Source organism: Demequina pilifera (genome assembly GCF_048814985.1).
Classification (GTDB): Bacteria; Actinomycetota; Actinomycetes; order Actinomycetales; family Demequinaceae; genus Demequina.
In genome coordinates this window covers 1-56,326 of sequence record NZ_JBMDTW010000007.1, presented here as the reverse complement: position 1 = coordinate 56,326, position 56,326 = coordinate 1, and the positions used below count along the sequence as shown (strand labels likewise).

General features: G+C 71.0%; 53 protein-coding genes (1 of these 53 cut by a window edge). 36 read left to right on the top strand and 17 right to left on the bottom strand.

The features are described 5' to 3' along the window. From ACNI14_RS12570 to ACNI14_RS12510, 13 genes are all read left to right on the top strand, one after another. Positions 1-703, top strand: the 3' portion of a protein-coding gene (locus ACNI14_RS12570) for an FtsW/RodA/SpoVE family cell cycle protein (RefSeq protein WP_420520394.1). The gene continues 512 nt to the left of window position 1, outside the view; 703 of the gene's 1,215 nt are visible here — the last part of the coding sequence; the start codon falls outside the window, past its left edge; it ends in the stop codon at positions 701-703. Further along, the gene (gene murG, locus ACNI14_RS12565) at positions 696-1,811 is read left to right on the top strand and encodes an undecaprenyldiphospho-muramoylpentapeptide beta-N-acetylglucosaminyltransferase (RefSeq protein ID WP_420520393.1); all 1,116 of its coding nucleotides are present in this window, start codon (positions 696-698) and stop codon (positions 1,809-1,811) included. The genes ACNI14_RS12570 and murG overlap by 8 nt, the downstream gene beginning before the upstream one ends. Further along, positions 1,808-3,184 (top strand): UDP-N-acetylmuramate--L-alanine ligase, encoded by a 1,377-nt coding sequence (murC, locus tag ACNI14_RS12560; RefSeq protein ID WP_420520392.1) that lies wholly within the window; start codon positions 1,808-1,810, stop codon positions 3,182-3,184. Before murG ends, murC begins: the two co-directional genes overlap by 4 nt. Before the next feature lie 561 nt (positions 3,185-3,745). Continuing rightward, positions 3,746-4,537 carry a cell division protein FtsQ/DivIB gene (locus ACNI14_RS12555; protein ID WP_420520391.1) on the top strand — a complete coding sequence of 264 codons (792 nt, stop codon included), beginning with the start codon at positions 3,746-3,748 and terminating at the stop codon, positions 4,535-4,537. A gap of 129 nt (positions 4,538-4,666) precedes the next feature. Beyond that, positions 4,667-5,839, top strand: a complete 1,173-nt coding sequence (gene ftsZ, locus ACNI14_RS12550) for a cell division protein FtsZ (protein WP_420520390.1) — start codon at positions 4,667-4,669, stop codon at positions 5,837-5,839. A gap of 24 nt (positions 5,840-5,863) precedes the next feature. Next, positions 5,864-6,574, top strand: coding sequence for a peptidoglycan editing factor PgeF (pgeF, locus tag ACNI14_RS12545; protein ID WP_420520389.1), 711 nt, complete (start codon positions 5,864-5,866; stop codon positions 6,572-6,574). 85 nt (positions 6,575-6,659) lie between these two features. Next, positions 6,660-7,127, top strand: coding sequence for a cell division protein SepF (locus tag ACNI14_RS12540; RefSeq protein WP_420520388.1), 468 nt, complete (start codon positions 6,660-6,662; stop codon positions 7,125-7,127). A 19-nt stretch (positions 7,128-7,146) separates the two neighbouring features. Further along, positions 7,147-7,431 carry a YggT family protein gene (locus ACNI14_RS12535; protein ID WP_420520387.1) on the top strand — a complete coding sequence of 95 codons (285 nt, stop codon included), beginning with the start codon at positions 7,147-7,149 and terminating at the stop codon, positions 7,429-7,431. 146 nt (positions 7,432-7,577) lie between these two features. Further along, positions 7,578-8,555 carry a DivIVA domain-containing protein gene (locus tag ACNI14_RS12530; protein WP_420520386.1) on the top strand — a complete coding sequence of 326 codons (978 nt, stop codon included), beginning with the start codon at positions 7,578-7,580 and terminating at the stop codon, positions 8,553-8,555. A 120-nt stretch (positions 8,556-8,675) separates the two neighbouring features. Then, on the top strand, positions 8,676-9,128 hold the full coding sequence (locus ACNI14_RS12525; RefSeq protein WP_420520385.1) for a TraR/DksA family transcriptional regulator: 453 nt from the start codon (positions 8,676-8,678) through the stop codon (positions 9,126-9,128). Beyond that, positions 9,125-9,709, top strand: a complete 585-nt coding sequence (gene lspA, locus ACNI14_RS12520) for a signal peptidase II (protein WP_420520384.1) — start codon at positions 9,125-9,127, stop codon at positions 9,707-9,709. The genes ACNI14_RS12525 and lspA overlap by 4 nt, the downstream gene beginning before the upstream one ends. Then, positions 9,702-10,619, top strand: a complete 918-nt coding sequence (locus tag ACNI14_RS12515) for an RluA family pseudouridine synthase (RefSeq protein ID WP_420520383.1) — start codon at positions 9,702-9,704, stop codon at positions 10,617-10,619. The genes lspA and ACNI14_RS12515 overlap by 8 nt, the downstream gene beginning before the upstream one ends. Before the next feature lie 2 nt (positions 10,620-10,621). Continuing rightward, positions 10,622-11,119, top strand: coding sequence for a GNAT family N-acetyltransferase (locus ACNI14_RS12510; protein ID WP_420520382.1), 498 nt, complete (start codon positions 10,622-10,624; stop codon positions 11,117-11,119). A 14-nt stretch (positions 11,120-11,133) separates the two neighbouring features. On the opposite strand, the gene ACNI14_RS12505 is transcribed toward ACNI14_RS12510, so the two are convergent. The 4 genes from ACNI14_RS12505 to hrpA form a co-directional block, all read right to left on the bottom strand. Beyond that, the gene (locus ACNI14_RS12505) at positions 11,134-11,844 is read right to left on the bottom strand and encodes an ABC transporter ATP-binding protein (RefSeq protein ID WP_420520381.1); all 711 of its coding nucleotides are present in this window, start codon (positions 11,842-11,844) and stop codon (positions 11,134-11,136) included. Then, a complete protein-coding gene (locus ACNI14_RS12500) occupies positions 11,841-12,998 on the bottom strand; it encodes an ABC transporter permease (protein ID WP_420520380.1) in 1,158 nt (385 codons plus the stop codon). Before ACNI14_RS12500 ends, ACNI14_RS12505 begins: the two co-directional genes overlap by 4 nt. Positions 12,999-13,124: 126 nt before the next feature. Beyond that, positions 13,125-13,703 (bottom strand): TetR/AcrR family transcriptional regulator, encoded by a 579-nt coding sequence (locus tag ACNI14_RS12495; RefSeq protein ID WP_420520379.1) that lies wholly within the window; start codon positions 13,701-13,703, stop codon positions 13,125-13,127. A 74-nt stretch (positions 13,704-13,777) separates the two neighbouring features. Further along, positions 13,778-18,373 (bottom strand): ATP-dependent RNA helicase HrpA, encoded by a 4,596-nt coding sequence (hrpA, locus tag ACNI14_RS12490; RefSeq protein WP_420520378.1) that lies wholly within the window; start codon positions 18,371-18,373, stop codon positions 13,778-13,780. 408 nt (positions 18,374-18,781) lie between these two features. On the opposite strand from hrpA, the gene dnaE reads away from it, so the two are divergent. Beyond that, the gene (dnaE, locus tag ACNI14_RS12485; protein WP_420520377.1) at positions 18,782-22,345 is read left to right on the top strand and encodes a DNA polymerase III subunit alpha; all 3,564 of its coding nucleotides are present in this window, start codon (positions 18,782-18,784) and stop codon (positions 22,343-22,345) included. A 28-nt stretch (positions 22,346-22,373) separates the two neighbouring features. On the opposite strand, the gene ACNI14_RS12480 is transcribed toward dnaE, so the two are convergent. The 3 genes from ACNI14_RS12480 to ACNI14_RS12470 are packed head-to-tail and all read right to left on the bottom strand — an operon-like array spanning position 22,374 to position 25,315. After that, a complete protein-coding gene (locus ACNI14_RS12480; RefSeq protein WP_420520376.1) occupies positions 22,374-23,576 on the bottom strand; it encodes a hypothetical protein in 1,203 nt (400 codons plus the stop codon). After that, positions 23,573-24,520 (bottom strand): cytochrome c biogenesis CcdA family protein, encoded by a 948-nt coding sequence (locus ACNI14_RS12475; protein WP_420520375.1) that lies wholly within the window; start codon positions 24,518-24,520, stop codon positions 23,573-23,575. The genes ACNI14_RS12480 and ACNI14_RS12475 overlap by 4 nt, the downstream gene beginning before the upstream one ends. A 3-nt stretch (positions 24,521-24,523) precedes the next feature. Further along, the gene (locus ACNI14_RS12470; RefSeq protein ID WP_420520374.1) at positions 24,524-25,315 is read right to left on the bottom strand and encodes a DsbA family protein; all 792 of its coding nucleotides are present in this window, start codon (positions 25,313-25,315) and stop codon (positions 24,524-24,526) included. Between the two features lie 111 nt (positions 25,316-25,426). Here ACNI14_RS12470 and ACNI14_RS12465 point away from each other — a divergent pair, with 111 nt between their 5' ends. From ACNI14_RS12465 to ACNI14_RS12455, 3 genes are read left to right on the top strand one after another with little or no spacing between them, the layout of a single operon-like run. After that, a complete protein-coding gene (locus ACNI14_RS12465) occupies positions 25,427-25,966 on the top strand; it encodes a hypothetical protein (protein WP_420520373.1) in 540 nt (179 codons plus the stop codon). Beyond that, entirely contained in the window at positions 25,963-26,355 is a 393-nt protein-coding gene (locus ACNI14_RS12460; RefSeq protein ID WP_420520372.1) for a BlaI/MecI/CopY family transcriptional regulator, read from the top strand. Before ACNI14_RS12465 ends, ACNI14_RS12460 begins: the two co-directional genes overlap by 4 nt. Then, positions 26,352-27,335 (top strand): M56 family metallopeptidase, encoded by a 984-nt coding sequence (locus ACNI14_RS12455; RefSeq protein ID WP_420520371.1) that lies wholly within the window; start codon positions 26,352-26,354, stop codon positions 27,333-27,335. Before ACNI14_RS12460 ends, ACNI14_RS12455 begins: the two co-directional genes overlap by 4 nt. A gap of 6 nt (positions 27,336-27,341) precedes the next feature. Here ACNI14_RS12455 and ACNI14_RS12450 read toward each other — a convergent pair whose 3' ends face one another. After that, a complete protein-coding gene (locus ACNI14_RS12450) occupies positions 27,342-28,211 on the bottom strand; it encodes an SDR family oxidoreductase (protein ID WP_420520370.1) in 870 nt (289 codons plus the stop codon). A 127-nt stretch (positions 28,212-28,338) separates the two neighbouring features. Here ACNI14_RS12450 and ACNI14_RS12445 point away from each other — a divergent pair, with 127 nt between their 5' ends. The 3 genes from ACNI14_RS12445 to hisD are packed head-to-tail and all read left to right on the top strand — an operon-like array spanning position 28,339 to position 30,967. Beyond that, a complete protein-coding gene (locus tag ACNI14_RS12445; RefSeq protein ID WP_420520369.1) occupies positions 28,339-28,713 on the top strand; it encodes a DUF4260 domain-containing protein in 375 nt (124 codons plus the stop codon). Positions 28,714-28,764: 51 nt separating this feature from the next. After that, the gene (locus ACNI14_RS12440) at positions 28,765-29,625 is read left to right on the top strand and encodes an SDR family oxidoreductase (protein ID WP_420520368.1); all 861 of its coding nucleotides are present in this window, start codon (positions 28,765-28,767) and stop codon (positions 29,623-29,625) included. A gap of 37 nt (positions 29,626-29,662) precedes the next feature. Next, a complete protein-coding gene (hisD, locus tag ACNI14_RS12435) occupies positions 29,663-30,967 on the top strand; it encodes a histidinol dehydrogenase (RefSeq protein WP_420520367.1) in 1,305 nt (434 codons plus the stop codon). 43 nt (positions 30,968-31,010) lie between these two features. Here the strand turns inward: hisD and ACNI14_RS12430 are convergent, their stop codons facing one another. Continuing rightward, positions 31,011-33,260: a RecQ family ATP-dependent DNA helicase gene (locus ACNI14_RS12430; RefSeq protein WP_420520366.1), complete on the bottom strand. Its 2,250-nt coding sequence runs from the start codon at positions 33,258-33,260 to the stop codon at positions 31,011-31,013. Positions 33,261-33,405: 145 nt separating this feature from the next. Here ACNI14_RS12430 and ACNI14_RS12425 point away from each other — a divergent pair, with 145 nt between their 5' ends. The 4 genes from ACNI14_RS12425 to hisH all read left to right on the top strand — a co-directional run bounded on the left by ACNI14_RS12425 (position 33,406) and on the right by hisH (position 36,665). Next, positions 33,406-34,500, top strand: a complete 1,095-nt coding sequence (locus ACNI14_RS12425) for a histidinol-phosphate transaminase (RefSeq protein ID WP_420520365.1) — start codon at positions 33,406-33,408, stop codon at positions 34,498-34,500. Further along, complete coding sequence (gene hisB / locus ACNI14_RS12420; protein ID WP_420520364.1) at positions 34,497-35,096, top strand: imidazoleglycerol-phosphate dehydratase HisB; 600 nt, start codon at positions 34,497-34,499, stop codon at positions 35,094-35,096. Before ACNI14_RS12425 ends, hisB begins: the two co-directional genes overlap by 4 nt. Continuing rightward, on the top strand, positions 35,093-35,704 hold the full coding sequence (locus tag ACNI14_RS12415) for a hypothetical protein (RefSeq protein WP_420520363.1): 612 nt from the start codon (positions 35,093-35,095) through the stop codon (positions 35,702-35,704). Before hisB ends, ACNI14_RS12415 begins: the two co-directional genes overlap by 4 nt. Positions 35,705-36,005: 301 nt before the next feature. Next, entirely contained in the window at positions 36,006-36,665 is a 660-nt protein-coding gene (gene hisH / locus ACNI14_RS12410; protein ID WP_420520362.1) for an imidazole glycerol phosphate synthase subunit HisH, read from the top strand. 7 nt (positions 36,666-36,672) lie between these two features. Here hisH and ACNI14_RS12405 read toward each other — a convergent pair whose 3' ends face one another. Then, entirely contained in the window at positions 36,673-37,359 is a 687-nt protein-coding gene (locus ACNI14_RS12405) for a cation efflux transmembrane domain-containing protein (RefSeq protein ID WP_420520361.1), read from the bottom strand. Next, positions 37,359-37,763 carry an ArsR/SmtB family transcription factor gene (locus ACNI14_RS12400; RefSeq protein ID WP_420520360.1) on the bottom strand — a complete coding sequence of 135 codons (405 nt, stop codon included), beginning with the start codon at positions 37,761-37,763 and terminating at the stop codon, positions 37,359-37,361. The genes ACNI14_RS12405 and ACNI14_RS12400 overlap by 1 nt, the downstream gene beginning before the upstream one ends. 140 nt (positions 37,764-37,903) lie before the next feature. On the opposite strand from ACNI14_RS12400, the gene priA reads away from it, so the two are divergent. Both priA and ACNI14_RS12390 read left to right on the top strand, forming a co-directional pair. Further along, positions 37,904-38,641: a bifunctional 1-(5-phosphoribosyl)-5-((5-phosphoribosylamino)methylideneamino)imidazole-4-carboxamide isomerase/phosphoribosylanthranilate isomerase PriA gene (gene priA, locus ACNI14_RS12395; protein ID WP_420520359.1), complete on the top strand. Its 738-nt coding sequence runs from the start codon at positions 37,904-37,906 to the stop codon at positions 38,639-38,641. A 40-nt stretch (positions 38,642-38,681) separates the two neighbouring features. Next, positions 38,682-39,428 (top strand): SseB family protein, encoded by a 747-nt coding sequence (locus ACNI14_RS12390; protein ID WP_420520358.1) that lies wholly within the window; start codon positions 38,682-38,684, stop codon positions 39,426-39,428. A gap of 3 nt (positions 39,429-39,431) precedes the next feature. Here the strand turns inward: ACNI14_RS12390 and ACNI14_RS12385 are convergent, their stop codons facing one another. From ACNI14_RS12385 to ACNI14_RS12365, 5 genes are read right to left on the bottom strand one after another with little or no spacing between them, the layout of a single operon-like run. Continuing rightward, positions 39,432-40,172, bottom strand: coding sequence for a trypsin-like peptidase domain-containing protein (locus ACNI14_RS12385; RefSeq protein ID WP_420520357.1), 741 nt, complete (start codon positions 40,170-40,172; stop codon positions 39,432-39,434). Then, the gene (locus ACNI14_RS12380) at positions 40,169-40,744 is read right to left on the bottom strand and encodes a hypothetical protein (protein ID WP_420520356.1); all 576 of its coding nucleotides are present in this window, start codon (positions 40,742-40,744) and stop codon (positions 40,169-40,171) included. The genes ACNI14_RS12385 and ACNI14_RS12380 overlap by 4 nt, the downstream gene beginning before the upstream one ends. Positions 40,745-40,801: 57 nt before the next feature. Next, entirely contained in the window at positions 40,802-41,572 is a 771-nt protein-coding gene (locus ACNI14_RS12375) for a S1 family peptidase (RefSeq protein WP_420520355.1), read from the bottom strand. Continuing rightward, a complete protein-coding gene (locus tag ACNI14_RS12370; protein ID WP_420520354.1) occupies positions 41,569-42,564 on the bottom strand; it encodes a hypothetical protein in 996 nt (331 codons plus the stop codon). Before ACNI14_RS12370 ends, ACNI14_RS12375 begins: the two co-directional genes overlap by 4 nt. A 3-nt stretch (positions 42,565-42,567) precedes the next feature. Next, positions 42,568-42,936, bottom strand: coding sequence for a DUF1844 domain-containing protein (locus ACNI14_RS12365; protein ID WP_420520353.1), 369 nt, complete (start codon positions 42,934-42,936; stop codon positions 42,568-42,570). 146 nt (positions 42,937-43,082) lie between these two features. Between ACNI14_RS12365 and infC the strand changes: the two genes are divergently transcribed. The 8 genes from infC to ACNI14_RS12325 all read left to right on the top strand — a co-directional run bounded on the left by infC (position 43,083) and on the right by ACNI14_RS12325 (position 51,087). Continuing rightward, positions 43,083-43,895, top strand: a complete 813-nt coding sequence (gene infC / locus ACNI14_RS12360; protein ID WP_420520352.1) for a translation initiation factor IF-3 — start codon at positions 43,083-43,085, stop codon at positions 43,893-43,895. Positions 43,896-43,952: 57 nt separating this feature from the next. Further along, on the top strand, positions 43,953-44,150 hold the full coding sequence (gene rpmI / locus ACNI14_RS12355) for a 50S ribosomal protein L35 (protein ID WP_420520351.1): 198 nt from the start codon (positions 43,953-43,955) through the stop codon (positions 44,148-44,150). Between the two features lie 26 nt (positions 44,151-44,176). Continuing rightward, positions 44,177-44,557, top strand: coding sequence for a 50S ribosomal protein L20 (gene rplT / locus ACNI14_RS12350; RefSeq protein ID WP_420520350.1), 381 nt, complete (start codon positions 44,177-44,179; stop codon positions 44,555-44,557). Between the two features lie 11 nt (positions 44,558-44,568). Next, a complete protein-coding gene (locus ACNI14_RS12345) occupies positions 44,569-45,411 on the top strand; it encodes a TrmH family RNA methyltransferase (RefSeq protein WP_420520349.1) in 843 nt (280 codons plus the stop codon). Between the two features lie 109 nt (positions 45,412-45,520). Further along, entirely contained in the window at positions 45,521-47,170 is a 1,650-nt protein-coding gene (locus ACNI14_RS12340) for a GGDEF domain-containing protein (protein ID WP_420520348.1), read from the top strand. After that, on the top strand, positions 47,154-48,827 hold the full coding sequence (locus ACNI14_RS12335; protein WP_420520347.1) for a GGDEF domain-containing protein: 1,674 nt from the start codon (positions 47,154-47,156) through the stop codon (positions 48,825-48,827). Before ACNI14_RS12340 ends, ACNI14_RS12335 begins: the two co-directional genes overlap by 17 nt. A gap of 110 nt (positions 48,828-48,937) precedes the next feature. Continuing rightward, positions 48,938-50,506, top strand: coding sequence for a GGDEF domain-containing protein (locus ACNI14_RS12330; protein WP_420520346.1), 1,569 nt, complete (start codon positions 48,938-48,940; stop codon positions 50,504-50,506). Between the two features lie 80 nt (positions 50,507-50,586). Further along, positions 50,587-51,087, top strand: a complete 501-nt coding sequence (locus ACNI14_RS12325; RefSeq protein WP_420520345.1) for a hypothetical protein — start codon at positions 50,587-50,589, stop codon at positions 51,085-51,087. On the opposite strand, the gene ACNI14_RS12320 is transcribed toward ACNI14_RS12325, so the two are convergent. Beyond that, on the bottom strand, positions 51,084-51,566 hold the full coding sequence (locus ACNI14_RS12320) for an SRPBCC family protein (RefSeq protein WP_420520344.1): 483 nt from the start codon (positions 51,564-51,566) through the stop codon (positions 51,084-51,086). The two genes, ACNI14_RS12325 and ACNI14_RS12320, sit on opposite strands and share 4 nt — an antisense overlap. A 374-nt stretch (positions 51,567-51,940) precedes the next feature. Here ACNI14_RS12320 and pheS point away from each other — a divergent pair, with 374 nt between their 5' ends. Both pheS and pheT read left to right on the top strand, forming a co-directional pair. Further along, positions 51,941-53,029, top strand: coding sequence for a phenylalanine--tRNA ligase subunit alpha (pheS, locus tag ACNI14_RS12315; RefSeq protein WP_420520343.1), 1,089 nt, complete (start codon positions 51,941-51,943; stop codon positions 53,027-53,029). Then, on the top strand, positions 53,029-55,647 hold the full coding sequence (gene pheT / locus ACNI14_RS12310) for a phenylalanine--tRNA ligase subunit beta (RefSeq protein WP_420520342.1): 2,619 nt from the start codon (positions 53,029-53,031) through the stop codon (positions 55,645-55,647). The genes pheS and pheT overlap by 1 nt, the downstream gene beginning before the upstream one ends. Positions 55,648-56,326: the final 679 nt, after the last annotated feature.

Genomic DNA, 56,326 nt, shown 5'->3' with positions numbered 1-56,326 from the left:
GTGGGGCCGCGACATGGGAACCGCCCTCGTCATCGTCATCATGGTCGCGGCGGCGTACTGGGCCGCGGGCCTGCCGATCCGGTACTTCGCGGCGGGGGGCGCTCTCGCCCTCGTGGGGATGCTCCTGCTCCTGAACGACGGGGAGTCGCGCGGATCGCGCATCGACGTGTGGCTGAACCCCGAGAACTGCGACCCGCAAGGGGCGTGCATGCAGACCCTCCACGGGACCTACGCGCTGGCCTCCGGCGGGCTGTGGGGTCTCGGCCCCGGCATGAGCCGGGAGAAGTGGGGATACCTGCCCGTCGCGGACTCGGACTTCATCTTCGCGATCATCGGCGAGGAGTACGGGCTCATCGGCACGCTGCTCATGCTGGTCGCGTTCGGCATGGTGGCCGTCGCCGTGAACCGCCTGGTGCACCGCCACCGCGATCCCTTCGTGCAGATCGCGGCCGCGGGGATCGGCGCGTGGATCGTGGGTCAGGCGCTCATCAACATCGCCGTGGTCGTGGGGCTGGCGCCGGTCACCGGCGTGCCGCTCCCGCTGGTGTCCTCCGGCGGCTCGTCGCTCATCGTGTCGCTCGCCGCGATCGGCGTGCTGATGGCGTTCGCGCGCCGCGAGCCCGGCGCGCCCGAGGCCTTCGCGGCGCGGCCCTCGGTCGTGAAGAAGTCCATCGCGGTCATCGCCAGGGGGCGCCGTGGCTAGCGTGCTGCTGGCCGGCGGGGGAACGGCCGGCCACGTGAATCCGCTGCTCGCGACGGCTGAGGAGCTGCGCTCGCGCGGGCACCGCGTCGAGGCGCTCGGCACGCCCGAGGGGCTCGAGCAGGATCTGGTGCCGCGAGCCGGCGTGACGCTCCATGAGGTGCCCAAGGCGCCGATGCCGCGCCGGCCTTCCGGGGACATGGCTCGCTTTCCTGGCCGCTTCGCGTCCGCGGTGCGCGCCGCCCGGCGCGCGATCGAGGCGTCCGGGGCCGATGCGGTGGTGGGGTTCGGCGGCTATGTCTCCACGCCCGCGTATCTTGCGGCCCGGCGCGCGGGAGTGCCGATCGTGGTGCACGAGGCCAACGCCCGCCCGGGCATGGCGAACAAGCTCGGGTCGCGGATGACCGAGCACGTCGCGGTGACCTTCCCGGACACCCCGCTGCGGCACGCCCGGCTCACCGGGCTTCCGCTGCGCGCCTCGATCCGCGACCTCGCGGAGCTGCTCGCTGATCCCCGCGCCGTGGACGATGCCCGTGAGGCCGCGCGCGCCATGGCGGGGTGGCCGGCGGATGCCCCCGTCCTGGTCATCACCGGCGGGTCCCTCGGAGCGGCGAGCCTCAACGCCGCCGCGGTCGCGGCGGTGCCGAACCTCGTCGCCCACGGGGTTCACGTCTGGCACCTGACGGGCAAGGGCAAGGCCGACGAAGCCGCGCGAGCGTACGGCGACCTGAGCGCCGACCAGCGCGAGCTGTACCGCGTGGAGGAGTACTCCCACGACATGGAGACCGTGCTCGCGGCCGCGGGTGCCGTGGTGTGCCGCGCGGGCGCCGCGACCGTGTCGGAGCTGACCGCGCTGGGACTGCCCGCCATGTACGTGCCGCTGCCGCATGGCAACGGGGAGCAGGCGGACAATGCGCGACCGGCCGTCGAGGCGGGAGCCGCGATGATGGTCGCCGACTCCGAGCTGACGCCCGCGATGCTCGAGCAGCGCGCCGAGCACATGCTGCTGGACTCGAAGGCGTCGACCGCCATGCGCGAGGCCGCCCGCGGCATCGGCATCCGCGACGGCGCTCAGCGGCTCGCGGACATGGTCGAGGGGGCGCTGCGGTGACCCGCTTCCACTTCATCGGCGTGGGCGGGTCGGGGATGTCCGCGGTCGCACGGCTCACCGCCGCGCGCGGGATCGACGTGTCCGGCTCCGATCGCGGCGAGAGCGCCTACTTCCTGGCGCTGCGCGATGCCGGCATGGACGTGCGCGTGGGCCACGACCCCGCGTTCGTCGACGGGGCCGATGCCGTGGTGATCTCGACCGCGGTGCGCGAGTCCAATCCCGAGCTCGCGCGGGCGCGCGAGCTCGAGATCCCGGTGCTGCATCGCTCCGAGGCGCTCGCCCGTGCTCTCGAGGGCAAGCGGCTCATCGCCGTCGCGGGTTCTCATGGCAAGACCACCACCTCCGCGATGGTCGCCCATGCGCTGCACGGAGCGGGGGTCGACGCCTCCTTCGCGGTAGGGGCCAGGGTGTTCGGCGTCGACGGCGCGGTCGCGGGCGGCTATGCGGGAGACTCCGACGTTGCGGTGGTCGAGGCGGACGAGTCCGACGGGTCGTTCCTGCGCTATCACCCCGAGGTGGCGATCCTGCTGAACATCGAGCCCGACCACCTGGATCACTACGGCAGCGTCGAGGCGCTCGAGCAGGCGTTCGCGGACTTCGCGCGCGACTGCCGGGTGCTCGTCGCCTGCGCCGAGGACGACACGGTCATGCGCGTGGCGCGCGCGGCGGCCGATGCCGGGGTCGAGGTGATCACGTATGGGCGGGCCGATGCGGACGTGACGGTCACCTCCGAAGCCCTCGTGCGCGACGGTGCGGCGCACCCCCTGAGCGTGCCGATCCCCGGAGCCCACCAGCGCCTCAACGCCTCCGCGGCGTGGACGGCGGCGGTCGCGGTCGGCGCCGATTCCGCGCGCGTGGCCGGAGCGCTCGCGAGCTTTGCGGGCACGGGGCGCCGGTATCAGCTCCGCGGCGAGGTGGGCGGCGTGCGCGTGGTCGACGACTACGCTCACCACCCCACAGAGGTGGCGGCGGTGCTGGCGGCGGCCCGCGCCTCCGGCGTGGGCCACCTCGTGGTGCTCTTCCAGCCCGCGCTGTTCACCCGCACCCAGCTCCACGCGCAGGCGTTCGCGGACGCGCTGTCCGTCGACGACGCCGACGTGGTGATCGCCGGCGTGCACGGCGACCGCGAGGATCCGATCCCGGGAGTGACGTCGCAGACGATCCTCGACCGCATGACGGTTCCCGACGGGTCGACCGCGCAGGTCGTCGAGGACCTCGAGGCCGCGGCCGCCGTCGCCGCGTCCCTCGCACGCGCCGGCACTCAGGTGATGACGGTCGGATCCGGCACCGTGACCCTGGCCGCCGAGTGGATCCTGGACGCTCTGCGATCGGGTGGCGAGCCGCGTGCCGCCGGCACGGGCGGCCATGGCTGAGCCCCGCCGTCCCCAGGCCCCCGCGCGGCCACCGAAGCCCGTGAAGCGCGCCGCTGCCAAGAGCACGGTTCCCAAGAGCACGGTTCCCAAGGGCGCAGCTGCGAAGAGCACGGCGTCGAAGAGCACGGCCGCGAAGGGCGCCACATCGTCGCCCACGAAGACCGCGTCCTCGTCCAAGCGTCCGGCAGGTCGGTTCGGGACCCAGACCGGGGGCGACGCTCCCGCCGGTCGGCTCGCTNCACGGTTCCCAAGGGCGCAGCTGCGAAGAGCACGGCGTCGAAGAGCACGGCCGCGAAGGGCGCCACATCGTCGCCCACGAAGACCGCGTCCTCGTCCAAGCGTCCGGCAGGTCGGTTCGGGACCCAGACCGGGGGCGACGCTCCCGCCGGTCGGCTCGCTGGCTCGGCCGGCCGCCTGACGCAGCGCGCCCGCGATGCGGGCCGCTCCGCCGGGCGTGCCGCGCGAAGCGCCGGCGCGTCGGCCAGTGCCGACGTTCGCCAGGCGACGCCGCGGTCGAGCTCCACGCTGTCCGCGCATCGGCCCGATCCCGGCACCGCCCCCGTGCCCACGCCGTGGGCCAAGGTCGCCGCCGGCTCGGCCGCCAAGGTCTCCACCCGCATGCAGGAGCGGCTGCGCGAGCGGCGCACCGCGCAGACTCGGCTGCGCGCGCTCCGGTGGGGCAAGAGGGCGGCGATCGCGCTGGGCGCCTTCGCCGCGGTGTGGCTCGTGCTGCTGTCTCCGGTGTTCGCCTTCGACGCGGAGCAGGTCGAGGCGGCAGGCTTCGGCAGCGTCGTCGACCCCGCTCAGGTCGAGTCCGTGGTCGCCGCACACGACGGCGCGTCGCTGGCGACGCTCGACACGGGCGCCGTCGCGGCAGAGCTGGAGACTCTCGTCGGGGTCCGGGAGGCGACCATCACCCGCGTGTGGCCGTCCGGGCTGCGCGTCGAGATCACCTCGTCCGAGCCCGTCGCCGCGATCCCGCAGGAGGGCGGAGGGTTCGTGCTGGTGGACGACCTGGGGGACCAGGTCGACTCCACGGAGGACGTGCCGTCCCAGCTCCCGGTCGTGACCATTCCTCTCGAGAGCGGTCAGACCCGCATCCTGTCCGGCGTGCTGGACGTCATCGACGAGCTTCCGGTGGGTCTGCGCGACCGCGTCGAGGGCATCGAGGCGGACACCGAGGACTCGATCAACTTCGTGCTGCGGGACGGGCCGCGCGTGGAGTGGGGCAGCGGCGAGGAGTCGGCGCTCAAGGCTGAGGTGCTGCAGGCGCTGCTCGAGTCCCCGGAGGCGTCGAAGGCGGACGTGATCGACGTCTCCGCGCCGTCGCTGCCGATCACTCGCGCCGAGTAGAGCGCCGCAATTATCCGCGCGACACGCGCGAGCCTGTGGGGTTTTGGCGGCGCTGGCACGTACCGTCATCGAGGAAGCAGTTGACATAACTATAACCCTCAAGTAGAGGGTTAAGGTTGGGAGGGGCTCATGGCCGCACCGCAGAACTACATCACCGCCATCAAGGTCGTCGGCGTGGGCGGTGGCGGCGTGAACGCCGTCAACCGCATGATCGACGTCGGCCTCAAGGGCGCCGAGTTCATCGCCATCAACACCGATGCTCAGGCGCTGCTGATGTCCGACGCCGACGTCAAGCTCGACATCGGGCGCGAGCTCACCCGTGGGCTGGGAGCGGGCGCCGACCCCGAGGTGGGTCGCCAGGCCGCCGACGACCACGAGGCGGAGATCGCCGAGGCGCTCAAGGGCGCCGACATGGTCTTCGTCACCGCGGGCGAGGGCGGCGGCACCGGCACCGGTGGAGCGCCCGTCGTCGCGAAGATCGCGCGCGACCTCGGCGCCCTCACCGTGGGCGTGGTCACTCGTCCGTTCGGATTCGAGGGCCGCCGGCGCGCCGATCAGGCCGATGCCGGCATCCAGCGTCTGCGCGAAGAGGTCGACACCCTCATCGTCATCCCGAACGACCGCCTGCTCGACATCTCCGACAACGACCTGTCGGTGCTCGGCGCGTTCGCGGCCGCCGACCAGGTGCTGCAGGGCGGCGTGCAGGGGATCACGGACCTCATCACCACCCCCGGGCTCATCAACGTGGACTTCAACGACGTGAAGTCCGTGATGCAGGGAGCGGGCACGGCGCTCATGGGAGTGAGCTCCTCTCGTGGCGAGGGCCGAGCCCTCCAGGCTGCGGAGGGCGCGATCTCTTCGCCCCTGCTCGAGGCATCCATCGAGGGTGCTCACGGCGTGCTGCTGTCGATCGCGGGCGGCACGAACCTCGGCATCAAGGAGGTCGAGATCGCGGCCCGCCTGGTCCGCGAGGCGGCCCACCCCGAGGCCAACATCATCTTCGGCACCGTCATCGACGATTCGCTGGGCGACGAGCTGCGCATCACCGTGATCGCCGCAGGATTCGACGGCGGCTCGCCGACTGTGAGCCACGCGTCCGGCGCCCTGGGCATGGTGGACGGCGCTCGCGAGATGCGGTCCTCCGCCGAGACCGACCCCGTGGACGCCCCCGTCGAGGAGTCGTCGGTTCCGCAGGCCATCGAGGCGGACGTCGACGAGCCGCCGGCACGCACCGACACGATCGACGTGAAGCCGGTGCGCCGGGACGCCGAGTCGCTCGACGTGCCCGAGTTCCTCCGTTAGTCCGGCCGTGATCGACCTGCAGTGATGGACGCGGGTCTGCCGATCCGCGCCTTCTTCACCACGCGGGAGGGCGGCGTCAGTGCGCCTCCCTACGATTCGCTCAACCTCGCGGTCCACGTGGGCGACGAGCCGCACGCCGTCGCGACCAACCGGGCGCGCGTGGCGGACGCCGCGGGAGCGCCCGTGACGTTCCTCGCCGCCGCGCACGGCATCGCGGTGGCGCGGGTGGGCGCGCCAGGTCAGTCGCCGCCGACGGCCGATGCGCTGGTGACGTCGGTCGCCGGCGTCGCCGTCGCAGCGATCGCCGCGGACTGCGTGCCGGTGCTGGTGCACGACGACGCCACGGGCGCGGTCGCGGCGGTCCACGCGGGTCGCGAAGGGCTGTTCGCGGGAGTGATCGACGCGGCCCTCGCCGAGATGCTCGACCTGCGGCGCGCCGGGGCCGCGCACGGACGCATGAGAGCCAGCATCGGTCCCGCGATCTGCGGCCTCTGCTACGAGGTGCCGGCCGACATGAGGGCACGGGTCGCCGGGCGCCACCCGGCGGCATTCGCGACGACCCGCGAGGGCACCGCGGCGCTCGATCTGCCGCGCGCGATCGAGGCGAGGCTGTCCGAACTGGGTGTCGGGGAGATCGTGCGCGTGCAGGAGTGCACCGCCGAATCCCCGCGGCTGTTCTCACATCGGCGCGACGGCGTGACCGGCCGGTTCGCTGGCGTGGCCGTCTGCGAGTGACTGAGCGGCGTGTCGCTCCGCACCTCGCCCCCTGGCCCGGCCTACCGTTCTAGCAACAGCGTGTTCACCATTGAAGGAGCCATCCATGAGCGCAATGCGCAAGGCGATCCAGTACCTCGGCTTCGACGTGAGCCAGCACGAAGAGTACGACTATGCCGACGAGGAGCTCGCGCCCGTGACGAACCTCCACGACGTGTCCGAGGTCCGCGACAAGAACGGCAACCGCGCCGACCGTCAGCGGACCCCCGCAAGCAACGTGGGCGCGAACGACCTGCGCCGCATCCAGACCATCAAGCCGCGCACCTACAACGACGCGCGGCTCATCGGCGAGGCCTTCCGGCAGGGCGTGCCGGTCATCATGAACCTCACCGAGATGTCGGACGCGGATGCCAAGCGCCTCGTGGACTTCTCCGCAGGTCTGTCGTTCGGCCTCCACGGCTCGATCGAGCGCGTGACCACGTCCGTGTTCCTGCTCTCGCCCGCGCACGTCGAGATCGGCATGGACGCCGAGCCGCCGGCACCGCAGGAGAGCGAGTTCTTCAACGAGCGCTGACGTCGGTTAGGCTCACCGGGTGGAACTCGTTGCTCAGGCCCTTCGCTTCGCGCTGTTCCTCTTCATGCTGGTGCTTTTCGCACGCGTGATTCTGGGCTTCGTGATGTCCTTCTCGCGAGAGTGGCGCCCGCAAGGGGCGATGCTGGTCGCGACCGAGGCGGTGTTCACCGTCACGGATCCCCCGCTCAGATTCCTGAGACGCTTCATCCCCCCGCTGCAGTTCGGCCAGGTACGCCTCGATATCGCGTTCCTCGTGCTGTTCTTCGGCTGTTCGATCCTGTACAACGTACTGTTGTTCGTCTGACGGGGGAGATCGGCCCATCGTCCGATTTGCGCGTGATGCGAATTCAGGTGGGTGCCGATACCTATTGATGAGTACAGTGACGGTTATCGACGCGCTGGCCGGTACCACCGGCCACGACTAGACACAAGACACAAGGTGGTTTGCACATGGCACTGCTCACGGCAGAGGACGTGCTGAACAAGGCGTTCTCGAAGACCAAGTACCGCGAGGGCTTCGATCAGGACGAGGTGGACGACTTCCTCGACGAGGTCGCGCACACGGTCCAGTCGTTGACCGCCGAGCGCGACGATCTCGCCAAGCGCCTGGCTCAGGCTCAGGCCGGGGCCCCCGCGTCGAGCGAGGCCGATTCCGCTGCCGAGCCGTCGACCGAGGGTGGTCTGCTCGCAGCCGCGACCGACCCCACGCCCCCCAGCGCGACCGGCATGCTCGCGATGGCGCAGAAGCTGCACGACGAGTACGTGCACGCCGGCGAGACCGAGCGCGATCGTCTCATCGACGACGCCAAGTCGAAGGCGGAGTCGATCGTCGAGCAGGCGGAGACCGACGCGAAGGCCCGCATGGACGAGCTGGTGTCGGAGCGCAGCGAGCTCGAGCGCAAGATCGACGACCTCCGGCGCTTCGAGCGCGACTACCGCGCTCGCCTCAAGAGCTACCTCGAGAACCTGCTGGGCGACCTCGACCACGGCGGCAAGGCCGAGCCCGCGGCCTCGTCGGCTCCCGCCTTCGGCGCCGGGTTCGGCGCAGGCGTGTCGGCGTCCGACGACGCCTCCGACGAGTCGGAGGGTGACTCCGTGCCCGCGTTCGAGCAGTCGGATGACAGCCAGCAGGCCGGCGAGTCGTCCGACGACACCGCGCAGACCGGCGATTCGTTCAGCTCCTACACGCCCCAGAGCACCGCCTCGGCGCCGTCCGCGCCGTCGAGCCCATGGGCGCAGGTACGGTCCAACGACGGCGACTCGAGCCCGCGCGACGACGCCCAGCAGGAGGGCGTGGACGAGGACGGCGAGCAGCCGAACCCGTGGGGCGCCTCGGCGTATCAGCCGCTCGCCGGACCCCCGAACAGCGATGTCTCGAGGGCCTTCGGGTCCTCCTCGCCCGAGGACGGCGACACCAAGAACTCCTGACTCGGGCCGCAAGCCCCGGTTCCACCCCACGCGCCACGTCATCTTCGGATGGCGTGGCGCTTTGCGATGCGGGGCAAACCGGACTACTCTCACGACACTGACCTGATTCGAGGATGTGTGATGACCAGCACTGACGTGACGATCGTCGTTGTGGACCCGGCCGAGCTCAAGGCCGCCGACGCCAAGAAGCTTGCGGTCCGAGAGGGTGATGAGCCCTGGAAGGTTGCGGAGCTTCGCGGGATCGTCAAGACGCTCAACTCCGACGTCGAGAGGCTGGTCGCCGAGTACCACGGCGCCGAGCACGACCTCGATGACCTGCTCCACACCTCGGAGGGCGCGGGCGACGACCAGGCTGACGCCGGCTCGACCGCCCTGGAGCGCGAGCAGGAGATGTCGATCGTCAACAACACGCGCGACATGCTCGAGCAGAGCGTGGACGCGCTGCGCCGCGTGAAGGCCGGAACGTACGGCGCATGTCAGGTGTGCGGCAAGGGGATCGGCAAGGCCCGCCTCCAGGCGTTCCCGCGCGCCACCCACTGCGTCGCCTGCAAGCAGCGCGAGGAGCGTCGTTGACCTGGCGACCAGCCCTGTGGTTGGTCGCCCTCGCCGTCATCGCCCTGGACCAGGTCACCAAGCAGTGGGCGCTCAGCGCCCTCGAGCCGGGGCAGAAGCAGCCCGTTCTCGGTGACCTGCTGTCCTTCCAGCTGGTCTTCAACTCCGGCGCCGCCTTCTCGCTTGGCGACGGCTACACCTGGGTGATGACCGTCATCGCGGCCGTGGTGACGGTGGCGATCGTGGTGTTCGCCCGCCGCGCGCAGTCCCGGCTGTCCGTCGCCCTGTTCGGCATCGTCCTCGGGGGCGCGATCGGCAACCTCATCGACCGCCTGCTGCGCGAGCCGGGCTTCGGTGAGGGACACGTGGTCGACATGATCAACTACAACGGCTGGTTCGTGGGCAACGTCGCCGACCTCGCGATCGTGGGCGTCGCCGCGGCGGTGCTCGTGATGAGCCTCACGAACCGGCCGCTGCTCGCGCCCAAGTCAGGCGAGTCCCCGTCGCCCGAGGGCGACGTGCCCGCCTCCGCCGAGGTGACGTCGCCCACCCAAGCCACGGACGCATCGGCCGAATCCCCGCGCGAGGAGCCTCGTGGCTGACACGCGCTATCTGCCCGTGCCGGACTCCCTGATCGGCGAGCGCGTGGATGCGGGACTGGCGCGCATGCTTGGCCTGAGCCGCACCAAGGCCGCCGAGCTGCTCGTGAACGGCGCCGTCGCGTTGGACGGCCACACCTTGGGCAAGTCGGATCGACTGGCCGAGGGCGTCCTCGCCGTCGACATCCCCGACGAGCGCGAGCGAGCCGCCGAACCCACGATTCCTGGCGGTCTGGTCCTGGTCTACGAGGACGACGACGTGGCGGTGGTCGACAAGCCCGTGGGCGTCGCCGCCCACCCGTCACCGGGCTGGACGGGACCCACCGTGGTGGGCGGGCTCGCATCGGCCGGCGTGCAGCTGTCGCAGTCCGGGCCGCCCGAGCGCCAAGGCATCGTGCACCGCCTCGACGTCGGCACCTCGGGCCTGATGGTGGTGGCGAAGTCCGACGGCGCCTACACGGAGCTCAAGCGAGCCTTCAAGGAGCGCGACGTCGAGAAGGTCTATCACGCGGTCGCGCAGGGCCACATGGACCCCACCGAGGGCACCATCGACGCCCCGATCGGGCGACACCCCACGGCCGACTACCGCTTTGCCGTGGTGCAGGGAGGCAAGGCGTCGATCACCCACTACGCGGTGTTGGAGATGTTCCCCGCCGCATCGCTGGTGGAGGTCCATCTCGAGACCGGCCGCACGCACCAGATCCGCGTGCACATGGCCGCGATGCGTCACCCCCTCGCGGGCGACCTGACCTACGGGGCGGACCCCAGCCTCGCTCAGCGGCTGGGGCTCGAGCGCCAGTGGCTGCACGCGCGCGAGCTCGCATTCGCGCACCCCACCCGGGGAGACGAGCTCCGGGTGACGAGCGAGTATCCCGCGGACCTGCTGGCGGCGCTCGAGCGGCTTCGGGGGTGAGCGTGAGAGTCGAGGCGGTCACGACCGAGAGCCACTTCGCGGACGCGCTGGAGGTGCGCTTCGCGGTGTTCGTGCACGAGCAGGGAGTGTCGCCCGAGGGGGAGCGCGACGAGCTCGACGACGACCCCCGCACGTTCCACGCCGTCGCGTACGCCGAGGACGGCGCCCCCGTGGGAGCGGGTCGGCTGCTCGCGCCTCACACCGACACCGCGCACGGCCAGGGCACCCCGCACGGCGCGATGGACCCCGCCACCCCGCACATCGGCCGCCTCGCCGTCACGGCCGCCGCGCGCGGCACGGGCGCTGGCCGCGCGCTCATGGAATTCCTCGAGGCGGCCGCTCTCGAGCGCCACGGCGCCCACGGCCACGTGCGGGTCGAGCTGTCCGCCCAGGACCAGGCGATGGCGTTCTACGAGCGGCTCGGGTACACGACCTATGGCGACGGGTACCTCGACGAGGGCATCTGGCACCACGACGCCTACAAGGACGTCACGGCCTGACCCTCGCAGTCCGGTCACTCCTGCGGGTGGGCGCGGGGCTCCAAGCGCCCGTCCTCCATGCGCAGCACCGTGTCGCAGTGATGCAGCACGTCGTGGTCATGCGTGACCATGACCGTCGCGACCCCCGCCTTGTGCGTCTCCTCGCGCAGCAGCGCGACGACCTCCTGGCTTCGTTGGCGGTCCAGCGCGGCGGTCGGCTCGTCCACCAGCAGCACCGTCGGCGAGTTCACGAGCGACCGGGCGATTCCCACCCGCTGGCGCTCACCGCCCGAGAGCTCGTGCGGCCGCCGGTCCGCCTTGTGCGCGATCCCCACCTGCTCGAGCAGCGGCATCGGATCGAAGCCCCGCCCGCCGGCGAGGCGGTGGACCAGTCGCAGCTGATCGGCGACCGTGAGCGCCGGTACCAGATTGCCGCTCTGGAACACGAAGCCGATCTCCTGGATGCGAAACTTCGCCTGCTCGCGGCGTGACAGGGTGGCGAGGTCGCGCCCGTGCACCGCGATGGTGCCCCAATGGGGTTGGGCGAGCGCTCCGGCGACGGTCAGCAGGCTCGTCTTGCCCGCTCCCGAGGGGCCGATGATCGCCACGAGCTCGCCGGGCACCACGGAGAGCGAAACGTCGTCGAGAGCGAGCACTGTGCGGTCGCCGTCGCCATGCGTGAGGGTCACCGCACGCATCTCGATTCCGGCACGGCTGTCGTTGCGAAGCGGGCTGGGCGTGGTCATCGGTTCCCTCCCAGGGCCGTAGCGGGTTCAATGCGTGCAATGCGGAGCACGGCGAGAGCCGCACCGACGAGTCCGAGCGTGATCATCAGCAGTGCCGCGCCCGCGACCGGGCCGGCCTCGATGCTGAATGGCACGCCGGCGGGCATCAGCGCCGCCAGGCTCGCGCCGGCGGCCACGCCCACGCCAGTGAACGTGACGAGCAGCACGGCCGCCTGCATGATTCCGTCGCGCAACAGGAAGCCGGTCGAGGCCCCCACGGCGCGCAGGACGGCGAGCTCATGCTGACGTTGGACCGTCCACACCGTGAAGAAGGCACCGATCACCAGTGCGGCGATGATGTAGAGAAAGCCCTGGATCAGCGAGATCGTGGTGGTCTCCGCGGTGTAGCCGGGCGAGGCGCCGAAGGCCTCGGTCAACGTCATCATGGTCGTGTCCGCCGCGGAGTCGGCGGTGGCGACGTCGACGCCGGCGGCCTCGAGCGAGTGCCCGTCGACGGTGCGCAGCGCCACCACGCTGGCGGTGTCGATCCGGCCGTCAGCGATCGTCTGGTCGTCGGGCTGGCCGGGGCTGGACGTGCCCGAGGCCACGTACTGCCATGTGGCCAGCGGGACGTAGCCCACGTCGACGTGCCCGAACGTCGCCTGGCCGGGGGTGAAGCCCATGACCTCGAGCTCGGTGTCCACCCGGTCGAGTGTGATGGTGTCGCCGATCGCCACCCCATCCTCTCTGGCGGTCGCGGAGAGCACGATGCCGGCGGGGGAGTCGATGGCCGAGCCTTCGCCGATCTCGGGCTCGAGGAACCCTCCGGGAACGAACCCGAACAGACTGAGGTCGATGTCCTGCCCGCCCGCGGTGCGCGCATTGATCAGCGACACCCCGAACAGTTCCGCCTCGGCGATGCCGGGCTCGCTCTGCCAATCCCGTCGCTGGCCATCGTCCACCGCGGAGCGGGAGAACGCGTTGTCCGCCTTCGTGCCCGACTCGAAGGCGAAGGCCGTGGCGGGCAGGCTCTTGAGGCCGGAGACCCCGTCATTGACCAGCCCGACGGAGAGGCCCGAGAGCATCATGGTCAGCAGTGCGAGGAGCCCGATGACGAGCCCGATCAGGGCATAGCGGCCGCGCTGGAACACCAGCGAGCGCAGCGCGAGGAACATGGGTGACCTTTCGGCGCGGGAATTTTGTCGACAGGGTGTTGACAATGATATGGAATATATGTCGACAAAACCCGGCGGGGCAAATTCGGGCGCGCGCGGCGGGGTGGGGGCGATCGTGCCGGAGCGTCAGGCGCGGTCGAGGTACGGGTCGACCAGGCGCCCCACGCCGTCGCAGACGGCGTCGAAGTCGTCGCCGGCCTCGAGACGGCGTGCGCCGGCGAGCACGAGCGCGTTGATCAGGTCGGCCGTCAGCGCCGGAGCTGGGTCGTTCAGATCGCCGAGCGCCTCCATCAGCGGCTTGACCAGCGCCGCGTGGAAGGCCGCGGAGCGCGGTGCGATGTGCTCGTCGGTAACCACGGTGATCAGCGTGCGGGCGAGCGCATGGTCGCCTTCGGCGACGAGCGCGAGGTTCTCGCGCACGTACACGCGCACCCGGTCGGCGGGGCCCGGCGCACCTGCGTACGCGGCGTCGAAGCGGCGCTGCCAGCGGGGGAAGGTCTCCTCGACGACCGCGGTCAGCAGGTCCTGACTCGAGGAGAAGTAGTGGTAGACGGCGGAGCGCGACAGGCCTGCGCGGCGTCCCACCGCTCCGAGGTTCGGGGCCGCGTCGGGGCTCTCACGCAGGAGCGTCACCGCTGCGTCGAGGAGCGCTGCGCGCCGGGCGGAGCGGTGCTCGGCCACCGTGGCCGCATCGATCTTGGGCACCCCGCCCCCTTTCCTCCTGCGGGCACGCCTGGGGCGTGCCGTGAACCGAGACTAACGTGCGCGTCCACCCACAATTACGCCAGCAGCGCGCGGATTCTCTTCTCGCTCACGGGCTCGCTGGTCCCGAGCGTCTGCGCGAACAGCGACACCCGCAGCTCCTCGATCATCCATCGCGCGTGGTCGAGCCGGTCGGCCCGCTCAGGGTCCGGGCGCCCGGCCTCGTGCGCCTCTCGCACGCTCGTGACCTCGTTCGTCACGTCGCGGATCTTCCACATCGTCGCCGCGTCGCGGTTCGGGTCGGTCTTCGCCTTCTCGAGCCTCATCGACGCCGCCCGGAGGTAGCGCGACAGGTGAGCCAGGCGGCCCGTCGGGGTGCGCGCCAGGAACCCGTCGCCGACCAGCGCGTCGGCCTGCGCGCGGATGTCGGACACCACCGCCAGCAGCGCCATGCTCGTCGCGGCCGTCAGGGCGCCGTCCAGGTCGCGGTAGGCGTCGAGCGCGGCGGCGGCCAGTCCCGCGATCCGGAACGTCTCGTCCTCGAGGCTCGCGCGCACGTGGTCCCGGGCGCGGCCGTACGCCTCCGCGTCCCGCACGGCGGCGGCGTCCACGTCGGGCCCGGCCGTCAGCGACCGGACGGCCGCGTCCTGCAGCGCGGCGACGAGCGCCTCGGTGCTGCGATACGGCGACGATCCAAGGGTGAGCGACGTCTGCGCGGTCCACCGCGTGGTGATGCGCTTGACCGGCAGGGCGCACTCGGTCGCCAGCAGCCGTCGCACGCCTGCCGCGTGCGCCGCGCCCCGGGCCGCCTGGTCCGCCAGCACTCGCAGGGCGGCCTGGCCCTCGTCGACGATCGCGGGGTAGCCGCGCACCGTCGCGCCGCCCACCTCGCCGGAGACCTCGTCCGGAAGGGCGCCGCCGGGCAGCTCGGGCCAGGTCGTCAGCCCGGACTGCTCGGGGAGGGCCGCAGCGCTCGGGCGCGCGTCACCGGGAGCGGGCGTCCCCGCGCCGATGCGGTCGTCGCCCGGGTGCGCACCGTCACCGGGTTCACGCCCTCGCTGGGCCTGGCGGTCGCGGTGGTCCCGGGCCGCATCGGCCGCTCGCTGCACCGACGAACGCGGCGCGGCCGAGCGCTGCATCGCGGAGCTGACCGCCGCCTGCGACTGCGGCGCGAGCGTCCGCTGCAGGTGCACGAGGTCGGTCGACTCGTCGACCGTGGAGCCGTCCTCGTCCTCGACCCTGAAGGTCATGCGCAGGTGCGCCGGCAGCCGGTCCTCGATGCCGTCCCACGCGTCTGCGGGCACGTCCACGCCGCGGGTGTCGCGGACGGCGCGGGTGAAGACATCCCGGTAGCCCTCGGCCATGTCGCCCGCTCGCGCCATGTCCTCCCACGCGGGCGTCTCACGCTCCATCCACGCCGCGACGTCGCGGGCGGTGTCGGGCGCGGGCACCAGCAGCCGGCGGACGGTCTTGGGCAGCGCGCGGATGGTCGCGGTGGCGAGCTCGTCGGCCAGGCCCGGGACCATCCAGTCGAATCCTTCCGGGGCGACCCGCGCGAGCACGGCGATGGGGATGTGCGCCGTCACGCCGTCCGCGTCCGTCCCCGGCTCGAACTGGTAGGTGAGCGGCAGCTCGAGGTCCCCCTGTGGCCACACCGTGGGGAATGCGTCGGTGTCCACGTCGGCGTGCTCGGGAGCCACGGTGTCGAGCGTGAGGGTGAGCAGCTCCGGATTGCGCCTGCGCTCGTCCTTCCACCAGCGGTCGAAGTGCCGGGCGGAGACCACCGAATCGGGAACGCGCTCGTCGTAGAAGTCGAACAGCGCGTCGTCGTCCGCGAGCAGACCGCGGGTCCGGGACCGGGCCTCGAGCTCCTCGGCCTCGGCGAGCAGCCGCTGATTGTCCTTCCAGAAGCTGTGGTGCGTCTCCCACTCGCCCTGCACCAGCGCGTGGCGGATGAACAGGTCGCGCGCCTCGGTGGGCCGGATGCGGCCCCACAGCACGTCGCGGTCGGCCACGATGGGCACGCCGTACAGCAGCACCTTCTCGGTGGCGACGGCGGCGCCGCGCTTCTTCGACCAGTGCGGGTCCGCATACGTGCGCTTGGCGAGGTCTCCGGCGAGCTCCTCGGCCCACTCGGGCTTGATGGCCGCGACGTCGCGCGCCCACAGCCGGCTGGTCTCGACGAGCTCGGCGGCCATCACGAAGGCCGGCGGCTTCTTGGACAGGGGAGAGCCAGGGAAGATCGCGAACCGCGCGCCACGGGCGCCCAGGTAGTCGTTGCGCGACTGCTTCTTTGCCCGCCGGATCGCGGCCTCGCGCGCGCCGCCGCGCAGGTGCGCGAACTGCGACGCCTTGGGCTCGCCGGTCTCCTGCATGCCCAGCTGGGACAGCAGTCCCGCCAGGATCGAGCGGTGGATCGCGTCCGCGTCCCACACATAGCGGTGGGACTGACTATCGGGGGCGGGCTTGCCGTCCTCGGCGTCGCCCGTCGCAGCGGGAGTCAGCGGCCGCGCGTCCTTGCGCGCCATGTCGATGCCGAGCGGCTTCGCGGTCTGCCGGATCTGCTCGACCACGTCCTGCCACTCGCGCACGCGCAGGAAGTTCAGGTGCTCGGCGCGGCACATGCGCCGGAACGCGCTGCCGGACAGCTCGTGGCGCTGCTCGCGCAGGTACTCCCACAGGTTCAGGTAGGACAGCAGGTCGGATGCGGGCTCCGCGAACCTGCGGTGCAGCTGGTCCGCCTTCTCGCGCTCCTCCGAGGGGCGCTCGCGCGGGTCCTGGATGCTCAGGCCCGCCGCGATGATCGCCACCTCGCGAGCGACGCCGTGACGCTGAGCCTCGACGATCATCCGGGCCTGCCGCGGGTCCATCGGCAGGCGGGACAGAGTGCGGCCCGTCGGGGTGAGCCGGGTGCGCCCGTCGTCATCGGTGTCGAGCGCGCCCAGCTCCGTCAGCAGCTGCACGCCGTCGCGAATTGCGCGCGTGTCCGGGGGCTCGACGAACGGGAAGCGCGCCATGTCCTCGGGACCGCTGACGACCCCCACCGAGATCATCTGCAGCAGCACCGACGCCAAGGACGTGCGCAGGATCTCCGGCTCGGTGAACTCGGGCCGGCCCGCGAAGTCGTCCTCGGCGTAGAGCCGGATCGCGATGCCGTCCGCCAACCGGCCCGCACGGCCGGCGCGCTGGTTGGCGCTGGCCTGGCTGATGGGCTCGATCGGGAGCCGCTGCACCTTCGTGGCCTTCGAGTAGCGGGAGATGCGCGCGGTGCCCGGGTCCACGACGTAGTGGATGCCCGGCACCGTCAGGGAGGTCTCGGCCACGTTGGTCGCCAGCACGATCCGGCGGGACGAGTGACGCTCGAACACCTTGTGCTGCTCGGCGGAGCTGAGCCGCGAGTACAGCGGGATGATCTCCACCGCCTGCGGGTGCCGCGGGTCGCGCGCACGGGGGCCGAGGCTGCCCGCGAGCGCATCGGCGGCATCACGGATCTCGCGCTCGCCCGAGAGGAAGGCCAGGATGTCGCCGGGCCCCTCGCTCATCAGCTCGTCGCACGCGTCGATGATCCCGGTGACGAGGTCGCGCTCCTCGCCGCGGGTGTCGCCCTCGAGCGGGCGGTAGCGGATCTCGACGGGGTAGGTGCGGCCCGTCACCTCGATCACCGGTGCGGTGGGCGATGCGGACGATGCGGGGGCTGGGTCTGCGGCCTCGTCCAGGGTGGGTGGGGGCAGCGGGCCGCCAGGCGCGAAGTGGCGAGCGAAGCGGTCGGAGTCGATGGTCGCTGAGGTGATGATCACCTTGAGGTCCGGGCGGCGCGGCAGCAGGTTGGTGAGATAGCCCAGCAGGAAGTCGATGTTGAGGCTGCGCTCGTGCGCCTCGTCGATGATGAGGGTGTCGTACGCCAGCAGCTCCGGGTCGCGCTGGATCTGCGCGAGCAGGATGCCGTCGGTCATGACCTTGACGAGGGTGCGCTCGGAGGATTCGTCGGTGAATCGCACCTGGTAGCCGACGATCTCGCCGAGGGGAGTGCCGAGTTCCTCGGCGATCCGCTCCGCGACGGTGCGGGCCGCGATCCGCCGCGGCTGGGTGTGCCCGATCTGCCCGGCCCGACCGCGTCCCAACTCCAGCACGATCTTGGGCAGCTGCGTGGTCTTGCCGGATCCGGTCTCGCCCGCGACGATCACCACTTGGTGATCGCGGATCGCGTTCGAGATCTCCTCGCGGCTCGCGCTGACCGGCAGCTGCTCGGGGTACTCGATGGGGGCGAGCTCGACGGCCTCGCGGGCGCGGGCCCCGGATTCGAGGGCGGCTCGGCTCACGGGCCGGTGCGGGTCCCCGCCCTTGGAGCGTCCGCCCTGCTTCTTGGCGGACCGGCCGTTCTGTGCGCGGTCCTTGCCGTCGCGGTCCTGACGGGTACGGCCTCGTGTGTCCTGGCTCTGCTGGCTGCGGCGGCCGCGCTCCGAGGTGCCGGTGTTCGCCGTGCTGTCCTGAGCCGTGGTGTTGTCTGCCCCGCCCGTGCGCGGCGTGGAGTCCGTCGCCGGCGCGCCCGCGCCCCGACCGCGACCGCGGCGCCTGCCCGACCGCCTGCGTGCCGAACCGGAACGGACCTCGCTGGCGGCGCCCGCATCGGCCGTGTGGCCTGCGGGCGTGCTGCGGGGGGACTCGTCACTCACGAGGGCCATTGTTGCAAGCCCGCGCCCTCCCACCAGCCACCCGCTCCCCAACACTGCGAACCACTATCCGGGGCGACACCCCGAGCCGGCCAGCGCATCGGCCGTGGCGCATCAAAGAGTGGTGCGTAGTGAAGGGCCGCTCGCCGCCAATGCTGCACACACCTGTGATGCGAGTGGCGGGTGGGGCGCGTGTGGGTGCCCTTGCGCCCCACGCGTCGCAGCCGTCACACGCGTGTGCAGAAGTGGCACGTGGCCCTCCGTCCCCGACAGCCAGAGCCACAATCTGAGCCGACACGCTGGGGCTCCAGATCATCGACCGAGGTGAGGCCGCGTGTCGCCCGCTGCTTGGTTCGATCTGTCGCGGAGTTGGGGGGGTGATGTCGGCCGGGAGGCCTAGAATCGGTTGCCATGTCCGGCAGCGATTTTGTTCACCTCCACGTGCACACCGAATACTCGATGCTGGACGGCGCGGCGAGGCTGGACGACCTGTTCTCGCACGCCAAGGAGCTGGGTCAGACGGCCATCGCGACCACGGACCACGGGTTCATCTTCGGCGCCTACGACTTCTGGGCCAAGGGCCAGGCGCACGGGGTCAAGCCGATCATCGGGGTCGAGGCGTACCTGACCCCGGGCACGGCACGTCAGGACCGCTCGCGCGTGAAGTGGGGGGAGCGCGGCCAGGAGTCGGACGACGTCTCCGCGGGCGGCGCGTACACCCACATGACCATGTGGGCGCAGAACACCGAGGGCATGCACAACCTGTTCCGGATGTCGTCCTACGCGTCGCTCGAGGGACAGTTCCACAAGCCCCGCATGGACCGGGACCTGCTGCAGCGCTACGGCAAGGGAATCATCGCCACCACGGGCTGCCCGTCGGGAGAGGTGCAGACCAGGCTGCGGCTCGGCCAGTACGACGAGGCGCTGCGCGCCGCGGGCGAGTTCCAGGACATCTTCGGCGCCGAGAACTTCTACGTCGAGCTGATGGATCACGGTCTCGACCTCGAGAAGCGCGTGCGCGAGGACCTGCTCCGGCTCGCCCACCAGATCGGCGCCCCGCTCGTGGCGACCAACGACTCGCATTACGTGAAGAAGGAGGACTCGAAGGCGCACGAGGGGCTGCTGTGCGTCCAGTCCGGGTCCAACCTCAACGAGCCCACGTACGAGCAGGGCGGCAAGCGGTTCGCGTTCAACGGCGACGGCTACTACCTCAAGAGCGCCGCGGAGATGCGGCAGCTGTGGCGCGAGCTGCCCGAGGCGTGCGACTCGACCCTCGAGATCGCCGAGCGGTGCGAGGTCGAGTTCAACACCAAGGCCGACTACATGCCGGTGTACGACGTGCCCGCGGGCGAGGACGAGAACTCGTGGTTCGTCAAGGAGGTCCAGCGAGGCCTGACCGAGCGGTTCGGCGAGGCGATCCCGACCGAGGTGCAGGAGCGCGCGAACACCGAGATCGAGGTCATCACCGACAAGGGCTATCCCGGGTACTTCCTGGTGGTCGCGGACTTCATCAAGTGGGCCAAGGAGCAGGGCATTCGGGTGGGCCCGGGGCGCGGCTCCGGCGCCGGCTCGATGGCGGCGTACGCGATGCGGATCACGGACATCGACCCGTTGACCCACCAGCTGTACTTCGAGCGGTTCCTCAACCCCGAGCGTGAGTCCAAGCCCGACTTCGACATCGACTTCGACGAGCGCAGGCGCGGCGAGGTGATCCGCTACGTCTCCGACAAGTACGGCGAGGACAAGGTCGCGATGATCGCGACCTACGGCACCATCAAGGCCAAGCAGGCGCTCAAGGACGCGTCGCGGGTGCTGGGCAAGCCCTTCAGCCTCGGCGAGCAGCTCACCAAGGCCTACCCCGAGCCGCAGCAGGGCCGCGACATGCCGCTGTCCGGCCTGTTCGACCCCAAGCACCCCCGCTACAACGAGGGCGGCGACTTCCGGGCGCTGCTGGAGGCGGATCCCGATGCCCAGCAGGTGCTCGACCTCGCGCAGGGCCTCGAGGGGCTCAAGCGGCAATGGGGCGTGCACGCGGCGGGCGTGATCATGTCGAGCGACCCGCTCATCGACATCATCCCCATCATGCGGCGCGAGCAGGACGGCGCCGTCATCACCCAGTTCGACTACCCCACGTGCGAAGAGCTGGGGCTGGTCAAGATGGACTTCCTGGGGCTGCGCAACCTCACGATCCTGGACGATGCGCTCTACAACATCGAGCACAACGGCAAGGAGCCGCTCGTGCTCGAGGAGCTCGAGCTCGCGGACGAGGAGACGTTCAAGCTGCTGGGGCGCGGCGACACCCTGGGAGTGTTCCAGCTCGACGGCGTGGCCATGCGCCAGCTGCTGCGCCAGATGCGCCCCGACTCGTTCGAGGACATCTCGGCCGTGCTCGCGCTGTACCGGCCGGGACCCATGGGCGTGAACTCGCACACCGCCTACGCCGAGCGCAAGAACGGCCGTCAGGCCGTGGACTACATCCACCCGGAGCTCGAAGCACCGCTTAAGGAGGTGCTCGAGGTCACCCACGGCCTGATCGTCTACCAGGAGCAGGTCCAGAAGATCGCCCAGATCGTCGCCGGCTACACGCTGGGCGCCGCCGACCTGCTGCGCCGCGCGATGGGCAAGAAGAAGCCCGAGGTGCTGGCCAAGGAGTTCGAGCCCTTCAGCGCGGGCATGCGCAAGAACGGCTACTCCGAAGAGGCGATCAAGAAGCTCTGGGACACGATGGTCCCGTTCGCCGACTACGCCTTCAACAAGGCGCACACCGCCGCGTATGGAGTGCTGTCGTTCTGGACCGCCTACCTCAAGGCGCACTACCCGACCGAGTTCATGGCGGCGCTGCTGACCTCGGTGGGCACCGACAAGGACAAGTCCGCGATGTACCTCGGCGAGTGCCGGCGCATGGGCATCACGGTGCTGCCGCCGGACGTCAACGAGTCGATCGCGTTCTTCTCCGCCGTCGGCACCGACGTGAGGTTCGGGCTCACCGCCGTGCGGAACGTGGGCTCCAACGTGGTCGCGGAGATCATCAAGGCGCGCGAGACCAAGGGCGCCTTCGAGTCGTTCCAGGACTTCCTCGACAAGGTCCCCGCGACGGTGTGCAACAAGCGCACCATCGACTCGCTCATCAAGGCCGGCGCCTTCGACTCCCTCGGATACACCCGGCGGTCGCTCAACGCCGTCCACGAGCAGGCCATCGACTCCGTGGTGGGGGTCAAGCGCCAGGAGGCCACCGGCCAGTTCGACCTGTTCGGCGGCGACGCCGAGCTGGGCGGGGGAGTGACCGTGATCGTGCCCACGCTCGAGGAGTGGGACAAGAAGACGCTGCTGAACCTCGAGCGGGACATGCTGGGCCTGTACGTCTCGGACCACCCGCTGGCCGGCCTGGACCACATCATCCGCTCCGAGGCCTCGCACCAGATCCTGGCTGCGACGCCCGCGAACGGCGTGAGCGACGGCCAGCAGGTGGTGTTTGCGGGGCTGGTGACGCGCGTGGACCGGCGCGTGGCGAAGTCCGGCAACGCCTACGCGATCGTCACGCTCGAGGACCTGACCGGGGAGGCGGAGATCTCCTTCTTCGGCCGCACCTACGAGACGTACGCCCGCGACCTTGCGGACGATGCGGTGCTCACCATCAAGGCGCGCGCCAGGGAGCGCGGTGACGGGGGCCTGCAGTTCAGCGCGGTCGAGCTGCGCGTGCCCAACCTCACCGTGGTCGACACCTCTCCGGTGTCCATCACGCTGCCTGCCACGCGGGTCAACCCGGCCATGGTCGAGGAGATCAAGGCGATTCTGCGCTCGCACCCCGGCACGGTCGAGGTCCGCATGGTGCTCACCGGCGCCGGCGAGTCGATCACGATGCGCCTGGGGGACGAGTTCCGGGTGGACCGGTCGAGCGCGCTGTTCGGCGACCTGAAGGCGGCCTTCGGCCCCAGTTGCCTCGCGCCCGCGCCCGCCACCGTCCCCGCCGGTTGAGCCCGCTGCGCGACGGACGGCGCTCGCGCTAGCGCCCCGTCGGGGTGGTCGCGAGAAACACGCGGCCCTCGTGACTGAACGCTGCCGCGCCCGTCCCGGCGATCACGCGCGGCACCATGATCGTCCCTTCCTGCGACGCCTCGTACCCGGGGTTCGCGGCGCCGGTGAGCGCGTTGTGCACGTGGATGGTCTCCCCCTGCCGCAGGTACACCTGAGCACCGCCGGCCGCGACCGCCCGTGCCTCCGCGGACGCGCTCACCTCCCACAACGTCTCGCCTGACGACGTGTCGAGTGCCCACGCGCGCCGTCCGTCGGTGGCGACCAGGGTGGCGGTCGCGCCGTCGTAGGCGGCGCTCGTGACATCAGGGGCGACGGTGGATCCGTCCGCGAGGTCGATCACGGCTGCGCGGTCGTCGCCGGAATCGAGGGCAAGGAACGGGCCGCCGAGAACCATGCCGGGAACGGCATGCGCCTCGCCGGCGCCCGCTGGCGCTTCGGCTTCCCACACCATGGCGCCCGCGGAGTCCGTCGCTCGCAGGACAGTGCCCTCCTGCGTGACTACTGTGCCGTGGCGCTCGGCGACTACGCGCGGACCGCCATCGGTCTCAGCGGCGGCGACGTCGCCCGTGGCGGAATCGAGCGCGACGCGCGGCCCCGTGCCTCCCATCGCCTCGGCTGGTGGGGAGGCGTAGACGAGGCCCGGGCCCTGGTGCGGCCCCGGCACGTCGACGGGTCCCCAGGCCGTGTCGCCCGTGCGCAGGTCGTATGCGGTGGCGGTGGTCTGGGCGATCGCCCCGTCCGTGGGGGTCGAGTCGTTGAGCACGGCCAACGGCGTGCCGTCGCGGCCCAGAGTGAGCGTGAAACCGGCGCATGCCAGCGGCCGCTCGGCGGTCCAGAGCGCCTGGCCCTCGGAGTCGATGGCGGTGAAGACCAGGCGGCCGTCCGCCTCGACGGGGACGAGGAAGACGCCCTCGAGGTGCTGGGGCGTCACCTCCCATCCCGGGTCGACGAACTCGGCTCCGTCCCACTGCAGAGGGAGGCGGAGTCCGTCGGTGGTGAACTCGGCCGGGTCAATCCCTGGGCCGGGCTCGCGCTCGAGCGACGGCGACGGCGGCGGCGGCGGCGAGTCGTGCACGGCGGGTGCGTCGGTGGGGGAGCACGCGGCGAGGATGATGCTCGCAAGCGACACGGCCGCTCCGACGACGTACGGGTGCAGGGGGCGCCGGCTCATGGGTGGCCTCCGGCGGCCGGCCCGTCTCGCTGGGAGGGCCCGGAGGCCGCTGCGGGCGTCTCGGCATGCCCGTCTGTGCTTCCCGGCTCCGTGCTGTCCGGCCCGTGAACTTCTCGATCGTTGCGTCGCTTCTGGATCCGGTGCCATGCGAACAGCGCCGCGGCCGCGACGATCACGACCAGCGCGATGTCCGCGCCGATCCCGGTGATCGAGGACGCCACGGTCTGCAACGTCGCCTGCGCGTCGGCCGGCACGAGCGACGGCGCGGACACCAACCCGTTGGTCGCCCAGAACGCGATTCCCAGGGCGACCATCAGCAGGCCCGTGAGCAGCGACACCGAGTGCCAGGTCCTGCCCAGCGCCTCGAAGGTGCGGCCGCGCAGCCGCCTGCGCCCCGTCGCGCCCAGGCGGTCCCAGACCGCCGCCAGCCCGAGCATCGGCGCCACGATCCCGGCGCCGTACGCGGCGAGCAGTCCCGTCGACGCCACGATGCTGTCCTGTGCGGCCGCGACAGTGAGCACGGCGCCCAGGATGGGGCCCGCGCAGAATCCGGCGACTCCGCCCACGGCCCCGAGGAGATACGTCCGCACCGGCCCCACGCTGCGAGTGGCGCGGTCACGTACCGTGCGGGACCCAGGGACGAGCCGCGACATGTCGAAGCCCCAGCCCATCGCCTGGGCGATGCCGGCGACCACGAGCACGACCGCCGCGCCGATGACGATCTCGTCTCGGTGAGTCGCGAAGACGCGGCCGATCGCCCCGGCGCCGGCCCCCAGCGGCACCAGCACGGTGGCGATCCCGAGATAGAACACCAGCCCATGGGCCAGCCGCCGTGATCCGCTCCCCACCTGCGAGGCGAAGTACGCGGGCAGCAGCAGGGCGCCGCAGGGGCTGAGCAGCGCCAGGGCTCCGCCCAGGAAGGCGGCAAGCAGGCCGATCTCCACGGGTCAGTCCTCGCCCGGAGCGCGGTCGAGAGCGGCGTCCATGAGGTTCACGAACACGTCGGTGGGCTGGGCTCCCACGAGCGGCTGCCCATCGAGCACGAAGCTGGGCGTCGAGAATGCCCCGAGGTCGAGGCCGAGCTGTTGGTTGCGGGTCACCGCCTCCGCGGTCGCATCGGAGAAGTAGTCGCTCTCGAAGCGCTCGAAGTCGAGGCCGATCTGTTGAGCGAGCGCGAGGAGCTCCTCGTCGGACAGCTGGGTGGAGGCGCGGTGCATGCCGTCGGCGAACAGCGCCCCGTGCATCGCGTCGAACTCGCCCTGCAGGGCTGCCGCGTAGGCCGCGCGGGCGCCGCGCACCGATGCCTCGCCGAACACGTTGACATCGCGGTGCTCGATGCGCAGGTCGCCGGCGTCGACATAGGTCTGCATCTCGGGCAGCGTCTCGGCGTTCCACTTGGCGCAGTAGGGGCACTGGTAGTCGGAGAAGACCACCAGCACCACGGGCGCATCCACCTCGCCGTGGGCGAGTGGGTCGTCCGGGTCGCGCCGCTCGGCCGCTGACAGATCGGGCGTCTCCTCCCCGCCCACCGCTGTCGGGGGATCGGTGGGGGCCGTCGCCTCCTCCAGGGTCTCGGCCGTCGCGCTCGTACTCGGCGACGGAGCCTGCTCCGCCGCGGACCCGCTGTCAGGGCTCTGCGCCAGCACGATGAGCGCGATGACTAGCGCTGCGGCGGCCACGATGCTTGCGGGCACGAGCCAGGTGGGGGTGGTTCGGCGCGGGGACGGGGGTGCGGTCATGGCGCTCCTTGGAGGGGTCGGGCGATGTCTTCTGGGGGTGCGATCCGCTCGCGGATTACTATCTGTCTTAGTCGACTATGCCTCATAGTAATCGTCATGCATAATGGGGCGATGATTTCCGCCTCTGGGCTCCGCGCCCCACTCGAGTCGACCCGCCTGGCAGTTCGCGCCCTGAGGCTGTGGGACACCCGCACCTGGGCCATCGCGATCGTCGCCGCTGTGGCGGTCGCGCTCGTGGTCGGTCTGGCGACCGTGCTGATCCCCAATCCCGTGTTCGGCCGCGAGATCCCACCGGTGTGGTGGAACTACCCGGTGTGGCTCGTCACCTCGGGCCTCACGGGCATGCTGATCGCCACGTACATGCGCGGGGGCACTCCTGGCATGAGCGAGGTCGACGATGCGCAGGCCGAGCGGTCGGGGCGGCTCGGCACCGCCGGGGCCGTCATCGCCTGGTTCGCGGTGGGCTGCCCGGTGTGCAACAAGATCGCGCTGGTGGCCCTGGGGTACTCGGGGGCGCTGACATGGTTCGCGCCGTTCCAGCCGGTGCTCGCGGTGGGCGCGCTCGTGCTCACGGGCGTCGCGCTGATCGCGCGGCTGCGCGGTGAGATCGCGTGCACCGTCCCTGCCGTGCGAACGCAGGTGGCCGCATGAGCGACGCCACCATCGACCCCACCTGCGAGCCGCCGCGGCTCGGGACGCTCGAGGCGCAGGTCATGGATCTGCTGTGGGAGCGTGGCCCGGGCCGGATCCGCGACATCATCGACGCACTCCCGCTGGACTTCGCCTACACGACCATCGCCACGGTGGTGGGCAACCTGCAGCGCAAGTGCCTGGTGGTCGCCGAGCGGGAAGGCCGCGCAGTCAGCTTCGCAGCCCGAGTGACCCGTGAGGAGCACACCGCCGCCGTGATGGCCCACGCCCTCGAGTCGAGCCCGAACAGGGCCGCGTCGATGCTCCACTTCGTGGAGTCGATGGACGAGAGCGACATGGCCCTGCTGCGCGGCTACCTGGTCCAGCGAGCGGAGCCCGCAGAGCGATGAGCGCCCTCGTCGCGTCCGTGGCGCTCGCGACCGGTGTGATGTCGTTCGCGGTGCTGGGCCCGCTGCTGTTGCGACGCTCCGCACCCGCGCTGATGCGCGTGCCGCGAATCGCCGTGGCGATCGTCAGCGGCGGCATGGTCGCATGGGCGCTGGCGCTGGTGTCACTCGGCCCAGTGGTCGCGTGGTCCGCCGCGGGGCCCGCCCTGCTCTCCGGCAGCGCAGGTGAGGTGTGCCAGCGTTGTCTCGCCTCGGCGAACCCGTTCGGCCCGACCGCGACCGCCTTCTCACTCCCGGCGGCGGTGCCGGTCGCGCTCGCGGCGGCCACGGCGGTGTGGATCGGTGCCGGACTGGCGGTTGAGGTGCGTGATCGTCGCCGGAATGGCCGCGCCACCGCGGCATGGCTGCGCGCCGCCACGACTCCCGCCACGGTGAGGGGCCAGCGCGTGCTCGTCGTGACGGACGACGTGGCGTATGCATGGACGATGCCGAGCCGCCACGGGGGAATCGTGGTGTCCTCCGGCGCGCTGTCCGCGCTGACCGATGGGGAGCTGGACGCCGTGCTCGCCCACGAACGCGCTCATCTGCGCCAGCGGCACCATGCGCTCGCTGCGCTCGCCGCGGGGCTGCGCCGCTCGCTCGGCTGGGTGCCCTATATGCGCAGCGCGACTGAAGCGCTTCCGCACTACCTCGAGATCGCGGCCGATGCCCACGCCCAGCGCGCCGCCGGCACGCCCGCGCTCGCGAGTGCCCTGCTCGTGTTGGGCGCGCCGGCCACCATCGCGGGAGAGCCGGCCGACCGTGCCCACGCGCCGGTCCTGCACGTGGCGGGTCCCCACCGCATCGGCCGCCTGGTGGGTGCGTCGTCGCGCGGCGGCGAGGTGTCCGCGTCGACCGTTGCGGGCGTGAGCCTTGCGTACGCCACGCTCGGCATCGCGACTCTGGTGCCCTACGCATTCGCGCTCGCCACCGGCTGCGTGTAGCCGCCGTCAGTACAGGCTGAGCCCACCGTCTGACGTGATGACCTGGCCCGCCACCCACGCTCCGTCGTCGGTCGCGAGCCATCCGATCAGGCGGGCGGGGTCCGCCGGCTCGCCGAAGCGTCCGAACGGCGTGCGCCGACGCCACGCTTCGATCTCGGTGAGGTCCCGGTCGGTGCCCTCCGGATCCAGGTAGCCGGTATTGACCGGCCCTGGGTTGATGGTGTTGAGGATGATCCCGAGGTCGAGCAGCTCCGCCGCGACGGTCGCGGTGAGCCCGGCGAGCGCCGCCTTGGAGGCTGCGTACGCGACCTCCCCGCGCATCGGCCCGTCTCCTTGCCCGGAGGTCATCCAGAACACCCGGCCCACCGGCGCTGGCAACGGCTCGCGGTCCGCGGGGCGGTCTCCCGGCCGCGCCGCGGCGGCTCCCGGGGTGCCATGAAGAGCCGCGAACTCGCGGGTGAGCAGGATCGTCGCGCGGGTGTTGGTCGCCCACATCGCGTCGAGCCGCTCGGCGGTCATGTCGAGGATCGCGCCGTCGTCGCCGCTCTTCGCGTGATTGCACACCAGGATGTCGAGCCGACCCGTGAGCAAGGCGGCGTCGCGCACCAGGCGGGCGGGCGCATCGGCCGCTTGAAGGTCGCAGTGCGCGTCACCGACCAGGGCGTCGTGGGAGCGCGCGGAGTCGAGGGCCGCGAGCAGCGCGTCGATGTCGTCGCCGCCCCACGGCTGGGCGACGTCGTTGGGCCGGTAGTGCTGGACGAAGACGCTGGCGCCGAGCTCGAGCAGCCGGGTGGCGATCGCAAAGCCGATGCCCTTGCGGCGGGAGACGCCGGTCACCAGAGCGGTCTGGCCGGCGAGGGGGAGGGGGTGAGTCATGTGAAGTCCTGTGGGTGGTCGGGAGGGCGCCGCCGGACGTGGCGGGCGCGGGGATGCGAGAGTGGTGCCGCATCACAGGGTCTTCATGCCGGCCAATCTAGCAGCGACTGCCCTAGGCTCTGGGGGCATGAGCCCCGTCGCGTACCAGCGCCTCGAGTCGGCCGTGATCGCCATCGCGGTGTTCGCGCTGCCCGCGATCGCCTTCGGGTACGCGTGGTGGTGGCCGTTGGCGCTGTTTCTCGCCTTCGACGTCAGCGCACTGGGGTACGTGTCGGGACCGCGCGTGGGCGCCGCCCTCTACAACGCGGTGCACTCGTATGTGGGCCCGGTGCTGAGCGCGGCGGCCTTCGCGCTGACCGGCGCGGACGCGCTGATGATCCTCGCCGCCTCGTGGGCGTTCCACGTCGCCGCCGACCGCGCGCTCGGCTATGGGCTCAAGCACCCGGACGCCTTCGAGCACACCCACTTGGGGTGGATCGGCAAGGCGCGCGCGGGGGAATGACGCGCCGCGGTTGCGAGTTGTCCCTGGCAGGGCAATCGAGGAGCACAAATCATGACCATCGCCGTCACCGCCGCATCGGGAAACCTGGGGCCGCTCGTCGTCGACGAGCTGCTTGAGCGCGGCGTCCGTCCCAGCCAGCTGGTCGCGGTGGTGCGCGACCTGGCCAAGGCGGATGAGATGGCCACTCAGGGCGTGACCGTGCGTCAGGGCAACTACGACAACCCACCCAGCATGATCGCGGCGCTCGAGGGGGTGGACCGTGTGCTCATCATCTCCGGATCCGAGGTCGGCAGGCGTGTCAGGCAGCACGCCAACGCAATTGACGCCGCGCGCGACGCGGGCGTGCGCCTCATCGCCTACACGTCGGTGCTGCGTGCCGGCGAGGCGACGGTGAATCCTCTCCTCGAGGAGCACGTCGGCACCGAGCGTTACCTGGAGGACAGCGGCGTCCCATTCGTGATGCTGCGCAACGGGTTCTATACGGAGAACTACGTGCCGCAAGCGCGTCGGGCGCTGTCCTCGGGCGAGCTGCTCACGAGCGCTGGCGACGGGCGCACCGCCTCGGCCACGCGCAGGGACTTCGCGGCCGCCGCCGCGGCGGTGCTGACCACGCCGGGTCACGAGGGCAAGCGCTACGAGCTCGCCGGCGACTCGGGGTGGACCATGCACGATCTCGCCGAGGTGATCGGGAGGATCGGGGCCCGGCAAGTGCACGTGCGTCAGGTCGACGCGCCGGCGCACCTCGAGGCGCTGCTGGGCGCGGGCGTCCCGGAGCCCTTCGCGGAGATGGTGGTGCGGATCGACCAGTCGGTGCGCGCGGGTGAGCTCGACGTCGCAGGCGATGACCTCGCGCGCCTCGCCGGACGGCCCACCACCCCATTGGAGCCGGGCCTGCCTCTCGCGATGTCCTGACCCGGTGCTCACCGTGGGCGGGGATAGGCTGGTGCGCGTGCTGAGCCGAATCGACCTGCGTGACCGCGACCTGACCGCCCGCGAGCTGCTCGCGATCGTCCCCCGTGCGGACGTGGACGTCGCCGAGGCGCTCGCGACCGTGCAGCCCATCCTTGAAGCCGTCCGCACCCGCGGCGCCGAGGCGATCAGGGAGTACGGCGAGCGGTTCGACGGCGTGACGCCCGAGCACATCCGGGTCCCGTCCGGCCGCATCGAGGCCGCCGTCGCGACCCAGGACGACGCGGTGTTGGACGCCCTCCGCGAGGCCATCTCGCGAGTCCGGACCTTTCACGAGGCCACCGTCCCGCCGCCAGTGTCAGTCGAGGTGGCAGAGGGCGCCACCGTGTCGCAGCGATGGGTCCCCGTGGGCCGCGTGGGCCTCTACGTTCCCGGCGGCCTCGCCGTCTATCCCAGCTCCGTGGTGATGAACGTGGTCGCGGCCCAGGCCGCCGGCGTGGAGTCCATCGCGGTCGCGACCCCGCCCCAGAAGGCCTTCGGCGGCGAGCCTCACCCGACGATCCTGGCGGCGTGCGCGCTGCTGGGAGTCGACGAGGTCTACGCGGTGGGCGGCGCGCAGGCGATCGGTCTGCTGGCGTACGGCGTCGACGACCTGTGCGATCCGGTCGACATCATCACGGGCCCCGGCAACGTCTATGTCGCCGCCGCCAAGCGCGCGGTCAACGGCCTGGTGGGCATCGACTCCGAGGCGGGTCCCACCGAGATCGCGATCATCGCCGACGACAGCGCGGACCCCGACTTCGTCGCCGCCGACCTCCTCAGCCAGGCCGAGCATGACCCGATGGCCGGTTCCGTGCTGATCACCGACTCCGAGGACCTCGCCGACCGCGTCGAGATCGCCCTGCAGCGACGGGCCGATGCGACCCGGCACCTCGCGCGCGCCAAGGAGGCCCTCACGGGTCGCCAGAGCGCGGTCATCCTCACCGGCGGCATCGACCAGTCGATCCAGGCCGCGGACGCGTACGGCGCCGAGCACCTGGAGATCCACACCCGGGACGCCGCTGCGGTGGCCGGCCGGATCCGCAACGCCGGCGCGATCTTCGTCGGTCCCCACAGCCCCGTCTCGCTGGGCGACTACATCGCGGGCTCGAACCACGTGCTGCCCACCGGCGGCACCGCTCGCTTCGCGAGCGGGCTCAACACGGCAAGCTTCCTCAAGGCCGTCTCGACCATCCACTACACGGCCGATGCGCTTGCGGCAGTGGGGGACAGCGCGGTCGCGCTCGCGGAGGCCGAGGACCTCCCGGCTCACGGCGAGGCGATCCGCGCGCGTTTCGAGCGGTAGCTCCTCGAGTCAGCGCGCCCGCGGCATCAGCGCACGCGCCGCATCATCGAACACCCAGCACGAACGGGTACACCTCGCCGGCGCCCGCGCGCAGCAGCAGTCGTGACGCCACGGTGAGGGTCCACCCGGAATCCGTGTAGTCGTCCACGAGCAGCACCGACTTCCCTCGCAGTCCTTCGAGCGCGTCGCCCTCCAGCTCGAGACCGATCCGCCTCGACACCGACGCGAGTCGCTGCGCGGAGTTGACGTCGTGTCGGTCCGGCTCGGGCCGCGAGGACACGGGCCCCAGCGTCCCCACGAACGGCACCTTCAAGAACCGCGCGAGGCCCGGCCCCAGGTGGTCCATGAGCTGCGGCCGGGTCGCCGACCGCACCGACATCACGCCGTGCACGGCGAGCGACGATGACGGGCCGGTGACCCCACCCCACAGCTCGCTCCAGTCCTCGAGAGCGCGGACGGCGGCCTCGCGCAGCGGCGGGGGCGTCTCGCCATCGACCGGAGCACCCGACTCGTCCCGCGACTCGAACAGGTCTCGCAGCGCCCCCGACCACCCCAGCCCGTCGAGCCTCGCAATCGCACGCCCGCCCTTGGCCTGCTCGTCGGCGGTAATGCGCCCGCGCAGCTCCACTCCGAGCGCGTCCATGCCGCTCGGCCACTGCCGACGTGGCACGATCTCCACGCCCACGCGGTCCATGCCGTCGCGTGCCGCCTCGACGGCCGTGCCGTCCGGCACCGCAGGAAGCTCCACGCCTCCGCACACGTCGCAGCGTCCGCAGCGCCACCCGTCGGTCAGGTCCGGATCGTCGAGCACGCGCCTGAGGAACGCCATGCGGCACGTGTCGAGGCGCTCGTACTCGAGCATCGTGCCCTGCTCGGCGGCCCGGGTCTCCGCGACGCGTGCGTAGCGATCGGCGTCGTAGGCCCAGTCCTCGCCGGTCGCCATCCAGCCGCCCTTGACGCGGCGCACCGCGCCGTCCACGTCGAGCACCTTGAGCATCGACTCCAGGCGGCCGCGCCGCAGGTCCACCTGCGTCTCGAGCGCCGCCACGGACGTGGGCTGCGCGGTCCCCAGTGCTCCCAGCGCCGCGCGCACCTGGTCCTCGGGCGGGAAGGCCTGCGAGCCGAACCACTCCCAGATGGCGCGGTCCTCTGCCCCGGGCAGCAGCACCACGAGCGCACGATCGACCCCACGGCCCGCGCGCCCCACCTGCTGGTAGTACGCGATCGGGGACGACGGAGCACCCAGGTGGATCACGAATGCAAGGTCGGGCTTGTCGAACCCCATCCCGAGCGCGGACGTCGCGACCAGCGCCTTCACCCGGTTGGCCTTGAGGTCCTCCTCGAGTTGCTCGCGCTCGGCCGTGTCGGTGCGGCCCGTGTAGGCGCCCACCGTGTGGCCGGCGGCGCGCAGCTGCGACGCGACCTCCTCCGCTGCCGAGACCGTCAGGCAGTAGATGATCCCCGAGCCGTCGATCTCTCTCAGCGCCTGGGCCAGCCACGCCACCCGCGCGGCAGGATCCGGCAGCTGCACCACGCCCAGGTGCAGCGACTCGCGGTCCAGCGCGCCGCGCAGCACCAGCACATCGTCGTGCCGATCCAGGCCGCCGCCCGCCTCGACGTCCGCCCGGCGCACGCCCAGCTGCTCCGCGACGTCGGCGGTCACGCGCGAGTTCGCGGTCGCCGTGGTCGCGAGCACCGGGATGCCGTCCGGCAACTCCGAGAGCAGCGTGCGGATGCGCCGGTAGTCGGGCCGGAAGTCGTGACCCCAGTCGGAGATGCAGTGAGCCTCGTCGATCACCACGAGCCCCGCATCGGCCGCCAGCCTGGGCAACACCTCGTCGCGGAACTGCGGATTGTTGAGCCGCTCGGGCGAGCACAGCAGCACGTCGATCTCGCCGGCGGCGATCGACGCGTGCACCTGGTCCCATTCGGTGACGTTCGCGGAGTTCACGGTCGCGGCGCGGATCCCGGCGCGCGACGCCGCCGAGATCTGGTCGCGCATCAGCGCCAGCAGCGGCGACACGATGATGGTCGGCCCCGCCCCTCGGGCGCGCAGCAGCATGGTCGCCACGAAGTAGACGGCGGACTTGCCCCAGCCCGTGCGCTGCACCACGAGTGCTCGCGCCTGGCGGGCCACGAGCGCCTCGATGGCGCGCCACTGGTCGTCGCGCAGCGCGACGTCGTCCCGGCCCACCAGCGCCTGCAGCGCGGCCTCGCCTTCCGCGCGCAGTGCGGCCGATGCGGGGGTGGGCTCGGTCTCAGAGACGTCGGCGGGTGCGGGGGAGGATGCCATGCCCCCACCGTAGGCGCGGCCGCCGACATCGCGAACGCCAGCCCGAGCATCGGCCGTACTGGGTATCCAGGACGTCTCGGGACTCCCAGATCGGCCGTGCTGGGTATCGACCGGGGAGGGGAGGGTGGCCACTAGACTTCCTGCCATGACTCTGCCCCTGCGCCCGGAACTGATCGGGCTGGAGCCATACGGCGCCCCTCAGCTGGACGTGGCCGCGCGCCTCAACGTCAACGAGAACCCGTACGCGCCGCCGCCGAGCGTGGTGGACGCGATCGCTCAGGCCGTGCGCAAGGCCGCCGAGGGCCTCAACCGCTACCCGGACCGTGACTTCACCTCGCTGCGCGCCGACCTGGCGCGCTACCTCGCGGCGGAGAGCTACGTGGACTTCGTCGAGGTGCGCAACGTCTGGGCCGCCAACGGCTCGAACGAGGTCATGCTGCACCTGCACCAGGCCTTCGGCGGCCCCGGAAGGCGCGTCCTCAGCTTTGCGCCCACCTACTCGATGTACCCCGAGTACGCGCGCGACACGGTGACCGACTACGTGACACTGCCGCGCCGCGAGGACTTCACGCTGGACATCGACGCCGCCCAGGCCGCGATCCGCGAGATGGAGCCCAGCCTGGTGCTCGTCGCGAGCCCCAACAACCCCACGGGCACGGCGCTGAGCCTCGATGACGTGCGCGGGCTGATGGCCGCGGCCGACGACGTCGAGGGCGGCTGCGTGGTGGTCGTGGACGAGGCCTACGCCGAGTTCCGCCGCTCCGGAGTGCCGAGCGCCGCGACCATCATCCCCGAGCACCCGAACCTGGCCGTGAGCCGGACCATGTCCAAGGCCTTCGCTCTCGCGGGCGGCCGGCTCGGCTACCTCGTGGCGCACGAGCCCGTCATCGACGCCCTGCGCGTGGTGCGCCTGCCCTATCACCTGAGCGCCGTGACGCAGGCGGTCGCGAGGGCCGCACTCGCGCATCACCGCGAGCTGCAGGCGCAGGTCGACGAGATCCGCGCCGAGCGCGACGACACCGTCGCGTGGCTGACGGATCAGGGCTACACGGTCGCGGAGACGGACGCGAACTTCGCTCTCTTCGGGCCGTTCGAGGACCGTGAGAGAGTGTTCGAGGGGCTTCTGGATCGCGGCGTGCTGATCCGCGTGACGGGGCCCGAGGGATGGCTGCGGGTGTCGATCGGCACGCCGCAGGAGATGGCGCTGTTCCGCAGCGCGCTACTGGAGGTCACCGCATGAGCCGCACCGGACGCATCGAGCGCGCAACGAGTGAGTCGCAGGTGCTCGTCGAGCTCGACCTGGATGGCTCGGGCACCACCGAGATCAGCACCGGCGTGCCGTTCTACGACCACATGCTGACGGCCCTGGGCAAGCACTCGCTCATGGACCTCACCGTGCAGGCGACCGGCGACGTGCACATCGACAGCCACCACACGGTCGAGGACGTCGCGATCTGCATCGGCGAGGCCCTCAAGCAGGCGCTGGGCGACAAGGCCGGGATCTCGCGGTTCGGCGACGCGATGGTGCCGCTCGACGAGTCCCTCGCGCAGTGCGTGGTCGACGTCTCCGGGCGCCCCTACTTTGTCCACATCGGCGAGCCGGTGGGGCAGGCGACGCACCTGATCGGCGGCAACTTCGCGGGTTCGCTCACGGGCCACGTGCTCGAGTCGATCGCGCACCACGCGGGCATCTGCGTGCACATGCGCGTGCTCGCCGGCCGCGACCCGCACCACATCGTGGAGGCCCAGTTCAAGGCGCTCGCGCGTGCGCTGCGCTCCGCGGTGACGGCCGATGCCCGGGTGAAGGGCATCCCATCCACCAAGGGTGCGCTGTGACGGCTCAGAACAATCCGGCCGATGCGGGGGGCGAGGGCGACGTCAACGTTCCCGACGACCTCGCGGGCCTGGCGGACGCCAAGCCGATGGGGGAGAGCGGTCCGCACGTCGAGAAGGACACCGTCGCGCTGTTCACTCCCATCCAGAACGGCCGCGTGCTCGCGGCCGTGTGCGCCCTGAACGGAGTGCGGGGGCAGACCATCGAGACCTCGGCCGGGGCCTTCGCGGTGCTCGACGACACCAGCCACGGCGCCGTGGACACCGCCGGCGAGGTGGTGAGCGCGTTCGTGAAGACCCAGGCCATTCTGGCGATGGAGCGGCGCGCCGGCCAGATCACGGTGCGCCGGTGGCTCGAGGGCGTCAAGGGAGACACCGTCCCCCCGGGCTTCGCCCTCGACCAGGCGCCGGGAGTCATCACCACCTTGATGGCGGGCACCCAGACCATCGACGAGATCGCCAGGACCCACCCAGGCAAGGTCTTCGAGGCGCGCATGTCCCGCATGAAGGCCTTCCGCGAGCTGCGCCGCGCCGCCAAGGACGCCAAGAAGCAGCTGAAGGCGCGCGAGAACAACGAGCGCGACTCGAACCCCGACCCGAGCGCGGAGTAGTGGAGGCCGGCGCGGACTGAACCCCCGCATCGGCCGCGCTCACCACTCGACCCATCTCCGCGTCCCCTCAACCCCGTCCCCGCGTCCCCTCACCCCCGTCCCCGCGCGCCCCTCAACCCTGTCGCCGCGCGCCCCCTCACCCGCAGTCCCCCCCCGCAAGTGTCGATATCTGTGCACTTCCGGGTCCCGAACTGCACGCAATTCGACACTTGCGGTGGGAAGGCGAGAGGTGGGACGGCGCGAGGGGGACGGCGCGAGCGGGCCGGAGCGGCCGCATCGAGACCCGTTTAGACTGGAGCGCGTGAACTCCCCCCTGGTGACCGTCCTCGACTACGGCTTCGGCAACGTCCGCTCCGCGGTGCGGGCCGTCGAGCACGTGGGCGCGCGGGTGACGCTCACCGCGGACCGCACGGTCGCTGAGCACTCTGACGGCCTGATCGTCCCCGGCGTCGGCGCATTCGAGGCGGTGATGGCGGGCCTCAAGGAGGTGCGCGGCGACCAGATCATCGGGCGCCGCCTCTCGGGCGGGCGCCCGGTCCTGGGCATCTGCGTGGGACTTCAGGTGATGTTCGAGCGCGGCGTCGAGCACGGCGTCGAGACCGAGGGCCTGGACCACTGGCCCGGCACCGTCGAGAAGCTGCAGGCGCCCGTGGTGCCCAACATGGGCTGGTCGACCGTCGAGGTTCCCGAGGGCTCCGTGATCTTCGAAGGCGTGGCCGACGAGCGTTTCTACTTCGTCCACTCGTACGGAGCGCGTGAGTTCCCGCTGGGCACCACCGAGGACACCGGGCGCTTCCAGGCCCCGTTGGTCACGTGGGCGGAGGCGGGTCCGGCCGATGCGGGGGACAGGTTCGTCGCGGCAGTCGAGAACGGTCCTTTGACGGCTACGCAGTTCCACCCCGAGAAGTCCGGCGAGGCCGGCCTCCAGCTGCTGCGCAACTGGGTGAAGTCGCTTACCTGACCTGAGTTCAGCGGGAGGGCTGCTGGCAGCCGTCCTCGCAGTCGCAGGACTCCTGGCCGTGCAGCAGCGCGCCCGACGTCGTGGCGCAGCCGTCGCCCCTCCAGGCCTCGAGCCCCTCGCGCACCGCGAATCCCGCGATGAAGAGCGCGGCGAGGGGATCCGCCCACCACCAGCCCAGCAGCGCGTTGAGGGTGAGCCCCACCAGCAGCGCGGCCGAGAGGTACGAGCAGATGATGAGCTGGCGGGCGTCGGCGACTGCGGTCGCGGAGCCGAGCTCGCGGCCCGTGCGCCGCTCGAGCCACGCGACCGTGGGCATGATCGCCAGCGACAGGGCGGCGAGCACGATTCCCACCTGCGAGTGCTCAGGGGCGTCGCCGGAGATCAGCGCGCGAGCCGCATCGGCCGTCACCACCAGCGCGAGCGCGAAGAACGCGCCCGCGATGAGGCGCAGCGTGACCCGCTCGCGCCGCTGCGGGTCGGGAGCGGAGAACTGCCAGGCCACGAACGCCGCCGAGGCGACCTCGACCACCGAATCGAGGCCGAACCCGATCAGCGCGCTCGAGGACGCGGCGCTGCCGGCGATGAGCGCGACGGTCGCCTCGAGCACGTTGTAGGCGATGGTCAGCGCGACGATGATGCGGATGCGCCGGCGCAGCGTCGCGGCGCGGGCGCCGGTCAGGACGGGGGCGGTCATCAGCAGGTGCACCCGTCGGAGTCGCAGCACGAGGGGTCGAGCGTCACGGTCATCGCGAGCATCGCCTCGAGGGCGGTCGCGAGCGTCGGGTCAGCGAGCGAGTAGTGCGCGTGGCGGCCGCGACGTTCGGCGACCACCAGCCCGCAGCCGCGCAGGCAGGCGAGGTGGTTCGACATGGACTGGCGGCTGACGTTCAGCTCGGCCGCGAGGTCGGCGGGGCAGTGGCTGCCGTGCCGCAGCGCGAGGACGATGGCCGCGCGGGTCGGATCGGACAGCGCGTGGGCCACGTGGGCCACGGCCGCGGTGTGGGCGGGAGCCGCGCACGCGATGTGGTCGCGGGGCTCCGCCTGAGCGGTCGGCACGGCGGTGATCGACGGCACGGTGGTCGCAGGAGCGGTGCTCATGCCGGCCACGTTAGTACAGTCCGAGATGTACTGTCGAGGGCGCGCACGCCTCACCGTGCCGGTAGCCTGGGTCCCGCACGCAGGTGCCCGGAAAGATCAACCGGGCCCGCGCATCGGCCGTCTGACCAGAAAGCGAGACCATGCCCCACTCCCGTCACCTCGAGCTCCTCCCCGCCGTCGACGTCGCGGACGGCCAGGCCGTCCGCCTCACTCAGGGCGAGGCCGGCACCGAGACCGGATACGGCGACCCGCTGTCCGCGGCGCAGGACTGGGTCGACGGCGGCGCCGAGTGGATCCACCTCGTGGACCTGGACGCGGCGTTCGGGCGCGGCTCCAATGCCGAGCTGCTCGAGCGCGTGGTGAAGTCGGTGGACATCAAGGTGGAGATGAGCGGCGGCATCCGCGACGACGAGTCGCTCGAGCGCGCGCTCGCGACCGGGTGTGCGCGCGTGAACATCGGCACCGCCGCGCTCGAGAACCCCGAGTGGACCGCCGCCGCGATCGCCAAGCACGGCGACCGCGTGGCCGTGGGACTCGACGTGCGCGGCACGACCTTGGCGGGCCGCGGCTGGACTCGTGACGGCGGCGACCTGTGGGACGTGCTCGCGCGCCTGGACCGCGAGGGCTGCAGCCGCTACGTGGTGACGGACGTCAAGAAGGACGGCATGCTGTCCGGCCCCAACACTCAGCTGCTCATGGACGTGTGCGAGGCGACGGACGCGCCCGTGGTGGCCTCCGGCGGCATCAGCTCGCTCGAGGACATCGCCGCGCTGCGAGCCATCGCGGACCGCGGCGTCGAGGGCGCGATCGTCGGCAAGGCGCTGTACAACGGCAACTTCACGCTGCCGCAGGCTCTCGACGTCGCCGGGCGGCCGTAGCGCCAACGGCGCGTCAGGGCTGGCGCGTAGCATCGTGACCATGAGCGACACCGGTGGCACCAGCGGCGCGGAACCCTTCAAGGAGATCCCGGCGTCCGTCTTCGCGGACGACGACGGCAGCGCCGACGCCCGCCTGGCGCAGGCGCTCATCCGCTACTCCCACGGCAAGACCTCCCTCGGCGAGGTGGTGGACGCCCTTGCCTACGCGCGCGTGCTGATCCCGGTGATGTCCAGCGGCGAGAAGCGCGTGATGGGGGAGCACGGCGTGGAGAAGGACGAGGTCGCCTCGACCGGCGTGGTCGCGGTGCAGATGCCTGACGGCCGCGCCGCGCTGCCGGTCTTCACGGACGTCGATGCGGTCCGGGCCTGGAACGACAAGGCGCGTCCCATCCCGGCCGAGGGCCCGCGCGCGGCGCTGGCCGCAATCGCGGAGAGCTGGGCGAGCCTCGTGATCAACCCCGGCATGGAGACCGTGGTGGTCCCTCGCCCGGCGGTGTGGGCGCTCGGCCAGGGGCTGGACTGGCGCCCCGCGGTCGTCGACGGCGAGCTGGCCGCCGACGTGCGCGACGCCGTCACCTCGGCGGTGAGCACGGATTCGGCGCTCGTGGAGGTCGACGCGGTCGCCGGCAGGGGAGCGGAGGTCACCGTGGTCCTGAGGCTCACCCCCGGCCTCACGCAGCCCGAGGTCGACGACGTGGTGGCGAGGGTGCAGCGCGAGCTCGCTCACTCGGACGTGATCGCGCAGCGCGTGGACAGCCTCGAACTGCGGCTCGCAGCCGCCTCGTAGGACTCAGCGCTCGCAGTCGGCCTCGTTCGGGACCTGCAGCGAGGGGTCGCCGAGGAAGGTCTGCAGGGACTCGAGGGAGACCACGATCGTGGTGGTCGACTCGTCCGAGGCGAACACCACGCCGATGACGTCGCCGTTCTCGTCCACGGTCGGGGAGCCCGAGTTGCCCTGCTTGGTATCCGCCGCGATCGCGAACGCGCCCTCGCCGTCGACCCCGCTGTTGTCCGGCACCGTCCCCGCGTAGATGCCCGTCGTGGTGGTCAGGCGGCCGGCCTCCGGGTAGCCCACGACGAACACCGGATCGCCGGTGGATGGCTCCGCGGTCGCCAGCTGCGCCGCCTCGGGGAAGGTCCCGTCGATGTCCACCAGCGCGAGGTCGACGTCGTCGGACAGCACGGATGCGGTGCCCTCGTAGCGCTGGCCGTCGTAGCTGGTGAGTTCGATGTCGACCGCTCCCTCGATCACGTGCCGGTTGGTGACCGCCGTGTTCTCGTCCAGCACCCAGGCGGACCCGTTGCGGTACTCGTCGCAGGTCTCGACGGTCACCCTCAACGCCACCCGCTCCACGACCGTGAAGCCGTCGTCGCCCACCGGGATGCCCGGCTCGGGGGAGGGCGCCGCGACCTCGGGCACGAACGTCGAGGGCAGCGGCGGCGGAGCCGTCGGCAGGGCCGCGCAGCCGGACAGCGCCACCCACGCGACCGCTCCCGCCGCGGCAGTCCGGACCCCGACCGCGACGGTCACGCGTTGTCTTCCAGGTAGTCGTTCCAGGACTGCTCCACGTTGTCGCAGAACTCGTTGATGTCGTCCTCGGCCTGACGCAGGCTCGAGGCGGTGTACTGGGACGCGTTCTTGAGATACCCGATCAGCTCGTCGCGATCGTCGGCGCAGGCCTGCGTCTGCTCGATGATGCGGGTAGCGACCCGCAGCCCGTCGCTCGCGTTCGCGTCGCCGTCCGCGAGGGTTGAGATCGTCTCGGTGGCCTCGGCCAGCTGCGCCTGCGTCTCGGCGAGAGCCGATGCGTTCGCTCCGGCCTCCGCTCGCGCCGTCGCCAGTTCCTCTCCCAGGGTGAGCGCCTCGGCCCGGAGCTGTTCGTTCTGGTCGACCCACTGATCATGGGTGATCCACAGGTAGCCGCTGAGGCCCGCCAGGGCGGCGACGCCGGTCGCTGCGAGGGTCCAGCCGAGCGCCCTGACGATGCGGCGGCCGCGGCGTGGTCTCGCGGGCGGTGCGGGCGGCGCGGGCGGCGTGGCCGGTGCCGATGGTTGCTCGGCAGCCCCGTCGTCGAGGGGTCCGTACCCGTCGGTTCCGCTCACGGTGCGTCCTCCTCGGCTGGCGGCCTGCGTCTGGCCGAGATACTAGCGCGGGTGCGGTCAGCTGCAGTCGACCCGCTCCGGCACCAGCAGGGCCGGCTGAGCGAGCAGGGTGTTCAGCACCGAGACGGGCACGATGAAGCTCTGATTCGAGTCGGGGTTCTTGGCGTACACGACCCCCACCACGTCGCCGTCGTCGTTCAGCACCGGCGATCCGGACGATCCGGGCTGCACCACGGCCGTCGTCGCGAGCACCGTGTCCACGGCGGAGCCCAGGGGGTCCTGCACCGAGCCGAGCACCACGCCGGAGACCGTCGTGAGCTTGCCGCCGTTGGGATAGCCCACCACCGTGATGACGTCGCCCTCCTCGGGATCCTCCTCGGCGCGAGCCGCGAACGCGCCGCCGAGCGACTCGGTGGTGGTGATGATCGCGATGTCGGCCACGGTGGTGCTCGACGCGGCGGTGGCGTCGATGATGCGCCCATCGTGGGTCGACACCTCGATGGTCTGCGAGTCATCGATGACGTGACGGTTGGTCACGAGGGTGAATGCGTCGAGCGCGAAACCGGTGCCGGTGTTGACGAATCCGCACCCGATGTTGCGCACGCGCACGGTCATGCGCTGAGCCGCGGAGAAGCCGTCGGGGGACAGCCCCACAGTGGAGGCCATGGGGGTCGCGCTCGGCGACGGCACCCAGTCGGAGGGCATCGGTGCTGGTGGGTGGGGGACCACGGCGCAGCCCGTCAGGGCGAGGGCCGATGCGGCCGCGAGGGCGAGTCCGCGGCGGGCGGCGGCGAAGGATCGGCGAGCCGACGGGGCGGGCGGGGTCATTCGCTCAGCGCATTCTGCAGTCGGTCGTTCGCCGCCTCGGCCTCGGCGCACAGCTCTCGAACGCTCTCGGAGAAGTCCTCGAGCTCCTCGGGCTCGTAGTTCTCCGCGTCGCGCAGGTAGGTCACGAGCTCCTGCTGCCCGTCCACGCAGCGGTGCAGGGCGTTCGCCACGCCCGAGGCGCTGGACACGTCACCCTCGAGGGCGTCGATCTGCTGGAGGTAGAACGCGGATTCGTCGACCGCGTTGGCCTTCTCCGAACTGAGGTCGGTGACCTTCTGGTTCGACGTGGCGAGCTGCTGCGTGAGCAGGTCGATCTCGGACGCGAGCTGCATCGTGGTCTGCTGCTCGCCGGAGAGGCGCGCGCCGAGGTCGTAGTTCGCCTCCGTCAGCATCTCGGCTCGCGTCTCCCACTCCTCTGCGGTGTTCCACAGGTAGTAGTCGAGAGCGGCCGCGCCGCCGAACAGCATCACGAACACGATGGTCGCGGCGATCCAGCCGGCCCGTCCGCGCGTGCGTGGGGGATCGACGATCTCGCGGTCTCGGTCGTAGTCATACGGCGCCCGCGCCCGCGGCTCGTCGGTGCGGCGCCGGACGTGACCCCGGGCGTCGTGGCGGGCGATGCGGTCCGAGCGCCTGCGCCCCCGGCCCTCCGGCGCCTGCGGCACGGGAATGGGAGTGGTCGCCGGGTCGTCGATCTCGTCGGCCTCGGAGGCGTCGGACTCGTCGTCGCCGTCGGGGCTGCCATCGTCGTCGATGGTGCTGTCGTCGATCGCACTCTCGTCGGCGGCGAGGTCGTCGCGGCCGGCCTCGTGGTAGTGCTCGGTGCTGTCCTGGTGGGGCTCGGGAGATGCGGCCGATGCGGGGGCTGGGGCCTCGCTCGGGTTCGCCGGGGCCTCGGGCTCGGTCGTCACGTCGTCACTCGCCGCAGACGCTTCGCCCGCGCGGTCGCTCCTGCGCCGCGCGTGACTGTAGTCCGCGGTATCCGTGCTCATGATTCAGGTGACTGCCCCCGTGTACTTCTCACCCGGGCCCTCGCCGGGTGCGTCCGGGATGGTCGAGGCCTCCCGGAAGGCCAACTGTACGCTTCGCAGCCCGTCCCTCAAGGCGCGCGCGTGGGTGTTGCCCAGGTCTGGGGCGGATGCGGTGATGAGGCCGGCGAGGGCCTCGATCAGCTTGCGCGCCTCGTCGAGGTCGCGATGCTCTTCGCCATCCTCCGCCAGCCCGCACCGGAGCGCCGCGGCGCTCATCAGGTGAACGCCTACAGTGGTGATGACCTCGACGGCGCTCACGTCGCCCAGATCTCTGGCGGCTGATGATGACGCGCCGAGCGCATCGGCGCCCGGCAGGGGAGAATTCTCGCTCATGGTGGTATCCTCGATTACTGACCGGCTGGGGATCGCTCCCTGGCGCACAAGTGGAGTCCACCTCCCACCCTAGGGCCAAAGAATTGGGCCAGGGTCCGGTTGCGGTGATCGCCGCGCCTCGCGCGCAACGATCCACCGTCGACTCGGTGGCCTCTACTCGTGTTCGAGCAGGGGCCTTTTTCTTTGCCCGGCGGCAGCAGACTCGACAGAAGGAGCCACCCATCAACGAGCCCCGTATCAATGAGCGCATCCGCGTTCCTGAGGTCCGCCTGGTCGGACCGAACGGTGAGCAGGTCGGAATCGTCCGCATCGAGGACGCGACCCGCCTCGCGCAGGAGTCGGACCTCGACCTCGTCGAGGTGGCGCCCAACTCGCGCCCGCCCGTCGTCAAGCTCATGGACTACGGCAAGTTCAAGTATGAGGCGGCGGTCAAGGCTCGCGAGTCGCGGCGCAACCAGGCGAACACCGAGGTCAAGGAGATGCGGTTCCGTCTCAAGATCGACGAGCACGACTACGAGACCAAGAAGGGCCACGTCATCCGCTTCCTCAAGGGCGGCGACAAGGTCAAGGTCACGATCATGTTCCGTGGTCGCGAGCAGTCTCGGCCCGAGATGGGTCGTCGCCTGCTGTTGAAGCTGGCGGACGAGCTGCAGGACCTCAGCGTGGTCGAGAACATGCCGTCCCAGGAGGGGCGCAACATGTCGCTCGTGCTCGGCCCTCTGAAGAAGAAGGCCGAGGCCATGGAGGAGCAGCGCAAGGTCCGCGAGGACCGCAAGGCTGCCGACAAGGCGGAGCGCGCCGAGCGTGCCGCCGCCAAGGCCGACAAGGACAAGACGGAGACGACCGAGACGGCCGCGAAGCCCGCCAAGGCGGAGAAGGCTGACAAGGTCGAGGACTCCGAGACGGTCGATCCGGCTGTCGCGGCAGACCAGGCCGACAACAAGACGTCCGGCGCATAGCCCGGGAACTATACGTTCGCCCCGTGCGGGGCGGACATCACGCAAGGAAGAGCAATCATGAGCCCTAAGAACAAGACCCACTCGGGCGCCAAGAAGCGCTTCAAGCTCACCGGCACTGGCAAGGTGAAGCACGCGCACGCCATGAACGTCCACAAGTTCGAGGAGAAGACGTCGTCGCGCAAGCGCCGCGTCGCCGTCCCCGCCATCCTGTCGGACGCGGACTCGAAGAAGATCAAGAAGCTGCTGGGCAAGTAACCGCCCGAGAATCAAGGAGTTAACACATGGCACGCGTCAAGCGGGCGGTCAACGCCCAGAAGAAGCGCCGCAGTACCCTCGAGAGGGCCCAGGGATACCGGGGCCAGCGCTCGCGCCTTTACCGTAAGGCGAAGGAGCAGGTCACCCACTCGATGGTCTACAGCTACAACGACCGTCGCAAGCGCAAGGGCGACTTCCGCAAGCTGTGGATCCAGCGCATCAATGCCGCGGCTCGCGCCAACGGCATGACCTACAACCGCCTCATCCAGGGCCTCAAGGCCGCTGAGATCGAGGTCGACCGCCGCATGCTCGCCGAGCTCGCGGTGAACGACGCGGCCGCATTCGCTGCCCTCGTGGAGACCGCCAAGAAGGCGCTCCCCGAGGACGTGAACGCGCCCGCCGCGTAAGCGCCTTTCGCATGACAGGACGCCCCGCCAGCCCCGACCAGTTGACCCTCACGCTCGATAATCCTCGAGCCGAGCGGGTCAAGAAGGTCGCGGCGCTGACGGGGCGTTCTGCGCGTTCCAGGGCCGGTGCGCTGCTGGTCGAGGGCCCCCAGTCGGTGCGCGAGGCAGTGCGCTTCGCCCCCGAACGCGTGCGCGACCTGTACCTCAGCACCGATGCCCTCGAGCGTCACCGCGACATCGCCGCGGCCGCTCTCGACGCGGGCCGGTGGGTGCACCTCGGCACGGACGCCGTGCTCGAGGCCATGAGCCGGGATGCCCAGGGCATCGTCGCCGTGGTCGACGAGACGGGCATCGCTCTGGACGAGGTCCTGGCGGCCCGGCCGCAGCTGATCGCGGTCCTCAGCAATGTGCGCGACCCCGGCAACGCGGGCACGGTGATCCGGGCCGCGGACGCCGCGGGGGCCGACGCGGTGATTCTTGCGGGGGAGTGCGTGGACCCGTCGAACCCCAAGGTGGTGCGCAGCGCCGCCGGGAGCCTGTTTCATCTTCCAGTCGTGCGCGCGCTGCCCCTCGTGGACGCCGTCGTGGAGCTGCAGTCCGCAGGCCTGCGCGTGCTCGCCGCCGACGGCGCAGGCACGGTGACGCTGGGAGAGCCAGGGGCGGACCCTGAGGCGCTCGCGGCGCCCACCGCCTGGGTGCTGGGAAACGAGGCGTGGGGCCTCACGGCCGAGGAGCGTGACCTCGCGGACGAGGTGGTGCGCATCCCCATCTACGGCCGCGCCGAGAGTCTGAACCTCGCCACCGCGGCCTCGGTGTGCCTGTACGCGTCGGCGAGCGCGCAGCGTCATCAGTGAAGGCGGCGTCCCCAGTGGACACCGCGCAGTCAGCCGCCACCGCGCCGCAGTGAGCAAGGTCACATCGCGAAACACGCGAGGTAGAGTGCCGTTTCCGTACTCTTGAGGCATGTCACGATGGCTTCCTGACGCGTCCTTGACGCGCTCGCGCGCGTACACGCTCGCGGCTGTCACCGTTGGCACGATTCTGGTCCTGCAGATGCTCACCACGGTCACCGGAGCGCTCGTCGCCGGGCGACAGTACGAGCAGGTGTCGATCGACACGTTCGAGTATGTGGGGGAGCTGACCGCCGAGCGCGTCTCTCGCTTTGCGGAGGCGGGACGCGATGTGGCGGAGGGCACGGCGGACGAGATCGAGCTGTTGGGCGCCGGGATGGATCGCGACACCCTCGAGCTCTCCGTGCACCGTCGGCTCGCGCGCGAGCCGGGCGTGCGCGCCATCTACGTGGGCTGGTCCGACGGTGAGTTCTTGGTCCTGCGTCGGCACGGCGAAGGGTTCCTCTCGCAGCGCGGCGGCGGGGATGCGGGGCCCCAGGTCACCACGCGAACCTTCGACGCCGACTTCACGCTCACGTCGCGTCAGGTGGAGCCGTCCGACTACGACCCGCGCACCCGGCCATGGTTCGTGACGGGGACCGCCACGACCATGACCAGGTGGACGCAGCCATACGTGGACTACTTCGAGGGCAGCACCCTGGTCTCGGCGGCTCACGCCGCCCGGGAGGCGGGCGAGGTGACCGCGGTCGTGGGCGCCGACCTCAACCTCGAGGTGCTCGGGGACGTGCTCGACTCCCTCCCGTATGGCGAGGGCGCCGAGGCCTTCGTCATCACCCAGGACCTCAAGGTCATCGCCGCGCCCTCCACGTATCGAGACGAGATCGCCGAGTCCGGGTCTGCGGTGGCACGGACGTGGGATCTCGGCCTCGAGGTGGACCCGAGATCGGTCGGCCTGGGCACGGTGCAGTTCAGTCGAGAGCTCGACGTCGTGGTCCTGGATCGCGGCTTCCCCATCGACGACGGACTGCCGTGGCGCCTTCACATCGTGGCGTCGGACGAAGAGCTCTCGTCGGGCCTGGGCACGCTCGGCAGCGTGGTGCTGTGGATCACCGTGTTCTCGCTGGTGATGATCGCGGTCGCAGGCTCGCTGCTGTGGTGGGTGAGGCGGCCCTTGGGCCGGCTGCGGGCACGTGCGATGACCGATCAGCTCACCGGGCTGCTCAACCGCACGGAGTTCTACCGGCGCGGCCGCCTGGTCGCGCAGCGTGCGGGCGAGCGCGGCGACGTCGTGATGGTCACGGCGCTGGACCTCGACTATTTCAAGGACCTGAACGACAGGTTCGGTCACGCGGCCGGTGACCAGGCGCTTCATGCGGTGGCGGCCGGGCTCACCGGGGCGGCGCGTGCAGGCGATCTGGCGGCACGGATCGGGGGAGACGAGTTCGTCGCGCTCCACGTGCTGCGTCCCGACGACAGTCCTCTCCATGTGGCACAGCGTGTGCGCGATGCGGTCGAGCATGAGATCCACACCCGCGTCGCGTCCGCCGAGGGCGTGGGCGTCACCGCCGGCTACACCACGTCGGGAATCGGCATGGACGATCTCGACGTGCTGGTGGTGCACGCGGATCGCGCCCTCGTGGCGGGCAAGAGGACGGCGAAGGGGCGCGTCTACGCCGCAGGGGAGGCGAGGTCGGACGTCGACCGGCGCCGCGTGATGAGCCATGCGGACAGCGTCGAGGCGCCTCATGACTCGCCTCGCTGACCGCCTGCGGCGGCGGCCTACGGGCGCGTCGCTGACTCGTTCGCGCGCGTACACGTTCGCGGTCGCCTCGGTGGCGGCGATCATCGTGCTGCAGATGCTCACGAGTTTCGTGGGGATGGTGGTGGCGGGCAGGCAGTTCGAGCGGGCGTCGATCGACACCTTCGAGTATGTGGGCGAGCTCACGGTGGAGCGCGTGTCCCGCTTCACCGAGGCCGCACGGCACGCCACCACGGCCACCGCGAGCGAGCTGGAGCTGGTGGGCACCGACGTGGATCGCGACGCCCTCGAGCGATCCCTGTTCCAGCGCCTGGCGTCGGCAGGCGCGGTGCGCGCCGTCTACGTGGGCTGGTCGGATGGCGAGTTCATGGTGGTGCGCAGGGACGGCGACACGTTCCTGTCGCAGCGCGGCGGCGGCGAGTTCGGGCCGGAGGTCACGTCGCGGGTGTACGACTCGTCGTTCGTGCTGCTGTCGCGCGAGGTGTCCGACTCCGATTACGACCCGCGCACGAGGCCCTGGTATCACACCGGCGTCGGTTCGACGACGAGGGAGCGCTGGAGCCCTCCGTTCGTGGACTACTTCGACGGTGCCGCACTCGTCTCGGCGACACGAGCCGTGCGCGAGGACGGTGAGGTGGCCGCCGTGGTCGGCGCAGACCTCAACCTGGACGAACTCGCGGGCGTCCTCGATGGCCTCCCGTACGGCGAGGGCGCGGAGGCATTCGTGCTGACGCAGCAGCTGGACATCGTGGCGGCGCCCACCTCCTACGCAGACGATGTCGCGGCCCTGAGCGGGGCCTCGGGCGAGGTTCCGCAAGCCTCGGACATCGGGCTCTACGTCGACCCCGAGTCCGTGGGGCCGATGACCGAGCGCTTCAGCCGCGAGGACGACAGGGTGGTGCTCGATCGCGGCTTCCCCGTCGCCCAGACCATTCCCTGGCGTCTTCACGTGCGCGCCTCCGACGAGGAGCTCTCGGCGGGGCTCGGTGCGCTGGGCTCGATGGTGCTGTGGTTCAACGTGGGCTCCCTGGTGATGGTGCTGATCGCCGCCATCGTCCTGTGGTGGATGCGCCACCCGCTGGGCCGGCTGCGCGAACGGGCCATGACGGATCCGCTCACGAAGCTGCTGAATCGCCACGAGTTCTATCGGCGCGGGCGCCTGGTGGCCCGCCGGGCCGTGGATCGGGGCGACGTCGTGATGGTCACCGTGCTGGACTTGGATCGCTTCAAGCAGCTCAACGACGAGCTCGGTCACGGCGTGGGGGACCAGTGCCTGGCGGCGGTGGCGGCGGCGCTCACCGGATCGGCGCGCGCGGGCGACCTGGCCGCGCGCACCGGCGGAGACGAGTTCGCGATGCTGCACGTGCTGCGGCCCGGCGTCAACGCTCTGCACGTCGTTCAGCGCGTGCGCGACGCGGTCGAACACGAGATCCACACCCGCATCCCCGAGGCGGACGGGGTGGGAGTCACCGCCGGGTACGCGACTGCCGGCATCGGCGTGGGCGACCTCGATCTCTTGATCGCGCACGCCGACCAGGCGCTGGTGGCGGGCAAGAAGGTGGAGAAGGGGCGCGTCTATTCGTCGGAGGAGGCGGCGTCAGCATTCGAGCGGCGCCGCGCGTCCGGCGGCATCGGGGAGCCCGCAGACCCGTCCCGGTAGCGCGCCGACGTGGGCGAGTTGTCCCAATCCAGGGCATATGCGGCTCGCCGTGTGAAAGAAATCACGTCTGGGCTCGTGCGAGAGCGCCTCCACTCTCTAGAGTCTTATCCGTGTCTTCCCGCACCCGCATCCCGCGCCAGCTCGGTGCGCGCGGCTACACGATCGCGTCGAGCCTCATCGCGTTGGCGGTGCTGGTCCAGCTCGCGGTCATCGTCGTGGCGTCCACGTTCGCCAGCCAGCAGGTGGACGCGGCGGCGGCGGACACGTACGAGTATGTGGCAGACCTGACAGTCGAGAGCGTGGCGCGCTACGCCGCCTCCGGTCGCGACATGGTCGACGACACGGCGCTGTCCCTTCGCTTCGGGGATGAGCCCGACCGCGCCGATCTGATGGAGGCGATGGCCGAGCGGCTGACGCGCACCGACAATGTGCGGACCCTGTACGTGGGCTGGCCCGATGGACGGTTCCTGGCGCTGAGCCGCAGCGAGGACGGTTTCCGCTCGCAGTGGATCGCCGCGGGCAGCGGCGAGGAGACCGTCAGGTTCTACGACGAGGACCTAGTGCTGCTCTCGGGGGCGACGGAACCCAGCGACTATGACGCGCCTGCGCGGCCGTGGTTCGTCGCCGCGGCGGCCTCAGCGGAGGGCGTGTGGACCGCGCCGTACCTGGATTATGGCAATCCCACCACGCTCGTGTCTCCTGCGGCCGCGGTGCGCGAGGACGGGGAGTTGGTCGCGGTGGTCGGGGCGGACCTGGACCTGCAGACGCTGCGGTCGATCCTCGACGACCTTCCCTACGGCGAGGGGGCGGAGGCGTTCGTCCTCACCGGATCCTCTCAGGTGATCGGAGCGCCCGATCGCTACACCGCGCAGCTCGAAGCGCTGGCAGAGCAGGCGGGCGGCGTGCCGACGGCGGAGGACCTCGGCCTGCCCGTGGCCTCCGAGGTGCTGGATCGCGGCGAGTCGGCCTGGTCCACCGCGAACAACCGGATGGTGGTGGACCGGTCGCTGCCCGCGTCGGAGTCCGTCGACTGGCAGGTGCACCTGACCGCGGACGCCTCGCAGCTCTCCGCGGGCCTTGGAAACATCGGGGCCGCGCTGTGGTGGGTGTCCGGGCTGTCGTTGGCGGCGAGCGGCATCGCCGCCGTGGTGGTGTGGAATGTCAGCCACTCGGTGCGGCGCATGCGGGTGCGTGCCAGCACGGACCAGCTGACCGGCCTCGCGAACCGCCACGAGTACGAGCGCGCGGGCAAGGACATGCTGCTGCAGGCGTCGGTCCGCGGCGAACGCGTGCTCGCGGTGGTGCTGGATCTTGACGGGTTCAAGGCCCTCAACGACGAGCTGGGGCACGACGTGGGAGATGCGGCGCTCGCGGCGACGGGAGAGGCACTCAGGGAGAGCGTGCGTGGCGACGACGTTGCGGCGCGCCTGGGCGGTGACGAGTTCGTGGTGCTGCAGCCGCTGGGGGCCCGCGAGGATGCGCACGTCATCGTGGAGCGCATTCGCGAGCGCGTCGAGAACCGGCTCGGCTGGCTGCCGTTGGGCGACACGTCGGTGGGCGTCACGGCGGGCTATGCCCTGAGCAAGCCCGGCATGGACCTCAGGGGACTGGTGATGGCGGCGGATGTGGCGCTGGTCGATGGCAAGCGCAGCGAGAAGGGGATGGCGCACCGCGGCTGAACCACCGCATCGGCCGCTCCAGCGGCGAGTGTGGGCACCGCGCGCTGGTAGCCTCACGCCAGAAACTCGAAGGGGCACGCATGGCACACAGCAAGGGCGACACCAACGATTCGCGCAAGTTCGACGACACGGTGAAGCTGGACATTCCCGGCGCGCGCGGAGACGTGCGGGTGTCCGGGTCGGAGCGCATCTTCTACAAGGTGCTGATCGACGGCAAGCCGGTGTCGCGCAAGGGCGGCGGCTGGACCATCCCCCTGCGCAACGGCGAGACCACCAAGCTCAGGGCGCGCGGCTTCATCCCGGGATTCCAGACGCTCTACACCGAGGACGGCGACGTGCTGCGCATGGGCGCCCACGTGGGCCTCTCGGAGCGCATGGCCATGTTCCTACCCGTGCTGCTCATCGTGTTCCTGTTCCCCGGCCTGGTGCTGGGTCTGATCCTGTTCTTCATGAACGTGATGGCCGTCAAGAACCCGATGATGCCCAAGGCCGCGCGGATCGGCGTCGCGATCCTGAACACCGTGGCGGGAGCGTTCGTCCTGCTGCTGCTGCCCTCGTTGGTGGGCGGCGGCGCCGCTTAGTCCTCGGTCAGCTCCGGGTGGGCGCCGTCGGTGGTGGCGCTGTCGTCGGCCAGGTCGGGCCGCCTGCCCTCCACGAGTTCGACGAGCGCCTTGATGTCGGATTCGAGCGCGCGCTGCACGTTGGCGCGGAACTGGCGCTCCAGTTCCGCCGCTCGTGGGCCCTCGAGCCACGCTCGCAGCTCGACCCTGGAGCCGTCGGCGGTGGGGCGGGCCTCGTGGTGCACCGTGAGTTCCGCGCCGTCCAGTTCCGTGGTCTGCGCGTAGACGTACGGCTCCTCGAGGGCGGTGACGCGCACGGGGCGGGACTCGCCATTCGTGGACTTCACCTCGCCACTCGCGCCGATGGCGATGGGCTCGTCCAGGTGGAACCGCTCGACGTTGGAGGCCCACTCCGGGTGGGTGTCGTGAGCGGTCCAGCGCTCGAAGAAGGCCTCCGGCGGTGCGGAGGAGCTGACAATCACGTATCCGACATCGATCATGCTCCCCACGCTATCCCAGCCCCCCGCCTCCGCAAGTGTCGATATCCGTGCGCTTTGGGGCGGGAAAACGCGCAGAATTCGACACTTGCGGGGGTGGGGAAGGCCCAAGACGGCCGATGCACGGGCTGGGTCGATCCCTGCGCTCAGCGTTACAATGGTGGGCATGAGCACGAGCGAGCGCACCGCCAGCACGGCCCGCGCGCGCCTGCCCCGGGAGCCCGAGGCGGCAATCCGCCCGGCACCTTCGCCGTTTATCTAGGCCCAGGGAGAACCCCTGGGCCTTGGCGCGTGGGCCCCGCAACCGCATCGGCCGGATGCCTGGCCTGCGCCGGTAGACTTCCCGACGGAAACCCGAACCCCCTGGAATGGCACTCATGACTGACCTGTCTCCCCTCGACGCCGCCGGCGTCGATGCGGCCGTTGCCGACGCGCTGAGCGCGATCGCCGCCGCCACCACGCTCGAGGAGCTCAAGGAGGCGCGCCTGGCCCACACGGGCGACAAGGCGCCGCTGAGCCTCGCCAACCGCGCGATCAAGGACGTGGAGCCCGCGGACAAGGCCACGGCCGGCAAGACCATGGGCGCGGCGCGCGGTCGGCTGAACGCCGCCATCGCGGAGCGCCAGGCCGTGCTCGAGGCCGAGCGGGATGCGCGCGTGCTGGTCGAGGAGACCGTGGACGTCACGCTGCCCGTGAGCCGTACGCTCACCGGCGCGCGTCACCCGCTGGAGACCATGCAGGAGCGCATGTGCGACACATTCGTCGCGATGGGCTGGGAGGTCGCCGAGGGGCCCGAGATCGAGGCGGAGTGGTTCAACTTCGACGCCCTCAACTTCGACCCGGACCACCCGGCGCGCGAGATGCAGGACACGTTCTTCGTGGACCCGCCCGAGTCGGGGCTGCTGCTGCGCACGCACACGTCCCCGGTGCAGATCCGCGCCGCCGTCGAGCGCCGCGACGCCCTGGTCGACGAGGCCCGCGGCATCTACGTGGTGTGCCCGGGCAAGACGTTCCGCACCGACGAGCTGGACGCCACGCACACCCCCGTGTTCCACCAGATCGAGGGCCTCGCGGTCGACAAGGGCCTGACGATGGCGCACCTCAAGGGCACGCTCGACGCGTTCGCCCGCAGCCTCTTTGGGCCCGATGCGGTCACGCGCCTGCGCCCGTCGTTCTTCCCTTTCACGGAGCCGAGCGCGGAGATGGACCTGCGCTGCTTCGTGTGCGAGGGATCGGACCCGGGGTGCCGCACGTGCTCCGGCACCGGCTGGATCGAGTGGGGCGGCTGCGGCATGACGCACCCCAACGTGCTCATCGCCGCGGGGATCGACCCGGAGGAGTACACGGCGTTCGCGTTCGGCATGGGGATCGAGCGCACGCTGATGTTCCGCCACGGGGTGAAGGACATGCGCGACATGGTCGAGGGCGATGTGCGCTTCTCACAGCAGTTCGGGATGGAGTTGTAATGCCCAAGATTCCGCTCAATTGGCTCGCGGAGTCCGTGGACCTGGTGCCCGGTCACACCGCCGAGGATGTCGCCGTCGCGCTCGCGAAGGTGGGGCTCGAGGAGGAGGGCATCGAGGGCGGTGGCGTCAGCGGTCCGCTCGTGATCGGCCGCGTGCTGTCCGTCGTGCCCGAGGTCGCCTCCAACGGCAAGACCATCAACTACTGCCGCGTGGACGTGGGGGAGCACAACGACCCCGCCGGCCCCGGCCACAAGCCTGACAACAAGGACGAGTACCCGGAGTCCAAGGGCATCGTCTGCGGTGCGCACAACTTCGCCGAGGGCGACTTCGTGGTGTGCATCCTGCCCGGCGGCGTGCTGCCGGGGCCGTTCCCCATCGGGGGGCGCAAGACGTACGGTCACTGGTCCGACGGCATGATCTGCTCGGCCAAGGAGCTGGGCCTGGGGGAGGAGACGGGCGGCATTGTGGTGCTCGCCTCGCCGTCCGGTGCGTCCGAGGTCACGCTGCCCGGCGTGGTCGCGGACGGGGACCTGGTGCCCGGCAAGGACGCGATCCCGCTGCTGGGCCTCGACGAGCAGGTGCTCGAGATCAACGTCACCCCCGACCGCGGGTACTCGTTCTCGGTGCGCGGAGTCGCGCGCGAGTACGGTCACGCGACCGGTCAACAGTTCCGCGACCCGGCGGTGCTGGAGATCTCGGGATCGCGAGTGGCCGATGCGGCCGGTACGGATGCCTTCGAGATCGGCATCGAGGACGAGGCTCCGGTGCGTGGGACGGTCGGCTGCGACCGGTTCGCGGCCCGGGTGCTGCGCGGCTTCAACCCGGCCGCGCCCACGCCCACCTGGATGAAGCGCCGCCTGGAGCAGACGGGCCTGCGCTCGATCTCGCTCGCGGTGGACGTCACCAACTACGTGATGCTCGAACTGGGCCAGCCGCTGCACGCCTACGACCTGGACCAGGTGGTCGAGCCCATCGTGGTGCGCCGCGCGGTCAAGGGCGAGAAACTCGAGACGCTCGACGACGTGGAGCGCCAGCTTCACCCCGAGGACCTGCTGATCACTGACTCGGCGGGCGGCGAGGGCTACCGGCCCATCGGCATGGCGGGCGTGATGGGTGGCGCGCTGACGGAGGTGTCGGCGGCGACCGTCGACATCTTGCTCGAGGGCGCGCACTTCGACCCCATCACGGTCGCGCGCACGGCACGGCGTCACAAGCTGGGCTCGGAGGCGTCGCGCCGGTTCGAGCGCGGCGTCGACACCACGCTCGCGCCCATCGCGGTGGAGCGCGCGCTGCGGCTCATGCAGGAGTTCGGCGGCGGCCAGCTCGACGAGGTGTGGACCGACCTCGATCTGACCGTCGCGCCCAAGCCCATCTCGATGGACGCGGGCTTCCCCTCGCGGATCGTCGGCGTGGAGTACACGGCCGATGCGGTCGTGGAAGCCCTCACGAAGGTGGGCTGTGCGGTGGCTCGCGCGGGCGACCAGTTGACGGTGACGCCGCCCACGTGGCGCCCGGACCTCGAGGCGCCGATCAACCTGGTCGAGGAGGTCGCGCGCCTGCAGGGCTACGACGACCTCCCGTCGGTGCTGCCGGTCGCGCCCCCAGGACGTGGCTACACGCACTCGCAGCGCAAGCGTCGCTCAGTGGCGCGGACGCTCGCGGAGTCGGGCCTGACCGAGGTGCTGACGTACCCGTTCATGTCGGAGTCACGCCTGGACGAGTTGGGTGTGCCCGCCGAGGACCCGCGCCGCGCCGTGGTGCGCCTGGCCAATCCGCTGAGCGCGGAGCAGCCGCTGATGCGCACCACCATGCTGGCGACGCTCGTCGATGCGGTGCGCGTGAACCTGGGCCGCGGCGAGCACGATGTCGCCGTCTACGAGCTCGGACGTGCATACCAGGCCAAGAACGGCGGCGAGGCCCTGTCCGAGCCGTCGGACGGCGTCGTGACGCCCGATGTCGTCGAGGCGATCGATGTGGCCCTGCCGGCGCAGCCGCGCCGGGTGGCCGGCATCATGGCTGGCAACCGCGTCCGTGCGGGCTGGAACGGCCACGCCACGGCGTGGGACTGGACCGATGCGCTCGCAGCCGTCGAGCGAGTGGTCTCCGCGACCGGTGCTGAGGTGAAGCTGGAGCAGGGCTCGGTGACGCCGTGGCACCCGGGCCGCGCCGCCACGTACTGGCTGCCGACGGGGGAGTTCGTGGGCCACGCCGGCGAGCTGCACCCGAAGGTCTGCGAGACGCTCGGCCTCCCGGCCCGGACTGTGGCGTTCGAGGTCGTGCTGGACCCGCTGATCGAGTCGACCTCTGGCGCGATCCTCGGTGCCGAGGCCGTGTCGCAGCAGGTGCTCGCGAAGGAGGACTTCGCGTTCGTGGTGGGTGACGGCGTCGCCGCAGGCGACCTGGTGCGCGCGGTGCGCGACGCCGGGGGAGACCTGGTGGAGTCCGCGCGCGTGTTCGACGTCTACACGGGCGAGCAGGTGGGCGAGGGCAAGAAGTCGCTGGCCGTGAACGTCGTGATGCGCGCCGCGGACCACACGCTATCTGCTGATGAAGTGCTGGGCGTGCGTGAGGCGATCATCGCGAAGGCGGAGCGGGGGTTTGGGGCGGTGCTGCGTTGACGGGTGTCGACTACGAACTCCTGGAAGAATGGGACCACGAAGGCTTCTCAAACTCGCACGTACGCCGGAAGCCGGTTCGGCTAAATGATCGCGAGGCACTCTTGGCTGTCTTGCGGATGTTCGAGAGGTTCGCGGGCACAAACCAGTACATGCTTTCAGTAAACGAAGAGCGCTTCGACTCAACGTTGCCACTGGAGGAGTTGGTCAATCTCCTTCCCAAGGTAGTGACGGTCTTTCACCTTCAGCACAATGAAGACCCCCATATGGTTGTGAGACTCACGTCCTGGGCTGGTGGGCAAACGTGGGTCGATGCGCCCGGAGGAGACGTCTTTGCGAGCCCGCTCCGAAGTCTTGTAGGGGTGATCGAAAGCAATTCTCGCCCGCTTGGAATCAGACGCAAGGCTTCTCGATCGAGATGGAAGTGGCTGGCGCGAAGGTCGCGGGTGTCCGTCATCGAGCGCTCTAGTCGCGATGTCCTCGCGGAGCGCCGTCATGATCTCCGTACTGCCACGATCGGTGGTCTGTTCGGAATCTTCGGCGGGGTCCTGGGTGCGCTAATTGTAGTGCCCAGGGACGTTGTTTGAGTTCCGGGCGATGAGGAGAACCTCCGGGCAGAGTGGAGCTGTCTAGTTCTTCGCTCTTAACCCGGAGGTTCTCGTGTCTCACGCTAATGCTGCTT

Excerpts from the sequence above, each read along its gene's own strand:
- ftsZ (WP_420520390.1), top strand. The coding sequence starts at position 4,667 with ATGGCCGCACCGCAGAACTACATCACCGCCATCAAGGTCGTCGGCGTG.
- pgeF (WP_420520389.1), top strand. The coding sequence starts at position 5,864 with ATGGACGCGGGTCTGCCGATCCGCGCCTTCTTCACCACGCGGGAGGGC.
- ACNI14_RS12540 (WP_420520388.1), top strand. The coding sequence starts at position 6,660 with ATGAGCGCAATGCGCAAGGCGATCCAGTACCTCGGCTTCGACGTGAGC.
- ACNI14_RS12530 (WP_420520386.1), top strand. The coding sequence starts at position 7,578 with ATGGCACTGCTCACGGCAGAGGACGTGCTGAACAAGGCGTTCTCGAAG.
- ACNI14_RS12525 (WP_420520385.1), top strand. The coding sequence starts at position 8,676 with ATGACCAGCACTGACGTGACGATCGTCGTTGTGGACCCGGCCGAGCTC.
- ACNI14_RS12505 (WP_420520381.1), bottom strand. The coding sequence starts at position 11,844 with ATGACCACGCCCAGCCCGCTTCGCAACGACAGCCGTGCCGGAATCGAG.
- ACNI14_RS12500 (WP_420520380.1), bottom strand. The coding sequence starts at position 12,998 with ATGTTCCTCGCGCTGCGCTCGCTGGTGTTCCAGCGCGGCCGCTATGCC.
- dnaE (WP_420520377.1), top strand. The coding sequence starts at position 18,782 with ATGTCCGGCAGCGATTTTGTTCACCTCCACGTGCACACCGAATACTCG.
- ACNI14_RS12480 (WP_420520376.1), bottom strand. The coding sequence starts at position 23,576 with ATGAGCCGGCGCCCCCTGCACCCGTACGTCGTCGGAGCGGCCGTGTCG.
- ACNI14_RS12470 (WP_420520374.1), bottom strand. The coding sequence starts at position 25,315 with ATGACCGCACCCCCGTCCCCGCGCCGAACCACCCCCACCTGGCTCGTG.
- ACNI14_RS12465 (WP_420520373.1), top strand. The coding sequence starts at position 25,427 with ATGATTTCCGCCTCTGGGCTCCGCGCCCCACTCGAGTCGACCCGCCTG.
- ACNI14_RS12460 (WP_420520372.1), top strand. The coding sequence starts at position 25,963 with ATGAGCGACGCCACCATCGACCCCACCTGCGAGCCGCCGCGGCTCGGG.
- ACNI14_RS12455 (WP_420520371.1), top strand. The coding sequence starts at position 26,352 with ATGAGCGCCCTCGTCGCGTCCGTGGCGCTCGCGACCGGTGTGATGTCG.
- ACNI14_RS12450 (WP_420520370.1), bottom strand. The coding sequence starts at position 28,211 with ATGACTCACCCCCTCCCCCTCGCCGGCCAGACCGCTCTGGTGACCGGC.
- ACNI14_RS12445 (WP_420520369.1), top strand. The coding sequence starts at position 28,339 with ATGAGCCCCGTCGCGTACCAGCGCCTCGAGTCGGCCGTGATCGCCATC.
- ACNI14_RS12440 (WP_420520368.1), top strand. The coding sequence starts at position 28,765 with ATGACCATCGCCGTCACCGCCGCATCGGGAAACCTGGGGCCGCTCGTC.
- ACNI14_RS12430 (WP_420520366.1), bottom strand. The coding sequence starts at position 33,260 with ATGGCATCCTCCCCCGCACCCGCCGACGTCTCTGAGACCGAGCCCACC.
- ACNI14_RS12425 (WP_420520365.1), top strand. The coding sequence starts at position 33,406 with ATGACTCTGCCCCTGCGCCCGGAACTGATCGGGCTGGAGCCATACGGC.
- hisB (WP_420520364.1), top strand. The coding sequence starts at position 34,497 with ATGAGCCGCACCGGACGCATCGAGCGCGCAACGAGTGAGTCGCAGGTG.
- ACNI14_RS12405 (WP_420520361.1), bottom strand. The coding sequence starts at position 37,359 with ATGACCGCCCCCGTCCTGACCGGCGCCCGCGCCGCGACGCTGCGCCGG.
- ACNI14_RS12400 (WP_420520360.1), bottom strand. The coding sequence starts at position 37,763 with ATGAGCACCGCTCCTGCGACCACCGTGCCGTCGATCACCGCCGTGCCG.
- priA (WP_420520359.1), top strand. The coding sequence starts at position 37,904 with ATGCCCCACTCCCGTCACCTCGAGCTCCTCCCCGCCGTCGACGTCGCG.
- ACNI14_RS12390 (WP_420520358.1), top strand. The coding sequence starts at position 38,682 with ATGAGCGACACCGGTGGCACCAGCGGCGCGGAACCCTTCAAGGAGATC.
- ACNI14_RS12375 (WP_420520355.1), bottom strand. The coding sequence starts at position 41,572 with ATGACCCCGCCCGCCCCGTCGGCTCGCCGATCCTTCGCCGCCGCCCGC.
- ACNI14_RS12370 (WP_420520354.1), bottom strand. The coding sequence starts at position 42,564 with ATGAGCACGGATACCGCGGACTACAGTCACGCGCGGCGCAGGAGCGAC.
- ACNI14_RS12365 (WP_420520353.1), bottom strand. The coding sequence starts at position 42,936 with ATGAGCGAGAATTCTCCCCTGCCGGGCGCCGATGCGCTCGGCGCGTCA.
- rpmI (WP_420520351.1), top strand. The coding sequence starts at position 43,953 with ATGAGCCCTAAGAACAAGACCCACTCGGGCGCCAAGAAGCGCTTCAAG.
- rplT (WP_420520350.1), top strand. The coding sequence starts at position 44,177 with ATGGCACGCGTCAAGCGGGCGGTCAACGCCCAGAAGAAGCGCCGCAGT.
- ACNI14_RS12345 (WP_420520349.1), top strand. The coding sequence starts at position 44,569 with ATGACAGGACGCCCCGCCAGCCCCGACCAGTTGACCCTCACGCTCGAT.
- ACNI14_RS12340 (WP_420520348.1), top strand. The coding sequence starts at position 45,521 with ATGTCACGATGGCTTCCTGACGCGTCCTTGACGCGCTCGCGCGCGTAC.
- ACNI14_RS12335 (WP_420520347.1), top strand. The coding sequence starts at position 47,154 with ATGACTCGCCTCGCTGACCGCCTGCGGCGGCGGCCTACGGGCGCGTCG.
- ACNI14_RS12325 (WP_420520345.1), top strand. The coding sequence starts at position 50,587 with ATGGCACACAGCAAGGGCGACACCAACGATTCGCGCAAGTTCGACGAC.
- ACNI14_RS12320 (WP_420520344.1), bottom strand. The coding sequence starts at position 51,566 with ATGATCGATGTCGGATACGTGATTGTCAGCTCCTCCGCACCGCCGGAG.
- pheS (WP_420520343.1), top strand. The coding sequence starts at position 51,941 with ATGACTGACCTGTCTCCCCTCGACGCCGCCGGCGTCGATGCGGCCGTT.
- pheT (WP_420520342.1), top strand. The coding sequence starts at position 53,029 with ATGCCCAAGATTCCGCTCAATTGGCTCGCGGAGTCCGTGGACCTGGTG.